This is a genomic window from Streptomyces sp. NBC_01506 (genome assembly GCF_045040295.1).
GTDB lineage: Bacteria > Actinomycetota > Actinomycetes > Streptomycetales > Streptomycetaceae > Streptomyces.
The window spans coordinates 5,618,731-5,674,833 of record NZ_CP109422.1 but is presented as its reverse complement, the minus strand read 5'-3'; the positions used below and the strand labels follow the sequence as shown (position 1 = coordinate 5,674,833).

52 protein-coding genes, 1 tRNA gene and 1 pseudogene (2 of these 54 cut by a window edge) are annotated in these 56,103 nt (G+C 70.5%); 17 read left to right on the top strand and 37 right to left on the bottom strand.

Annotated features, from left to right (window positions below):
• Nucleotides 1-1,332 carry the 3' portion of an MFS transporter gene (locus tag OG329_RS25230; protein ID WP_405798293.1) on the top strand. It extends 177 nt beyond the left edge of the window, so the window shows 1,332 of its 1,509 coding nt (coding positions 178-1,509); its start codon lies beyond the left edge, outside the window; the stop codon is at nucleotides 1,330-1,332.
• Between the two features lie 33 nt (nucleotides 1,333-1,365).
• Here the strand turns inward: OG329_RS25230 and OG329_RS25225 are convergent, their stop codons facing one another.
• The gene (locus OG329_RS25225; protein ID WP_405798291.1) at nucleotides 1,366-2,571 is read right to left on the bottom strand and encodes a winged helix DNA-binding domain-containing protein; all 1,206 of its coding nucleotides are present in this window, start codon (nucleotides 2,569-2,571) and stop codon (nucleotides 1,366-1,368) included.
• 42 nt (nucleotides 2,572-2,613) lie between these two features.
• Complete coding sequence (locus tag OG329_RS25220; protein ID WP_405798289.1) at nucleotides 2,614-4,110, bottom strand: short-chain fatty acid transporter; 1,497 nt, start codon at nucleotides 4,108-4,110, stop codon at nucleotides 2,614-2,616.
• A 129-nt stretch (nucleotides 4,111-4,239) separates the two neighbouring features.
• Here OG329_RS25220 and OG329_RS25215 point away from each other — a divergent pair, with 129 nt between their 5' ends.
• Nucleotides 4,240-4,851: a DUF998 domain-containing protein gene (locus tag OG329_RS25215; protein WP_405798288.1), complete on the top strand. Its 612-nt coding sequence runs from the start codon at nucleotides 4,240-4,242 to the stop codon at nucleotides 4,849-4,851.
• A 186-nt stretch (nucleotides 4,852-5,037) separates the two neighbouring features.
• Here the strand turns inward: OG329_RS25215 and OG329_RS25210 are convergent, their stop codons facing one another.
• From OG329_RS25210 to galU, 10 genes are all read right to left on the bottom strand, one after another.
• The gene (locus tag OG329_RS25210) at nucleotides 5,038-6,177 is read right to left on the bottom strand and encodes a PQQ-dependent sugar dehydrogenase (RefSeq protein ID WP_405798286.1); all 1,140 of its coding nucleotides are present in this window, start codon (nucleotides 6,175-6,177) and stop codon (nucleotides 5,038-5,040) included.
• Nucleotides 6,178-6,375: 198 nt separating this feature from the next.
• Complete coding sequence (locus tag OG329_RS25205) at nucleotides 6,376-7,785, bottom strand: oxygenase MpaB family protein (RefSeq protein ID WP_405801999.1); 1,410 nt, start codon at nucleotides 7,783-7,785, stop codon at nucleotides 6,376-6,378.
• Between the two features lie 50 nt (nucleotides 7,786-7,835).
• Entirely contained in the window at nucleotides 7,836-8,555 is a 720-nt protein-coding gene (gene uppS, locus OG329_RS25200) for a polyprenyl diphosphate synthase (RefSeq protein ID WP_405798285.1), read from the bottom strand.
• Nucleotides 8,556-8,983: 428 nt separating this feature from the next.
• A tRNA-Ala gene (locus OG329_RS25195) sits at nucleotides 8,984-9,057 on the bottom strand.
• 60 nt (nucleotides 9,058-9,117) lie between these two features.
• On the bottom strand, nucleotides 9,118-10,251 hold the full coding sequence (glpR, locus tag OG329_RS25190) for a gephyrin-like molybdotransferase receptor GlpR (RefSeq protein WP_405798283.1): 1,134 nt from the start codon (nucleotides 10,249-10,251) through the stop codon (nucleotides 9,118-9,120).
• 142 nt (nucleotides 10,252-10,393) lie between these two features.
• On the bottom strand, nucleotides 10,394-11,020 hold the full coding sequence (locus tag OG329_RS25185) for a GNAT family N-acetyltransferase (protein WP_405798281.1): 627 nt from the start codon (nucleotides 11,018-11,020) through the stop codon (nucleotides 10,394-10,396).
• On the bottom strand, nucleotides 11,017-11,562 hold the full coding sequence (locus OG329_RS25180; protein ID WP_405798279.1) for a molybdenum cofactor biosynthesis protein B: 546 nt from the start codon (nucleotides 11,560-11,562) through the stop codon (nucleotides 11,017-11,019). The genes OG329_RS25185 and OG329_RS25180 overlap by 4 nt, the downstream gene beginning before the upstream one ends.
• Nucleotides 11,559-12,107: a cyclic pyranopterin monophosphate synthase MoaC gene (gene moaC / locus OG329_RS25175; RefSeq protein ID WP_405798278.1), complete on the bottom strand. Its 549-nt coding sequence runs from the start codon at nucleotides 12,105-12,107 to the stop codon at nucleotides 11,559-11,561. Before moaC ends, OG329_RS25180 begins: the two co-directional genes overlap by 4 nt.
• Nucleotides 12,108-12,178: 71 nt before the next feature.
• A complete protein-coding gene (gene glp / locus OG329_RS25170; RefSeq protein WP_405798276.1) occupies nucleotides 12,179-13,519 on the bottom strand; it encodes a gephyrin-like molybdotransferase Glp in 1,341 nt (446 codons plus the stop codon).
• A 4-nt stretch (nucleotides 13,520-13,523) separates the two neighbouring features.
• Entirely contained in the window at nucleotides 13,524-14,426 is a 903-nt protein-coding gene (galU, locus tag OG329_RS25165) for a UTP--glucose-1-phosphate uridylyltransferase GalU (RefSeq protein ID WP_405798274.1), read from the bottom strand.
• Between the two features lie 105 nt (nucleotides 14,427-14,531).
• Between galU and OG329_RS25160 the strand changes: the two genes are divergently transcribed.
• Nucleotides 14,532-15,158: a 5-formyltetrahydrofolate cyclo-ligase gene (locus OG329_RS25160; protein WP_405798273.1), complete on the top strand. Its 627-nt coding sequence runs from the start codon at nucleotides 14,532-14,534 to the stop codon at nucleotides 15,156-15,158.
• Nucleotides 15,159-15,195: 37 nt separating this feature from the next.
• Here the strand turns inward: OG329_RS25160 and OG329_RS25155 are convergent, their stop codons facing one another.
• Complete coding sequence (locus tag OG329_RS25155) at nucleotides 15,196-17,994, bottom strand: penicillin acylase family protein (RefSeq protein ID WP_405798271.1); 2,799 nt, start codon at nucleotides 17,992-17,994, stop codon at nucleotides 15,196-15,198.
• A gap of 258 nt (nucleotides 17,995-18,252) precedes the next feature.
• Here OG329_RS25155 and OG329_RS25150 point away from each other — a divergent pair, with 258 nt between their 5' ends.
• The 6 genes from OG329_RS25150 (at nucleotide 18,253) to OG329_RS25125 (ending at nucleotide 24,506) form a co-directional block, all read left to right on the top strand.
• Entirely contained in the window at nucleotides 18,253-19,887 is a 1,635-nt protein-coding gene (locus tag OG329_RS25150) for a potassium/proton antiporter (RefSeq protein ID WP_405801997.1), read from the top strand.
• Nucleotides 19,888-20,272: 385 nt separating this feature from the next.
• Nucleotides 20,273-21,625 carry an MFS transporter gene (locus OG329_RS25145; protein WP_405798269.1) on the top strand — a complete coding sequence of 451 codons (1,353 nt, stop codon included), beginning with the start codon at nucleotides 20,273-20,275 and terminating at the stop codon, nucleotides 21,623-21,625.
• Between the two features lie 66 nt (nucleotides 21,626-21,691).
• The gene (locus tag OG329_RS25140) at nucleotides 21,692-22,126 is read left to right on the top strand and encodes an FmdB family zinc ribbon protein (RefSeq protein WP_405798267.1); all 435 of its coding nucleotides are present in this window, start codon (nucleotides 21,692-21,694) and stop codon (nucleotides 22,124-22,126) included.
• 112 nt (nucleotides 22,127-22,238) lie between these two features.
• Nucleotides 22,239-23,099, top strand: a complete 861-nt coding sequence (locus OG329_RS25135; RefSeq protein WP_405798266.1) for an S-methyl-5'-thioadenosine phosphorylase — start codon at nucleotides 22,239-22,241, stop codon at nucleotides 23,097-23,099.
• A gap of 219 nt (nucleotides 23,100-23,318) precedes the next feature.
• Nucleotides 23,319-23,864 carry a hypothetical protein gene (locus OG329_RS25130; protein ID WP_405798264.1) on the top strand — a complete coding sequence of 182 codons (546 nt, stop codon included), beginning with the start codon at nucleotides 23,319-23,321 and terminating at the stop codon, nucleotides 23,862-23,864.
• A gap of 165 nt (nucleotides 23,865-24,029) precedes the next feature.
• Complete coding sequence (locus OG329_RS25125; RefSeq protein WP_405798263.1) at nucleotides 24,030-24,506, top strand: MscL family protein; 477 nt, start codon at nucleotides 24,030-24,032, stop codon at nucleotides 24,504-24,506.
• A gap of 115 nt (nucleotides 24,507-24,621) precedes the next feature.
• Here OG329_RS25125 and OG329_RS25120 read toward each other — a convergent pair whose 3' ends face one another.
• A complete protein-coding gene (locus tag OG329_RS25120) occupies nucleotides 24,622-24,864 on the bottom strand; it encodes a hypothetical protein (RefSeq protein ID WP_405798262.1) in 243 nt (80 codons plus the stop codon).
• A 138-nt stretch (nucleotides 24,865-25,002) separates the two neighbouring features.
• Here OG329_RS25120 and OG329_RS25115 point away from each other — a divergent pair, with 138 nt between their 5' ends.
• Nucleotides 25,003-26,034 (top strand): P1 family peptidase, encoded by a 1,032-nt coding sequence (locus OG329_RS25115; RefSeq protein WP_405798261.1) that lies wholly within the window; start codon nucleotides 25,003-25,005, stop codon nucleotides 26,032-26,034.
• 146 nt (nucleotides 26,035-26,180) lie between these two features.
• Entirely contained in the window at nucleotides 26,181-27,026 is an 846-nt protein-coding gene (locus OG329_RS25110) for a DUF6227 family protein (protein WP_405798260.1), read from the top strand.
• A 24-nt stretch (nucleotides 27,027-27,050) separates the two neighbouring features.
• On the opposite strand, the gene OG329_RS25105 is transcribed toward OG329_RS25110, so the two are convergent.
• From OG329_RS25105 to OG329_RS25090, 4 genes are all read right to left on the bottom strand, one after another.
• Entirely contained in the window at nucleotides 27,051-29,036 is a 1,986-nt protein-coding gene (locus OG329_RS25105; protein ID WP_405798258.1) for a fructose-specific PTS transporter subunit EIIC, read from the bottom strand.
• A gap of 34 nt (nucleotides 29,037-29,070) precedes the next feature.
• Nucleotides 29,071-30,024 carry a 1-phosphofructokinase gene (pfkB, locus tag OG329_RS25100; RefSeq protein ID WP_405798257.1) on the bottom strand — a complete coding sequence of 318 codons (954 nt, stop codon included), beginning with the start codon at nucleotides 30,022-30,024 and terminating at the stop codon, nucleotides 29,071-29,073.
• Nucleotides 30,025-30,246: 222 nt separating this feature from the next.
• The gene (locus tag OG329_RS25095; RefSeq protein ID WP_405798255.1) at nucleotides 30,247-31,008 is read right to left on the bottom strand and encodes a DeoR/GlpR family DNA-binding transcription regulator; all 762 of its coding nucleotides are present in this window, start codon (nucleotides 31,006-31,008) and stop codon (nucleotides 30,247-30,249) included.
• A 596-nt stretch (nucleotides 31,009-31,604) separates the two neighbouring features.
• Complete coding sequence (locus OG329_RS25090; RefSeq protein WP_405798254.1) at nucleotides 31,605-33,143, bottom strand: MFS transporter; 1,539 nt, start codon at nucleotides 33,141-33,143, stop codon at nucleotides 31,605-31,607.
• A 62-nt stretch (nucleotides 33,144-33,205) separates the two neighbouring features.
• Between OG329_RS25090 and OG329_RS25085 the strand changes: the two genes are divergently transcribed.
• The gene (locus OG329_RS25085) at nucleotides 33,206-34,195 is read left to right on the top strand and encodes a helix-turn-helix transcriptional regulator (protein ID WP_405798253.1); all 990 of its coding nucleotides are present in this window, start codon (nucleotides 33,206-33,208) and stop codon (nucleotides 34,193-34,195) included.
• Between the two features lie 74 nt (nucleotides 34,196-34,269).
• Here OG329_RS25085 and OG329_RS25080 read toward each other — a convergent pair whose 3' ends face one another.
• A complete protein-coding gene (locus OG329_RS25080) occupies nucleotides 34,270-35,265 on the bottom strand; it encodes an RNA polymerase sigma factor RpoD/SigA (protein WP_405798252.1) in 996 nt (331 codons plus the stop codon).
• A 148-nt stretch (nucleotides 35,266-35,413) separates the two neighbouring features.
• Between OG329_RS25080 and OG329_RS25075 the strand changes: the two genes are divergently transcribed.
• Nucleotides 35,414-35,959, top strand: a complete 546-nt coding sequence (locus tag OG329_RS25075) for a GNAT family N-acetyltransferase (protein WP_405798250.1) — start codon at nucleotides 35,414-35,416, stop codon at nucleotides 35,957-35,959.
• On the opposite strand, the gene OG329_RS25070 is transcribed toward OG329_RS25075, so the two are convergent.
• The 5 genes from OG329_RS25070 to OG329_RS25050 all read right to left on the bottom strand — a co-directional run bounded on the left by OG329_RS25070 (nucleotide 35,956) and on the right by OG329_RS25050 (nucleotide 41,616).
• Nucleotides 35,956-37,476, bottom strand: coding sequence for a glycoside hydrolase family 3 protein (locus OG329_RS25070; RefSeq protein WP_405798248.1), 1,521 nt, complete (start codon nucleotides 37,474-37,476; stop codon nucleotides 35,956-35,958). The two genes, OG329_RS25075 and OG329_RS25070, sit on opposite strands and share 4 nt — an antisense overlap.
• Complete coding sequence (locus tag OG329_RS25065) at nucleotides 37,473-38,300, bottom strand: carbohydrate ABC transporter permease (protein WP_405798246.1); 828 nt, start codon at nucleotides 38,298-38,300, stop codon at nucleotides 37,473-37,475. The genes OG329_RS25070 and OG329_RS25065 overlap by 4 nt, the downstream gene beginning before the upstream one ends.
• The gene (locus tag OG329_RS25060; protein WP_405801995.1) at nucleotides 38,297-39,250 is read right to left on the bottom strand and encodes a carbohydrate ABC transporter permease; all 954 of its coding nucleotides are present in this window, start codon (nucleotides 39,248-39,250) and stop codon (nucleotides 38,297-38,299) included. The genes OG329_RS25065 and OG329_RS25060 overlap by 4 nt, the downstream gene beginning before the upstream one ends.
• Before the next feature lie 52 nt (nucleotides 39,251-39,302).
• On the bottom strand, nucleotides 39,303-40,604 hold the full coding sequence (locus tag OG329_RS25055; protein ID WP_405798245.1) for a sugar ABC transporter substrate-binding protein: 1,302 nt from the start codon (nucleotides 40,602-40,604) through the stop codon (nucleotides 39,303-39,305).
• A 229-nt stretch (nucleotides 40,605-40,833) separates the two neighbouring features.
• Nucleotides 40,834-41,616 (bottom strand): dioxygenase, encoded by a 783-nt coding sequence (locus tag OG329_RS25050; RefSeq protein ID WP_405801994.1) that lies wholly within the window; start codon nucleotides 41,614-41,616, stop codon nucleotides 40,834-40,836.
• Between the two features lie 137 nt (nucleotides 41,617-41,753).
• Here OG329_RS25050 and OG329_RS25045 point away from each other — a divergent pair, with 137 nt between their 5' ends.
• Nucleotides 41,754-42,251, top strand: a complete 498-nt coding sequence (locus OG329_RS25045) for a MarR family winged helix-turn-helix transcriptional regulator (protein ID WP_405798243.1) — start codon at nucleotides 41,754-41,756, stop codon at nucleotides 42,249-42,251.
• 126 nt (nucleotides 42,252-42,377) lie between these two features.
• Here OG329_RS25045 and OG329_RS25040 read toward each other — a convergent pair whose 3' ends face one another.
• On the bottom strand, nucleotides 42,378-43,925 hold the full coding sequence (locus OG329_RS25040; RefSeq protein WP_405798242.1) for an MFS transporter: 1,548 nt from the start codon (nucleotides 43,923-43,925) through the stop codon (nucleotides 42,378-42,380).
• Between the two features lie 216 nt (nucleotides 43,926-44,141).
• A complete protein-coding gene (locus tag OG329_RS25035; RefSeq protein ID WP_405798240.1) occupies nucleotides 44,142-44,795 on the bottom strand; it encodes a TetR/AcrR family transcriptional regulator in 654 nt (217 codons plus the stop codon).
• A 399-nt stretch (nucleotides 44,796-45,194) separates the two neighbouring features.
• Here OG329_RS25035 and OG329_RS25030 point away from each other — a divergent pair, with 399 nt between their 5' ends.
• The gene (locus OG329_RS25030; RefSeq protein WP_405798239.1) at nucleotides 45,195-46,496 is read left to right on the top strand and encodes a M6 family metalloprotease domain-containing protein; all 1,302 of its coding nucleotides are present in this window, start codon (nucleotides 45,195-45,197) and stop codon (nucleotides 46,494-46,496) included.
• On the opposite strand, the gene OG329_RS25025 is transcribed toward OG329_RS25030, so the two are convergent.
• The gene (locus OG329_RS25025; RefSeq protein WP_405798238.1) at nucleotides 46,483-47,439 is read right to left on the bottom strand and encodes an AMP-binding protein; all 957 of its coding nucleotides are present in this window, start codon (nucleotides 47,437-47,439) and stop codon (nucleotides 46,483-46,485) included. The genes OG329_RS25030 and OG329_RS25025 overlap by 14 nt on opposite strands.
• A 43-nt stretch (nucleotides 47,440-47,482) precedes the next feature.
• Here OG329_RS25025 and OG329_RS25020 point away from each other — a divergent pair, with 43 nt between their 5' ends.
• A complete protein-coding gene (locus OG329_RS25020) occupies nucleotides 47,483-48,121 on the top strand; it encodes a phosphoribosylanthranilate isomerase (protein ID WP_405798236.1) in 639 nt (212 codons plus the stop codon).
• A gap of 23 nt (nucleotides 48,122-48,144) precedes the next feature.
• Here OG329_RS25020 and ppk2 read toward each other — a convergent pair whose 3' ends face one another.
• Both ppk2 and pcaB read right to left on the bottom strand, forming a co-directional pair.
• On the bottom strand, nucleotides 48,145-49,113 hold the full coding sequence (ppk2, locus tag OG329_RS25015) for a polyphosphate kinase 2 (RefSeq protein ID WP_405798234.1): 969 nt from the start codon (nucleotides 49,111-49,113) through the stop codon (nucleotides 48,145-48,147).
• Nucleotides 49,114-49,420: 307 nt separating this feature from the next.
• Nucleotides 49,421-50,914 carry a 3-carboxy-cis,cis-muconate cycloisomerase gene (gene pcaB, locus OG329_RS25010; protein ID WP_405798233.1) on the bottom strand — a complete coding sequence of 498 codons (1,494 nt, stop codon included), beginning with the start codon at nucleotides 50,912-50,914 and terminating at the stop codon, nucleotides 49,421-49,423.
• A gap of 286 nt (nucleotides 50,915-51,200) precedes the next feature.
• Between pcaB and OG329_RS25005 the strand changes: the two genes are divergently transcribed.
• Nucleotides 51,201-51,413, top strand: coding sequence for a DUF4287 domain-containing protein (locus OG329_RS25005; protein WP_405798231.1), 213 nt, complete (start codon nucleotides 51,201-51,203; stop codon nucleotides 51,411-51,413).
• A gap of 55 nt (nucleotides 51,414-51,468) precedes the next feature.
• Here OG329_RS25005 and OG329_RS25000 read toward each other — a convergent pair whose 3' ends face one another.
• From OG329_RS25000 to OG329_RS24965, 8 genes and pseudogenes are all read right to left on the bottom strand, one after another.
• Complete coding sequence (locus OG329_RS25000) at nucleotides 51,469-51,909, bottom strand: NUDIX domain-containing protein (protein WP_405798230.1); 441 nt, start codon at nucleotides 51,907-51,909, stop codon at nucleotides 51,469-51,471.
• Between the two features lie 163 nt (nucleotides 51,910-52,072).
• A pseudogene (gene tmk / locus OG329_RS24995) lies at nucleotides 52,073-52,561 on the bottom strand (dTMP kinase); the annotation flags it as partial.
• Nucleotides 52,558-54,102, bottom strand: coding sequence for a B12-binding domain-containing radical SAM protein (locus OG329_RS24990; protein ID WP_405798229.1), 1,545 nt, complete (start codon nucleotides 54,100-54,102; stop codon nucleotides 52,558-52,560). The gene OG329_RS24990 and the pseudogene tmk, both read right to left, overlap by 4 nt.
• A gap of 12 nt (nucleotides 54,103-54,114) precedes the next feature.
• The gene (locus OG329_RS24985) at nucleotides 54,115-54,918 is read right to left on the bottom strand and encodes a hypothetical protein (protein WP_405798228.1); all 804 of its coding nucleotides are present in this window, start codon (nucleotides 54,916-54,918) and stop codon (nucleotides 54,115-54,117) included.
• 10 nt (nucleotides 54,919-54,928) lie between these two features.
• Nucleotides 54,929-55,381: a hypothetical protein gene (locus OG329_RS24980; RefSeq protein ID WP_405798226.1), complete on the bottom strand. Its 453-nt coding sequence runs from the start codon at nucleotides 55,379-55,381 to the stop codon at nucleotides 54,929-54,931.
• A gap of 26 nt (nucleotides 55,382-55,407) precedes the next feature.
• On the bottom strand, nucleotides 55,408-55,554 hold the full coding sequence (locus tag OG329_RS24975; protein ID WP_405798225.1) for a hypothetical protein: 147 nt from the start codon (nucleotides 55,552-55,554) through the stop codon (nucleotides 55,408-55,410).
• The gene (locus OG329_RS24970) at nucleotides 55,551-55,739 is read right to left on the bottom strand and encodes a hypothetical protein (RefSeq protein WP_405798224.1); all 189 of its coding nucleotides are present in this window, start codon (nucleotides 55,737-55,739) and stop codon (nucleotides 55,551-55,553) included. Before OG329_RS24970 ends, OG329_RS24975 begins: the two co-directional genes overlap by 4 nt.
• On the bottom strand, nucleotides 55,739-56,103 hold the 3' portion of the coding sequence (locus OG329_RS24965; RefSeq protein ID WP_405798223.1) for an ATP-binding protein. Its footprint extends 25 nt past the window's final position; 365 of the gene's 390 nt are visible here — the last part of the coding sequence; the start codon falls outside the window, past its right edge — the gene reads right to left on this strand; it ends in the stop codon at nucleotides 55,739-55,741. Before OG329_RS24965 ends, OG329_RS24970 begins: the two co-directional genes overlap by 1 nt.

Sequence of the window (56,103 nt, the reverse complement as noted above, 5' to 3'; positions counted from 1 at the left end):
GACGCGAGCTCCACCCAACTGGAGTGGATCTCCGCCGCGTACCTGCTGGCCTTCGCCGCCGCGCTGATCACCTTCGCGCGGGCCGGTGATCTGTGGGGCCGCAAACGGGTCTTCCTGCTCGGGATCGTCGCCTTCGGCCTCACCGGGCTGTGGAGCGGCTTCGCGAACGGTCCGTACGAGCTGATCGCCGCCCGCGCCGCGCAAGGGCTGGCCGCCGCCGCGCTCGCGCCACAGGTGATGAGCATCCTGTTCACGCTCTTTCAGGGCCGCGAACGCGCCACGGTCTTCGGCACGTTCGGCATCGTCGCCGGACTCGCCCAGGCCGGCGGTCTGCTCGTCGGCGGTGTCCTGATCGACGCGGACGTCGCCGGGCTCGGCTGGCGCGCGGTCTTCCTGGTCACCGTGCCGGCCGCCGCCGTACTCGTGGCCCTCGGGGCCTGGCTGGTGCCGGAGAGCCGGGTGCCCGGCAGTGCCCGGCCGCGCTGGCTGTCGACGGGGGTGCTCACCGCCGGACTGGTCGCGATGGTGTTCCCACTGATGGAGGGCCGTACATTCGGCTGGCCCGCGTGGATCTGGCTCTGCCTGGCCGGGGGCGTCCTTGCCGTGCTGGGGCTGGCGGTCGCCGAGCACCGGCGGCCGGCCTGGCGGGCGGGGGCCCTGCTGCCGATGGACCTGTTCCGCAACCGGCTGATCAGCACCGCGCTGACCGTCCAACTGGTGGCCTTCGCGGCCTTCACCGGATTCCTGCTGGTGTTCGTGCTGTGGCTCCAGAGCGGGCACCGGTACTCGGCGCTGGACGCCGGGGTGCTGACCATCGGGTTCTCCGCGGGCGGCATCGCCATGGCCCCCTTCGTGGGGCGGCTCATCGTGCGGTTCGGCCGGGCCCCGATGGTGGCCGGGTGCGTACTGGCCGCCGGGGGCATGCTGGGCGTGCTGTACGCGGCGCCGGCCGGGTCGGCCGCGCCGGGGGACGTGGACAGTTGGGCGCTGGTGCCCGGTCTGGCCGCGATCGGGATGGGCATGAACCTCGTCATGCCGACGCTGAGCACGCTGTTCTTCGCGACGGTGCCGCCCGAGCACGCGGGGTCGGCGTCGGGCATCTACAGCACGAGCCAGCAGTTCGGCGCGGCGTTGGGGGTGGCCGGGCTCGGCACGATCTTCTTCACGGCGGTGGACGGGGGCGGGGACTCAGGAGGGGGCGGGGGCGCGAACGGGGACGCGTATGCCACGGCGTTGACCGCGAGCGTTCTGACGGCGACGGTGGCGCTGATCCTCAGCGCCGTACTGAGCCTGGCGCTGGGCCGGAGCCGGCCGAGCCCGTCCGCCGACTGAGGGCGGACCTGGCGAGCCCGCTCAACCAGCCTCCTACAGAGGCTGGTTGACGGCCAGCTCCGCCTCCAGCCACGTACGCCCCCGCGTGCGCGGGCTGAGTCTGACCGCGCCCAGCGGTACGGCCAGGCGCTCCGCCTCGCGCCGTACCGCCGCCTCGGCGTCCGCGCCGACATCCTCCAAGAAGCGGCACACGATCTCGCCGCTGCCGTCCTGCGCCCAGCCGCCGACGATCCGGCCGTCCCACCACAGCGAGGGCCCGATGTTCCCGACGCCGTCGAAGAGGCGCGGCCCGTGGTCGCCGAGGAACCAGCCGCGTTCCTGCCAGCCCATCGGGGTGGAGTCGAGCCCCGGCAGTAGCGCGGCCCACGGCTCGGGCGGCGGGGTCGGGGCCAGGTCGTCGGGCAGGAGCAGGCCCGTCGTACCGCCGCCGAGATCGACCTCGACCGGCTTCAGTTCCGTCAGCACCCGCTTGACCTGCGTCTTCGTCCACCCCGCCCACCAGCGCAGATCGTCCGCCGTGGCCGGGCCGAACGTCCGCAGCCAGCGCCGGGCCAGTTCCTCCTCCGCGCGGTGGGTGTCCCAGGGCGCGAGGCCGCCGGGGAACCAGTCGGTCAGCGGCGCCCAGCGGTACTGGTGCGAGGTCCACGAGCCGCGCGGCCGGCCGCGTACGACCCGGCCCTCGGCGGCGAGCAGAAGCAGCAGCCTGCTCGCGACCTTCTGTCTGCCTTCGTAGGACTTGCCGGCCGAGAGCACCACCTCCGTACGGAGGCGGGCGTCGTCACCGGCGAGTTCGGCGGCGGTGGACTCACCGCGCGCGGCGAGCGCGCGCACGGCGATGTCCTCCGTCTCGGCCAGCCACTCCCGTACCCCCGCCTCGTCGTCCGCGACCCCCGACGCGGCCAGGAACCCGAGCAGCTTGCGGCGTTCGCGCGCGGCCACCGCGTGGGAGCAGGCGGCCTGCATGACCGGGGCCACGTCGAGGGAGGTGACGAAGACCGTACGGCGCATGCCCAGCAGCCGGATCAGGGAGCGGTCCTCGTACAGAAGCCGTTCCACCTCCCGTACCGAACCGGCGTTCATGCGCGCCCAGATGGCGACGTACACGGAGGACGGGTCGGTGCTGTGCAGCGCGACCAGGTCGCGTGCCACCTCGACCGGGTCGTCCGAGCGGGCGGCCACCGCCAGCCGGTGCCGTACGCCGATCCGTGCCCGCCGCTCCGCCACGTCGATACGCCGCACGTCCGCCCACTCCTTCGCGCCCCGAGCCGTCGTCCTTCTTCCCTACGGGAAGGGAAGCGTACGGGCGAAAAGGGTCACCAGGATCAGCACCGCGGGGAAACAGGCGAGGAACATGGCGAAGGTGTAGCCCATGATGTCGCGCGCCTTCAGACCGAGGATCGTCAGCGTGGGCAGCATCCAGAACGGCTGGAGCAGATTGGCGCTCGCCTCGCCGAGGTCGTACACGACGACCATCCAGCCCTGGTTCACCTGGAGCTGGTTGGCCGCCTCCAGGACGTACGGCGCCTCGATCACCCACTTGCTGCCGCCGCTGGGCACGAAGACGCCCAGCACCATGCTGTAGATCCCGATGAAGGCCGGATAGAAGAATTCGTTCGACACCGAGACCAGCCATCCCGCGATGGTCTTGCTCAGCCCGGTGAAGGCGATCATGCCGAAGATGCCGCCGTAGAGGGGGAATTGGAGCAGGACACCCGAGGCGGCGGGGGTGCCCTCCTTGACCGCCTGGGCGAGCCGGACGGGGCGCCAGTGCAGGATGAGGGCCAGCAGGATCAGGATGAGGTTGACGGTGTTGAGGTCGAGCGCGTTGAGCGGGTCGCCCTCGGCGAGGGCGAAGTGCCGTACGAGATACCAGGCGCCGAGCGCGAACAGCAGGATCGCGAAGACGGGGCTGTACTCGATCCACTCCCCCGGCCGGCCGCGCCGGGTCCGCTCCCGCTTCTCGGCGACGCTCGGGCCCAGCTCGATACCGAGCTGGGCCGCGGTCTTCGCCCGCTCGGGGGACGGCGCGAGGAACCACGCCATGACCACGGCGATGACGAAGATGATCGCCGTGGCCACCATGCCCTGCCACAGGAAGATGGTGTCGGTGAGCGGGATGAGCCCACTGCCGCGCCCGTCCGCGATGACCTCCTGGACCGCCGGCGGGCTCGACGTCTCACTGGCCACCTGGAGCGCGGCCGACCCCGAAAGACCCTGGGCCCAGACGGTCCCGAGCCCCAGGAAGGCCATCGCGCCGAGGGCGCGGTAGTCCACGCCCTGGATCCGGCGGGCGATCTCCTTGGCGAGGATCGCGGTGAAGATGAGGCTGAACGCCCAGTTGAGGTAGGCCGTCACCATGGCGACGGCGGCGGTGAACGCGATGGCGCCGCGCGGGGTACGGGGCACCCGGGCGATCCTGGCTATCAGCCGGCTCATCGGCGGGGAGACGGCGACCGCGTACCCGGCGATAATGATCATCGCCATCTGGAGCGTGAAGGTGATGAGCGACCAGAACCCCTGCCCCCACGCGTCCACCAGCCCGAACCCGGCGGTGTCGGCGGGGTCGTCGGGCCGCCCGTACAGCCCCTCCCCGGTCGCGAGGCCGAGCGCGAAGACCGCGAACGTACCGACGAGGACGAACCCGAGGGCGTCGGGCAGCCACTTCTCGGTGAACGCGGTGAAGCGCAGCGCCATGCGCGCGAGCCAGTTGTCCTTGTGCTGTGGTTCCCGCTGTGGTTCCGGTTGTGGTTCCCGTTGCGGCGAGGGCGCCGTGGCCATGGGGTTCTCCTGTGAGGGTGGCGGCCTGAGCCGCGGATCGTGTACAGGAGGCACGGACGCGGGGGCGGACTGGTTCAGGTGGTGGTGTGTCAGCGGAGAGACAGAGCGACTGCTGTTTACGGTGGGGCGATGCGACGTGCCCCCTGGTGGGTTCTCCTCTCCGCGGGGGGAGCCCCTCTTCTTCTGATCGGTGCCTCCGCGATTTCGCAGGTGCTGCAAGGACCGGCGTACAACCCCGTGGTGGACACGCTCAGCATCCTGGCGTCCTACGGCGCCCGCGCCTACTGGCTGATGACGGGAATACTGCTCGTGCTGGGGACCTGTTACGTGGTCACGGCGCACGGGCTTCGGGAGGCCGCGCTCCCCGGGCGAATCGCCCTGGCCGGTGGCGGGTTGTCCGCGATGGGGCTGACCCTGGTGCCCGCGCCCGCCAGTGGTGGGGCGCTGGGGCACGGGGTGGTGGCGGCGACCGGCTTCGTACTGCTCGCGGTGTGGCCCGCGCTGGCAGCACGACGTGGTAAACGGGCGGTGGCGCCGTGGGGGCTGCGGTTCAGGGTGTCGGTCGTCGCGAGCGCGCTGATGTGCGCGTGCGCGCTGTGGTTCGTGTTCGAGCTGCGGAGCGGGAAGGCGCCGGGGGTCGCGGAGCGGGTGGTGACCGTCGTTCAGGCGCTGTGGCCGCTGGCGGTGGCGGTCTCCTGCCGTGTGTGGTCCGGCGAGGGGCCGGTGGCGACGGAGCAGTGAGATGCCGTCGACGTACGGTCATGCTTACGTCACCGACCCCGCCAGGCTCTACGAGGCCGACCTGCGTTATTTGATCCACGCGCTGGGCCTGACACCGTCCCGGTGACGCCGAAATCCCGCCCGATCGAAGTGATCGGACGGGATCGCGTGAAACGCCTTTGCGGGCCTACGAGTTGAGCGCGGCGCTTACGCCGGATCGATGCGGGAGATGGTGCCGCCGATGGTGAGCACGTACAGCTCGCCCTCGCAGTCCTCCACGAACGAGATGACCTCGCCGCCGTTGACCCCGAGGTCGCTCTGGCCGGTCACCTCGCCGTTCTCGATCTTCAGACCGCGCACGGTGCCGTCGCAGTAGTCGCTGTACAGATACTGCCCCCGCAGCTCAGGGATGGCGTCGCCGCGGTAGACGAATCCGCCGGTCACCGAGCAGCCGAGCCCGTTGCGGTCGTACTCGAAGACCGGCGGCACATGGTTCGCCGGCTCCGTGCCGCCCCGGAAGGGATGGGTGCCCTCCATCGAGGCCCAGCCGTAGTTCTCGCCGCCCTCGCTGTCCGCCGGGGCCCAGTCGATCTCCTCCCAGTCGCTCTGGCCGACATCGCCGATCAGCACATCGCCGGTGCCCGAGTCGAAGGAGAACCGCCACGGGTTGCGCAGCCCGTACGACCAGATCTCGTCCCGCGCGTTCGGGTCGTCCACGAACGGGTTGTCCGCCGGGATCGCGTACGGCTCGCCGCCGCTGGGGTCGATCCGCAGCAGCTTGCCGAGCAGGGTGTCGAGCTTCTGCCCGTTGCCGTGCGGGTCACCGCCCGCGCCGCCGTCGCCGAACGCGATGTAGAGGTATCCGTCGGGGCCGAACTTGATGTCGCCGCCGTTGTGGTTCTCGTACGGCTGCGTCTGGGTGAGGACGGTACGCCGGGAGTCCGCCCGGATCTTGCCGCGCCGCATGGTGAACTCGTCGATGGTGCTGGTGCCTTCGAGGTCCGTGTACGAGATGTAGAAGTGCTTGAAGTCGTTGTCGAACGCCACGCCCAGCAGGCCGCGTTCACCGTCGGTGGTGGTCTCGCTGGTGATGTCGAGCACGGGCGCGCCGAGCCCGTTGTCACCCAAGACCCGTACGGTGCCCGCGCGTTCGGCTATCCAGACGGTCCCACCGGGCCCGGGGGCACCGGCGGTCGGATTCTTGGCCGTGGCCACTTCCGTGAGCGCGACTTCCGCCGCCGCCTTGGACGGGGCGGCGGGCTCGTCCGCGTACGCCGTGGCGAAGGCGAGAGAAGTGACAAGGCAGATGGTGCCGATGATCGCCGAGCTTCTGGTGCGAAATTTCACCGTGACTCCTAGAGGCGGCGAATGGGGGGTCACCCGGCTGCTTGGGGCAGAGTTGAGCGGCCGTCGCCCGCGCCAGCACGCAACCTGGGTGGGGGATGTGAGTGTCACTGGCTACGGGTGAGGATACTGGGACGGGGGCAGTTGGCCTAGACCAATACCTCGTCCATCTGTGCCGGCACCAAAAAGCCCCTATCGGATCTATGCCTCGGCGAGCAGTGGATCGAAGGCGCTCGAGCGCTGACGGCCCGTCATGAAGGAGAGGAAGTCGGTCAGGAACGCGCTGCGCGAGTACGTTCCCTCGGCGGTGTCCATGTCCCGCCGGAAGCCGGTGCGGAACAGGGCACGGTACTCGTCCGCGTCGATGGTCTGGTTGCCATCTTTGTCGGTGGCGTCGAAGAGCACTTCGGCGACTCGGATGAGGGCGGGACCGGCGAGAGAGGGGACGGCGGCGGCATATTCCTGGGCGCTGACGCGGCCGTCGCCGTCGGCGTCGAGGGCCGCCTGGAGTTCCTTCCACCAGTGGGCGTACGCGTCGTAGAGGCGGGTCTCCTGTGGTTCGTCCAGGTCGAGGCGGCTGGAGAGTTCCCTGGCCATGGCGGCGAGGTCGGGCCAGTCCAGATAGCCGTCGCCGGTCTGGTCCAGCACCGCGTGGAAGAACTCCTCGGCGCCGCGCTGCGGCGCGGGCGTCCGGGCGGGTTCGGGTTGCAGGGGAAAGGGGGTGATCAGCCTGACGAAGGCGCCGGCCCGTTTCATCGCCTCCCGCACCGCGGTGATGCTCCGAGCGCGGGGGTCGTCGCTGTCCGGTGAGAGGAAGAGCAAGCCCGCGACACCTTCGGCCTGGATCCATCCGTCGGGCAGGAAGCGTGCCAGGCCGGCGGTCAGGTAGGCGCTCTGCATCAGCGTCTGCGCGCCGGGAATCTCGGGCAGGCATGCCTTCCGGCGGAACGATTCGGGAAGGGAGGCCACGGTGACGGCGCCGATGACGGGTCCGGCCAAGGTGCGGCCGGCCGCCCACACCGTAGGCAGTCCGTCCAGTACTGGCGGCGCGGGGAGGTGGTCGAAGAGTCTGTACAGGATGATGCGCAGGGCCTCGGTGTTCTCCAGTTCCTCCTCGACCATGCGGTCGAAGTACGGCCAGAATTCGTTCAGGGTCGGCGGTAGGTGTCCGGCCTGGTCGCCCATGGTCGCGAGGAAGGTCTGGAACTCGGTGTACAGCTTTTCCACGGTGGCCTGTTCGAGGGGCTGTCCCCCCAGGCGGCACATGGTCACGGCGCTTTCGAACAAGGTCGCCACCACCCAGGCCCGTACCCCGGGGTCCATCGCGTCATAAGGTCGGCTGCGGGCGTCGGTGCCGCTCAGCCGCGCGTGCAGCCGGTTCAGGCGGGCCGCCTCCCGCTGCCGGGTGTGGTCGTCGGCGCTGAACATGCGCTGCATGCTCTGGAAGGTGTTGCGCAGCCGCCGCCAGGGGTGCGCCACGAAGGTCGAGTTGTCCAGGAGGGCGGCACCGATCTGCGGGTGCGCGGCCTCCAGCACCGTCGCCCTGATCATGGCCAGGGCCCAGCGCGGGTCGTTGAACAACATGTGGAACTGCGACCCGGGACCGAACATCGGGTCCAGGGGCGGGTCCGCGGGCACATCGAGGCTGGGGACGGTGTCGGTCACGCTGGGGATACTCCGTCTGCTAGGGGTGTCAGACCGCCGAAGCGGCGGCTGCGCTGCCGGTAGGTGTGCAGGCATTCCACGAAGTGCGCGGCGGTGAAGTCCGGCCAGAGCACCGGGGGAAACATGAATTCGGCGTAGGCGACCTGCCAGAGCATGAAGTTGGAGATGCGCTGTTCCCCCGAGGTCCGGATGACCAAGTCCACGTCGGGGGTGTCGGGGTGGGGCAGGTGCGCGGCGAAGGTCTCCTCGCTCACCGCTTCGGCCGACACCTGGTCACGGATCAGGGAGCGGGCCGCTTCGACGATGTCCGAGCGCCCGCCGTGATCGAACGCCACCGTCAGCGTCATGCCGCGATTCCTGCTCGTCAGCGTCGTCAGATCGGCGAAGTCCCGGGCCAGTACGGCAGGAATCCGGGAGTCGGTGACGCCGAGGAACCGGCAGCGGATCCCCCGGGCCTGTAGCAGTGGCGCATGTTTGCACACCACGCGGCGCACCAACCGCATGAGGTAGTCGACCTCGCTCCCCGGGCGCTGCCAGTTCTCGGTGGAGAACGCGTACAGGCTCAGCCACTGAACCCCGGCAGCCCGTGCCGCCTCGATGACATCGATCACCGTCGCCTCGGCGGCCCGGTGACCCGACGTCCTCGGCAACGACCGGCGCTCGGCCCATCGGCCGTTGCCGTCCATCACACAGGCGACATGCTGCGGAGCCGGCACGCGGAGGCCCGCGCTTCCTGGGCTGCGGGCAGGCGGGCCGACGGGCTCAAAGGCAGTGGGGCCTGTGGCTCGCTCGACCGTCACGCGGACTCCTCAACTGCCTCCACGAACACCACTGGGCCGAAGATCAGCGGGTGCGCCCCGGGGATGCGGGCGGTACGGGTGTGAGGCCACCGTGATCGACAAGGAACAGCGTGACGGGCCCAGCCCGCCGGCACAGCACGATCACGCGGCATTCACCCCAACGTGGGCCACGTCGCACAAACGAACGAAGACCGGCCCCTGATGTGCTGATGGGGACGCTCCACCCGCCCCCACACACCCCCGGAGCTCCCAACGAGCCCAGGAACGACGAAATCCCGCCCGGTCGAATCGACCGGGCGGGATTTCGTGAACCGCTTACGAGCTAACCCGTGAACGGCTTGCCGTGGACCTGTGGGGATTTGAACCCCAGACCCCCTCGATGCGAACGAGGTGCGCTACCAGACTGCGCCACAGGCCCTTGCGACGAATGAAACTTTAGCACCCCGGTCGGGCTGCTTGGAAATCAGTTCCGTGCTGGTCACTCGTTGGCCGCGCGGGGGCGGTCGTCGTCGTACTGGTCGAACAGCGGGGTCCGGCCGCGGTCGCGGGGGCGGCGCTGGGGTGGGGGGGTGTGGCGTCGGTCGGCGGGGTCGGGGGGCGGCGGGGCGGCCGGGGTCGGCTCGGCCGTGGAGGAGCGGGCCGCGCTCCAGGTCTCCGGGTCGCTGACGTTCACGCCGCTCGTCGCGCGCGGGGCGACGGGCGCCGTCACGTACGTCGGCAGCGGGACCGGGACCGGCTCCCAACTGTCGCCGCGGGCCGGGCCGCGCTCGCGCTGCTGGTCGACCCACTCGGCGTGGTCCGTCTGCTCGACCAGCGCGCGGCGGCCGGCCTCCTGCGGGGAGACCGAGGGGGCCGGTTCCGGGGCGGGGTGGGGTTCCGGCTCCTCGTCCGGCTCGGCCGGGGCCGATGCCTTGTGGTGCCGGCGGGGGCGGTTCTCGCGCAGTCGCTGCGCGGCGATCTCGGCCCTGCGGCGGTCCATGGTGAAGACGAAGCGGCGCCGCTCCTGGGCGCGCAGATGCACGATGTACGCGCTGAGGAGTACGGCGGGGACGCCCGGCGCCCACAGGAAGGCGAGCCCCTGGACGCCGGCGACGATCGCGCCGACCGTGAAGGCGAGAAAGAGCACCACGGTGGTGCGCCGGCGGCGGGCGAGGACCTGGGAGCGCTGGGCGCGGCGGGCGCGTTCGGCCGCGGCGCCGGAGGGGCGTGCGCGCCGTTCGGGCGCCGGGCGGGCCTGCGCGGGTACGGGGGCGGGGGCGTGCGCCGGGCCCGACGCGGCGGGCGCGGCGGCCGGTGCGGGCGCCGGGATCTCCAGCCGGGCTTCGGTACGGGCCGCGGGCGCGGAGAAGGACCGGACGTCGACAGAGCTGGTCGGCTCCGCCGCGACGTCCGGTTCACCGTCGGGCCCGGTCTCCTCGGTGGTGCGGTCCTGCAACTCCTTGGCGTACCGGCGCTCCATCGCCGCGCGCCCGGACAGCAGCCGGATGGCGGTGCTGAAGCGTTCCGTCGGACGGGCTTCGTTGAGCTCGTCCTGCCTGCGGAGCCACATCGGTACCAAGTAGGCGGCCCAGGCCCCGACGATGACTGCGTAGATGAGGCCGCTGCTGCTCACGGTTCACACCGTAGAGGTGTTCGCGCGACGGGATCCGCCAATTGAGCCGGTGTGTCGCACGATCTGGCTGATATCACGGACTTTTTTTGTGATTGTTCAGATCACTTGATGGTCGGATGGCGACTATTTTCGAACACTTATTTCATTTATGTGGCGTCCCAGGTCGCGCCCGGTGCCAGCGGTGCAGGAGTCCTTCCGGCACTTCCTCGGCCGTGAGCGCGAAGACCAGATGGTCCCGCCAGGCCCCGTCGATGTGCAGATAGCGGGGGCGGGTCCCTTCCTCGCGGAATCCGAGTTTCTCCACGACCCGGCGGCTGGGCCCGTTCTCGGGGCGAATACACACTTCGATCCGGTGCATCCCCGCCATACGGAAACAGTGGTCGACGGCGAGGGCCACGGCCGTCGGCATGACGCCTCGCCCCGCGACGTCGCGGTCCACCCAGTAGCCGACATGGCCCGAGCACATCGAGCCCCAGGTGATGCCCGCGACGGTCAACTGACCGACCAGACGCCCCTGGTACTCGATGACGAACGGCAGCATCCGCCCCGCGTTCGCCTCGGCGCGCAGATGACGGACCATCTGCCGGTATGTCGGGCGCTGCGCGACCGGGGCGCCGGGGGGCGGCGGCGGGATCGTCGCCTCCCACGGCCGCAGCCACTCACGGTTGCGCCGGTTGACCTCGCGCCAGGCCCGCTGATCGCGCGGCTTTATCGGCCGCAGGACGACATCACCGTCCACCAGCGCCACGGGCCAGAACGGGTGGTTCATCCGTCGGTACGCGGGTGATCGCCGCCGTGGATCTGGTCGACGGCGTGGACGAGCAGTCGGCCCAGGACGGCGAGCCCGTCCCGTACACCGCCGGAGGAGCCCGGCAGATTCACGATCAGGGTCCGGCCCGCGACGCCCGCGAGGCCCCGCGAGAGCGCGGCGGTGGGGACCTTCCGGGCGCCCTCGGCGCGGATCGCCTCGGGGATGCCGGGGATCTCGTGGTCCAGGACGCGGCGGGTGGCCTCGGGGGTGCGGTCGGTGGGCGAGACGCCGGTGCCGCCGGTGGTCAGGATGACGGCGTACGAGGCGGCCACCCCCTCGCGCAGGGCCTGCTCGACCGGGTCGCCGTCGGGCACGACCAGCGGTCCTTCTACCGAGAAGCCCAGCTCCGCGAGGGCGTTCGCGATGATCGGGCCTCCGGTGTCCGCGTACACACCGGCCGCCGCGCGGTTGGACGCGGTGACGACGAGGGCGCGGTAGGGCTGTCTCGCGCGCGGCCCGGGGGCCGTGGTCGTGGTGCCGTTGTCGGCGGGATCGGTCATGGCGTGCCCCTCTCCGGGGTCCCGTTCGTGGACGCCACGCGTGAGTAGTGGCCCGACTTCCCGCCGGTCTTCTCCTCGACCCGTACGTCGGTGATCACCGCGCCCTTGTCGACGGCCTTCACCATGTCGACCACCGTCAGCGCCGCGACCGAGACCGCGGTCAGGGCCTCCATCTCCACGCCCGTGCGGTCCGTGGTCCTGACCGTCGCCAGGATCTCCACCGCGTCGTCCGTGACGGCGAGGTCGAGCGTGACCCCGGAGACCGCCAGCGGATGGCAGAGCGGGATCAGCTCCGGGGTCCGTTTCGCGCCCATGATGCCCGCGATCCGGGCGGTGGCCAGGGCGTCGCCCTTCGGCACGCCCTCGCCCCGCAGCAGTTCGACCACGCGCGGCGACACCAGCACCCGGCCGCTCGCGCTGGCGGTGCGCGCGGTGACCTCCTTGGCGGAGACGTCGACCATGCGGGCCGCGCCCGCCTCGTCGAGATGTGTCAGGCGGCCTTGTCGAGAAGGTCCGGGGGTCTCCCCCCGGGAAAACGCAGTCATCGCTGTGGCGCTCCCGGTCCGGGCCCGGCGGGGCCTGTTAGGCAGGACACGCTACCGCCACCGCGCGGCCCTCAGCCGAGCAGCACCACGTCGACCTCGCTGCCGGGCTCCACCGACGTGGCCTCCTCGGGGACCACGATGAGCGCGTCGGCGTGGGCGAGGGCGGCGACGAGATGGGATCCGGCGCCGCCGACGGGGGCGGCCGTGCCCGCCTCGGCGTCGTACGTACCGCGCAGGAACTGGCGCCGGCCCGACGGGGACGTCAGCGGTGCGTCCGCCTCGAGCGTCGCGCGGACCGTGGGGCGGTGGACGTCCTGGCGGCCCATGAGCGCGCGGATCGCGGGGCGTACGAACAGCTCGAAGGACACGTACGACGAGACGGGATTGCCGGGGAGGGCGAGCAGCGGGGTGTGGTCGGGGCCGATCGAGCCGAAGCCCTGGGGCTTGCCCGGCTGCATCGCCAGCTTGCGGAAGTCGATGCCGCTGCCCGGCTCGTCCTCGTCTCCTACGGAGGACAGCGCCTCCTTCACCACGTCGTACGCCCCCACGCTGACACCGCCGGTCGTCACGATCATGTCCGCGCGGATCAACTGGTCCTCGATGGTCGCCCGGAGGGTGTCCGCGTCGTCGGTGACCGCGCCGACCCGGTAGGCGATGGCGCCGGCGTCACGCGCGGCGGCGGTGAGCGCGAAGCTGTTGGAGTCGTAGATCTGGCCCTCGCCCAACGCCTCGCCCGGCTGGACCAGTTCGCTGCCGGTCGACAGGACGACCACGCGCGGGCGCGGGTGGACCCGGACCGTGGCGCGGCCGATGGCGGACAGCAGACCGATCTGCGGCGGTCCCAGGAGCGTGCCGGCCTCCAGGGCGAGGTCTCCGGCCTGTACGTCGCTGCCGCGCGCGCGGACGTGGGCACGGGCCTCGACCGGGCGGTAGACCCGGACCTCGCCGCTCGCGTCCTCGGGCGCGGAGCCGGCCGGGCGCATCGAGGTGGCCGCTCCGCCGCCCGTACCGCCGTCGGTCCATTCGACCGGGACGACGGCCTCGGCGCCCGGCGGCAGGGGTGCGCCGGTCATGATGCGGGCGGCCTGCCCGGGGCCGACGCGGGGCAGGGAGCCGCCGCCCGCCGCGACGTCGCCGATGACGGTCAGGACGGCCGGGAACTCCTCGTCGGCTCCGGACACGTCGGCCGTACGGACCGCGTAGCCGTCCATGGAGCTGTTGTCGAAGGGCGGCAGGGCCACCGGCACCGTGACGTCCTCGACGAGGACGCAGCCCTGGGCGTCGGGCAGTTGGAGCTCGATCGGGTCCAGCGGGCGGACCGTGGCGAGGATGTCCGCCAGATGCTCGTCCACCGTCCAGAACCGTCCGTGCCCCGAGACGGGTGCGGGTGCCGGTGTCGCCGTACTGCTCAAGTCGCTACATCTCCTCGGTGACGTAACTGCGGAGCCAGGCCCGGAAGTCCGGTCCCAGGTCTTCACGTTCGCACGCGAGTCTGACAATGGCACGCAGATAGTCGCCGCGGTCACCCGTGTCATAACGGCGTCCCTTGAAGACCACGCCGTGGACGGGGCCGCCGGCCTTCTCGTCGGCCGACAACTGCTGGAGCGCGTCGGTGAGCTGGATCTCACCACCGCGGCCCGGCTCGGTCCTGCGCAGTATCTCGAAGACGGCGGGGTCGAGGACGTAGCGGCCGATGATGGCGTAGTTGCTGGGCGCGTCCGCGCGGTCGGGCTTCTCGACCAGGTCGTGCACCTTGACCACGTCGCCGTAGGCGGTGGGTTCGACGGCGGCGCATCCGTAGAGGTGGATCTGGTCGGGGTCGACCTCCATCAGGGCGATGACGCTGCCGCCCTCGCGCTCCTGGATCTCGACCATGCGGGACAGCAGCGGGTCGCGCGGGTCGATCAGGTCGTCACCGAGGAGCACCGCGAAGGGCTGGTCGCCGACGTGCGGGGCGGCGCACAGGACGGCGTGGCCCAGGCCCTTGGGATCGCCCTGCCGGACGTAGTGCATCGTCGCCAGATCGCTGGACTCCTGCACCTTGGCGAGGCGTTCGGTGTCGCCCTTGCGGGTCAGCGCCTCCTCCAGCTCGTAGTTGCGGTCGAAGTGGTCTTCCAGGGGACGCTTGTTGCGACCGGTGACCATGAGAACGTCGGAGAGCCCGGCCATCACGGCTTCCTCGACCACGTACTGGATCGCTGGCTTGTCGACGACAGGCAGCATCTCCTTGGGAGTGGCCTTGGTGACAGGCAGGAAGCGTGTTCCGAGACCTGCGGCAGGGATGACGGCCTTGCTGATCCTGGGGGGCGACTGAGTCATGCGGAGCAGCCTATCCGCCACCGATGAGGGGAAGATGTGGCTCCGGTTAACTTTCCCTCTATACATACGCATACGACAGATTTGTGAAGTCCGTTGAATACTGACATGTCAGGAAAGACCGCCCTACGACGGGAACTCCTCGCCGCGCGGCGCCTCCTGTCCGAAGACGACGTCCAGAACGCCTCCGCGGTTCTCGCCCGGCGGGCGCTGGATCTTCCCGAACTCGCGGCGGCCGGGACTGTCGCCGCCTACGTCTCCGTGGGACGCGAGCCCGGCACGCGCGCGCTGCTCGACGCGCTGCGGGAGCGGGGGGTACGGGTTCTCCTGCCGGTGCTGTTGCCGGACAACGACCTGGACTGGGCGGCGTACGACGGGGCGCGGCGGCTGGTCCGCGCGGGGCGGGGGCTGCTGGAGCCGGACGGGGCGCGGCTGGGTGTGGACGCGGTGCGTCAGGCGCGGGTGGTGCTGCTTCCCGGGCTCGCGGTGGACGGGCGCGGGATGCGGCTGGGGCGGGGTGGCGGGTCGTACGACCGGGTCCTGGCCCGGCTGGAGGGAGCGGGGGCGGAGGTGGGCGCGGGGGCGGGCGTGGGGGCGGGGGCGGGCGTGGGGCCCGCTCGCGCGGTGCTTCTGTACGACCACGAGGTGGTCGAGCGGGTCCCGGAGGAGCCGCACGACCGCCCCGTGCACGTGGTGGTGACGCCGGGTGGGATCCGGCGCTTCGGGAGCGGGTGAGCGGGGGGAGCGGGGCGTTCCCGGGTGGCGCCGCGTCCTACGGCGCGAGCGTCAGGGTGTCCCCCGTACTCTCCTCCACGGCTCTGCTGCCGAACGACCAGTCGAGCAGTTCACCCTTGGCCCATTTGTCCGTCTGGTCGGTGTAGTTCGGGCTGTACGCGTGCCCCGAGGCACCCGTCAGATTGATCCAGCGGGACTTGTCCCAGTCGCCGACGTTGATCACCATCCGCATCGACGGCACCCACATGACGTCGTAGCCGCCCGCCGCGTTCCAGCCCGTGGCGTTGACCGTGGCCTCGCCGCCGCCCAGGTTCCACGGGCCGCGGTTGAGCAGGGTCTTCACTATGCCGGGACCCTCCGTACCGAGGGTCTGGTTCTCGAGGTTGAGCTGGTGCAGCCGGCCCCAGCTCCAGGTGGAGACGTCCTTGCCGAGCTTGGCGGTCAGCTCCCAGCGCGCGTCCGTGAGGGCGCGCAGCAGAAGCTCGTCACGGGTGTCGGTGGCCTTCTCCGTACGTGTCTTCGGCGACTGCCACCACTCGTTGTCCTCGTCCTTGAGGATCTTGCGGGTGATCTCGAACCAGCGGTCACCGCCGTCCGGCTGCGCCGACTCCGGGGAGCGCTGGCCGCACTCCTGCACCAGCTCGGCGAGGTCGTCGACCGGGCCCGTGCTGTCGGCGGGGCGCACGGTCAGACACTCGCCCTTGACGCGCATCTCCTTGGGAAGCTTGTTCCCGAAGGCGAGCTTGAGGACGTTGCGCCAGACGCCGTTGAAGTACGCGGCTGCCGCCGAGTCCGGTTCCTGGGTGTAGTCCCAGCCCTCGAGGAGCTTCTGGGCCTCGCGTACGTCGGGGTCCGAGACATCGATCTTCAACAGATACGGCATGAGCAGCGTGGCGATCTCGCTGCGGTTGTCGGTCTGCATGGTGCGCATGTCGTCGGTGGAGATCTTCCCGCCGTCCTTGATCTTCGACTTGATGAGGTCGTTGATCCGCTGGCTGCGGGCGCCGTAACCCCAGTCCTCGGTCAGCGGGTAGGGGTAGTCGTCCTTGTCGATGACGGCCTGGTTGGCGGTGACGATGTAACCGCGCTTCGGGTTCTCCTCATAAGGAAGCTCGTCGAAGGGGACGTAACCCTCCCAGCGGTACTTCGGGTCCCAGCCGGGGGCCGGCAGCGAGCCGTCGCCCTGGGCGCGGATCGGGATCCGGCCGGGCGCCTGGTAGCCGATGTTGCCCTTCGTGTCGGCGTAGATCAGGTTCTGCGAGGGGACCTCGAAGTTCTCGGCCGCCTTGCGGAACTGCGCGAAGTCCTTGGCCTTGTTGAGCTCGAAGACCGCGTCCATGGATTTGCCCGGCTCGAGGGCGGTCCACTGGAGGGAGACCGCGTATCCCTCGCCCCGGTCGGGGGCCGCGTTGTTGACGGGGGCCTTGTCACCGACTCTGCGCAGCTCGCTGTTGCGGTCGGAGACCACCGGGCCGTGTTCGGTGGAGCGGACCGTGATGGTCTGGCTCTTGGCACCGGCGATCTTGATGGTTTCCTGACGGGTCGTGAACTTCTTCTGCTCGTTCCCGTACTGGTAGGTGTCGCCGTTGACCTTCTCCAGATAGAGATCGGTCACATCGGCGCCGAGGTTGGTCATACCCCAGGCGATGTCCTTGTTGTGGCCTATGACGACGCCCGGCATACCGGCGAAGGTGTAGCCGGCGACGTCGTACTGGCAGTCCTCGGTGAGGCTGCGGCAGTGCAGGCCCATCTGGTACCAGACGGAGGGGAGCTGGGGCGCGAGGTGCGGGTCGTTGGCGAGCAGGGGCTTGCCGGTCGTCGTGTAATCGCCCGAGACGACCCACGAGTTGGAGCCGATGCCGCTGCCACTGGGGCCGAGGAGGGCGGGGATCTCGTCGAGGGTGCCGGAGAGGGCGTCGAGTTGGGACTCCAGGCCCTCGGTGGCGCCCGCCACGTCCGTGCCGGTGCCTGTGCCGGTGCCTGTGCCTGTGCCGGTTTCTGTCCCGAGCCCGGTGCCCGTGCCGAGCCCTGTGCCCGTGCCGTCGTCCGTCGCGTCGCCCGGCTCGGCCTTGGGGTCGTACTCCTCCGCGAGCGGGTCGACCGCGCCCTCGGAGACGATCGGCTGGTTCCGGCTGTACGGATACGACGGGTACAGGTCCTTGATCTGCTCCTCGTCCATCCTGCTGGTGAGCAGCGAACGGTCGATCTCGTCCTGCATGTTGGAACGCAGGTCCCACGCCATCGCCTTGAGCCAGGCCACCGAGTCGACGGGGGTCCACTTCGCAGGCTTGTAGTCGTTGGTGAAGTTCAGGGCGGCGTACTCGACGGAGATGTCCTTGCCGTCGCGGCCCTCGAGGTAGTCGTTGACGCCGTCCGCGTACGACTGGAGGTTCTTCTTGGTCTCGTCCGAGAGCTTGGTGTCGTACTCCTCCTGGGCCACCCGCCGCCAGCCGAGCGTGCGCAGGAATTCGTCCGTCGCGACCTGCCCCTTGCCGAACATCTCGGAGAGCCGGCCCGAGGTCATGTGGCGCCGGACGTCCATCTCGTAGAAGCGGTCCTGCGCCTGGACGTAGCCCTGGGCGCGGAACAGGTCCTCGTCGGTGTTCGCGTAGATCTGCGGGATGCCGTAACTGTCGCGCTTGACCTCGACCTGACCGTCGAGACCCGGCAGCTTGATCGTGCCGGTGGTCTGCGGGAGCGAGGCACGCACGGTACTGACGCCCCAGTAGGCGCCGTAGCCAACGCCTGCTACCAGAGCCAGCACCAGGACGATCACGACAAGGCGGGCGCGTCGCCCCTTCTTTTTGGTGACAGGGGGCGTTGAGTTGGCGGGCATCGCTGTCCTTCGAGGGGCAGGGTGGTCCTGGAATGCTGCAGCAACCATAGGCGCAGCACTTCACCCGCCCGGACGCGGTGTCACTAGTACGACCGGGAGAACGACCCGGCGGGGCCCCTCGGACGATCACACAGGAAATCACGGAATCGATCGCACGAACGATCGAACGCGTCAAGAAAACGTTAAAGATTAGGTAAGGTAACGAAGTGTCGACTGCCGGAGAAACGATCCGGTGTGCGCGAGGGGAAGGATCGGCCGCTGACTGTCCACCAGCTCAATGAACTCCTGCTCATCTGCTCGCTCGTGCTGCTGATCGCGGTCGCCGCGGTACGGATCTCGTCCCGGAGCGGCCTTCCCAGCCTGCTGCTCTACCTCGGGATCGGCGTCGTCATAGGTCAGGACGGCATCTTCAACGTCAAGTTCGACAACGCCGAGCTGACCCAGGTGATCGGCTACGCCGCCCTGGTCGTGATCCTCGCCGAGGGTGGTCTCGGCGCCAAGTGGAAAGAGGCCAAGCCCGCGCTGCCGGCGGCCGTCGCCCTGTCGACCCTCGGAGTCGGGGTGAGCGTGGGCGTCACCGCGACCGCCGCTCACTATCTCGTCGGCCTGGACTGGCGGCAGGCGCTGATCATCGGCGCCGTCGTCTCCTCCACGGACGCCGCCGCCGTCTTCTCCGTACTGAGGAAGATTCCGCTGCCGTCGAGGGTGACGGGCGTGCTGGAGGCGGAGTCGGGCTTCAACGACGCCCCCGTGGTGATCATGGTGGTGGCGCTGTCGACGGCCGGACCGGTGGAGCACTGGTACGTGCTGGTGGGCGAGATCGTCCTGGAACTGGCCATCGGCGCCGCCATCGGCATCGCGGTGGGCTGGCTGGGCGCCTTCGGGCTGCGGAGCGTGGCGCTGCCGGCCTCCGGTCTGTACCCCATCGCCGTGATGGCCATCGCCGTCGTCGCGTACGCGGCCGGGGCCATGGCGCACGGCAGTGGATTCCTCGCCGTGTATCTGGCCTCCATGCTGCTGGGGAACTCCAAGCTGCCGCACGCGCCCGCGACCCGCGGCTTCGCGGAGGGGCTGGGCTGGCTCGCGCAGATCGGCATGTTCGTCCTGCTCGGGCTGCTGGTGACGCCGCACGAACTGGGCGACGACTTCTGGCCCGCGGTGATCGTCGGTCTGGTGCTGACCGCGGTGGCGCGGCCCCTGTCCGTGCTGGTCAGCCTCGCGCCGTTCCGCATCCCCTGGCAGGAGAAGGCGCTGATGTCGTGGGCGGGGCTGCGTGGCGCCGTGCCCATCGTCATGGCGACCATCCCGATGGTCTCGGGGATCGAGGGCAGCCACCGGATCTTCAACATCGTCTTCGTGCTGGTCGTCGTCTACACGCTCGTGCAGGGGCCGACGCTGCCCTGGGTGGCCAGGACCCTGCACCTCGGCGACCCCGCCGAGGCGTCAGACCTCGGTGTGGAGTCGGCGCCGCTGGAGCGGCTGCGCGGTCATCTGCTGTCCGTGGCGATCCCGCAGCGGTCGAAGATGCACGGTGTGGAGGTCGGCGAACTGCGGCTGCCTCCGGGGTCGGCGGTCACGCTGGTCGTACGGGAGGACAAGAGCTTCGTGCCGGGGCCGTCCACGGTGCTGCGGCGGGGGGACGAGCTGCTGGTGGTGGCGACGGATCCGGTACGGGACGCGGCCGAGCGGCGGCTGCGGGCTGTCGGGCAGGGCGGAAAGCTGGCCGACTGGCTGGGTGCGAACGGGACAGGCGGGACGAACGGAGCGGGTGGGACGACGGGCGGGACGGGTGGCGCGGGCGCGAGTGGGGGCGCGGGCGGACCGGCCAGGAGGCCGAGGGCGCGGAGGAAGCCGGGGAGCGGGGTCGGCGGGCTCGGGCGGGGGTCGGGCTGACGGCCGGGGCGTGCTGCTGAGGCGTACGGCTGAGGCGGCTCGGGCGGCTGGCCTGGGAATCGAAGGCCGTGGCATCCGGAGGCGTCAATCACAGGTACGGGCCGGGATCCTCCGGGTGTTTCCCAGGTAGGATGAGGCCCGTGCCTGTCGCGTCAAGGAATGCTTGAGACGTATCGCTTCAGCCGTACCGTCCCGGCCGTACTGACATGACTGCACAGACTTGATCGACCAACTCTGCCTGACGCAGAGCTGGCGCGACCGTATGGCGGCCGTGGCGTCCCCCTCAGTGGACCCTGGGTATCTACCGCAGTTCCGCGCAAGAGGACAGCTCTCGGCAGCCCCCGTACATGCGGGGACGCCACCAGGCGGCAGAAAGGCAAGGACCGTGTCCGACACGGTCGACACCACCGCCGGTGGCTCCGAGGGAACGGGCCCGGCCGCACGTCCCGGTTACGGGCAACTGCTGCGTACGCCCGGTGTCTGGACGTTTCTGCTTCCCGGCTTCGCCGCGCGGCAGCCCTTCGCGATGCTGACGATCGGCATCGTCCTGCTCGTCCAGCACACTTCCGGTTCGTACGGCAGCGCGGGCATCGTCGCCGCCGTCACCGGTGTCTCCATGGCGCTTTTCGCGCCGCAGAACGGCAAGCTCGCGGACCGGTTCGGGCAGCGCGCGGTGCTGGTGCCCGGCGTGCTGCTGCACGCGGCGTCCGTCACCGCCCTGACCGTGCTCGCGCTGGCGGGCGCGCCCCTGTGGGCGCTGTTCGTCGCCGCCGTACCGACGGGCGCTTCGATCCCGCAGGTGGGGCCGATGGTCCGGGCCCGCTGGGCGGCCGTGCTCGGGGGCTCCGACGAGCGCGCGCGGCTGCTGCCGACGGCCGCCGCCTTCGAGTCGGTCACGGACGAGTTCACCTTCGTCATCGGGCCGGTCCTCGCGACCGCGCTGTGCACCGGCGTACACCCGGCGGCGGGGCTGATCGCCGAGGGGGTGCTGACCCTGGCGGGCGGGCTGCTGTTCGCCGCGCAGCGGGGCACCCAGCCGAAGCCGACGCGGCAGCGTGCGGCCGGTTCGAGTGGTTCTGCCACTTCGGTCGCTTCGGTCGCTTCGAAGGGGGCGCGCGTCTCGGCGCTGTCCGTTCCCGGCGTACGCGTCCTGGCCGTGGTCTTCCTCGGTATCGGCTCGGTCTTCGGCGGTATGCAGGTCTCGCTCACGGCCTTCGCCGAGGAGATCGGCAACCCCGGCGCGAACGGCCTTCTGTACGGAGTCTTCGCCGCCGGCAACATGCTCGCCGGTGTCGCGTACGGTGCCGTCGCCTGGAAGATCGGGCCCCGCCGCCGGCTGGTCGCCGGTTACGCGGGCCTGACGCTGGCCGCCTCCGGGCTGTGGGCCGTGCACTCGGTGCCCGTGCTCGCCGGGCTCGGCCTGCTGGTCGGCCTGTTCATCGCGCCGGCGCTGATCAGCGGCTACACCCTGATCGAGTCGCTGGTCCCCGCCGGGGCGCGTACCGAGGCGTTCACCTGGCTGACGGGCGCGGTCGCGCTGGGCCAGGCCGGAGCGGTGTCGGCGGCCGGACAACTGGCGGACGCGCACGGCGCGAGCGCCGGATTCGTGGTGCCGCTGGTGGGCACCGCACTGGCTCTGGCCACGCTCGTCACCCTGCGCTCGCGGCTCACGCCGAAGGCGTCAGGCCACGTCGACGGGCGTGGAATGGATCACCGCGTGCCGGTGGCAGTGGACTGATCCAGCGGAATACGTCACTATGGAGCGTCGTTAGCACTCATTGAGTGAGAGTGCCAGGAGGAACAAGTGCCGACCTATCAGTACCAGTGCACCCAATGTGGCGAGGGCCTCGAGGCGGTGCAGAAATTCACCGACGATTCCCTCACCGTGTGCCCCGCGTGCGAAGGCCGCCTGAAGAAGGTGTTCTCCGCGGTCGGCATCGTCTTCAAGGGCTCCGGCTTCTACCGGAACGACAGCCGCGGCTCGTCGTCCAGCAGCACGCCGGCCAAGGCGGGCGCGTCGAACGGCTCGGGTGAGTCGGGCGGTTCGAGCGACAAGTCGTCGGGCTCGTCGTCGTCATCGTCGGACTCGAAGTCCGCGTCCACGTCGTCGAACGGGTCGTCGTCCTCCGGTTCGGGCTCGGGTTCTTCCGGCTCCGGTTCCTCGGGTTCCTCCGGCTCGAAGTCGGGCGCTTCGAGCGGCAGCTCCAGTTCCAGCTCCAGCGGGTCGTCCGCCGCCTGATCATCCAAAACCTCCTCCGGGACCCCGCCGTTCGGTACGGCGGGGTCCTCGGCGTTCCCGCACGCCCACGCGCGCACGTCCTCCCTTCCGTGGCCCGGCTAGGGTGATCGTCATGGCGACCAAGGCGAACGCAGAGGGCTCGGAGACCGCGGAGATCGGCGTGATCGGCGGCTCGGGCCTGTACTCATTCCTGGACGACGTGACCGAGGTCACCGTCGACACCCCCTACGGGCCGCCCAGCGACTCGCTGTTCCTCGGTGATGTCGAGGGCAGGCGCGTCGCGTTCCTGCCCCGCCACGGGCGGGCGCACGATCTGGCGCCGCACCGCATCAACTACCGCGCCAATCTGTGGGCGTTGCGGTCCGTCGGCGTACGGCAGGTGCTCGGCCCGTGCGCGGTGGGCGGGCTGCGTGAGGAGTTCGGCCCGGGGACGCTGCTCGTACCGGACCAGATGGTGGACCGTACGAAAGCGCGTGCCCAGACGTACTACGACGGGGTGCCGCTGCCCGGCGGTGGCGCTTCCAAGGTCGTCCATATCTCGCTCGCCGATCCTTACTGCCCCGAGGGGCGCAAGGCGGCGCTCGCCGCGGCGCGCGGGCGCGAGTGGGAGCCGGTGGACGGCGGGACGCTGGTGGTCATCGAGGGGCCGCGCTTCTCGACGCGCGCCGAATCGCGGTGGCACGCGGCGATGGGCTGGTCGGTGGTCGGTATGACGGGGCACCCCGAGGCCGTGCTCGCCCGTGAACTGGGCCTCTGCTACACGTCGTTGACGCTCGTGACCGATCTGGACGCCGGGGCCGAGACGGGCGAGGGCGTCTCGCACGAGGAAGTGCTGAAGGTCTTCGCCTCCAATGTCGACCGGTTGCGCACGGTGCTGTTCGACACCGTGGGCGGGTTGCAGTCGGCCGAGACGCGGGACTGCCTGTGCTCGCACGCGCTGGACGGCATCGATACGGGGCTTGAGGTGCCGTAAACGCCTGGGGCGGGTCTCGTTCGGGTGAGCGAGATATCCACATCGAGGTAGTTATCCACAGGCTTCGGCGGGATTTCGGCGGGACGTGGATCGTGAGGGGTGGTCAGCAGAGATTCCTCACGCCAGGTGGTGGTTGCCATGTCCCGTTCCCGTTCCCTCTCGCGTTCCCTCCCCCGCTCGCCCTCGACCCGCGCCTCGGATCATCCGTCCCTCCCGCCCGTGCCCGCGCCATGTGGGGTGCCGGCGTTCGATCCGGTGCGGGTGCGCGGCGGTGGGCATCGGCTGCGCCGGGCCCTGCTCCGGCGGCGGCGTGCGATGGCGGCGGGGCTGGCGGTGACGGCCGCGGCGCTGGCGGCGTCGGGCGCGGGCGGCCCCGGTGTCACGGCCGGAGCGGAGGAGCGCGCCGAGGCCGCGTCCCGTGCGGCGGCGCGTGGTGGTGGTGTGCCGGGCGCGGGCTCAGATGCTCAACCGGCGGTGCCGAAAGCGCGGTTGGTGACGGCTCCGGTGCGGATCGCGGATGTGGCGACGGTCCGGCTGCTGCGGCCGGGCGACCGGGTCGATGTGATCGCCGCGGCCCACTCCCCCACGCGCGAGGAGTCGGACGCCCGGGTGATCGCCACGGGCGCGCTGGTGGAATCCGTCCCACGGGCCCTGGAGAGCGCCGCCGACGGTGGGGCGCTGGTCCTGCTGACCGTCGCGCGTGATGTCGCGGCGGAGTTGGCGGGTGCGAGTACCAACTCCCGGCTGGCGGTGACGCTGTGCTGAGCCGACGGGTGCCGATTTTGGCTGCCCATCGTCGTACTGATGACCATATTGGTCACACGAAAGCATGGGCGGATTGGACAGCCGGGGCGCGAATTGCCCAAGGTGTCAGGGCGATTGGCTGTCCCCGTCGCTGTCCCCACGGCAGATACGAAGAAGGGCTCATTGGTGAGCAACGAGAAGGAGAGCCTGTTGGAGGGCTTCAAAGCCTTCCTCACGCGCGGCAACGTGATCGACCTCGCGGTCGCGGTGGTCATCGGCGCCGCGTTCACCAGCGTGGTGAACTCCCTGGTGAAGGGCGTCATCAACCCGGTCGTCGGCGCGTTCGGCACCAAGAATCTGGACAACTACACCTCGTGCCTGAAGTCTCCGTGCGAGACGAACGCGGCGGGCGATGTCGTGTCGGGTATCCCGATCATGTGGGGCTCGGTGCTGAGTTCGACACTCAGCTTTCTGATCACCGCCGCCGTCGTGTACTTCCTGATGGTCCTGCCGATGGCGAAGTATCTGGCCAGGCGTGCCAGGCAGCAGGCCGCGAAGGAGCAGGTGGAGGAAGTGCTGGAGGTGAGCGAGCTGGAGGTCCTGAAGGAGATCAGGGACGCGCTGGTGGCTCAGCGGCGGGGGCCGGAGCAGAGCGCCCCATAGGTCGCGTCCGCGAGGTCCCGCCCATCCCCGGACCCGTCTGCGGCCCCGACCGCGACGGCCGGTCCGGCGGATCGTGGCGGGACGGCCCCGGCCCGCGCGGTCGGGCCGCCGACGCTCAGATGTGGTGGGGCGGCTTCTCGTCGAGGAAACGGGCCAGGTCGGCGGCGCTGTTGCCGCTCGTGGCCGGCCGCTCTCCCCAGCCCGCGTCCGTGTCGTCGGAGGACTGGCGGTCCAGCGGGTCGTCGAAGACCAGCGGCGGCTTGGGCGGTCCCGGCTTCGGGGGTGCCGGCTTGGGCGGGGCCGGTCGGGGCGGGTCCGTGACGGTGTCACGCGGTCCGGGAGTGCGGGCGGTGCTCATACGTCCACAGTACGGGGGCCGGGCCCGCTCCGGCGGATCGTCGCGGACCCTCGCACGTCCGCCGGACCGGCACCGGGCGCGGCGGGCGGGGCGGTCACCGCCGTGGATGGGTGGGACCTCGTGGTACGCATGGGGCCCATGGCAACCAATGACGCATTGACGGATGTGGCGGGGATCCGGGTCGGCCACGCACGGGTGGCCGGGGACGGGGCGCTCACCGGCACCACGGTCGTCCTCGCGCCCGAGGGCGGGGCGGTCGCCGCCGTGGACGTACGGGGCGGTGGTCCCGGCACCCGTGAGACCGACGCGCTGGATCCGCGCAATCTGGTCCAGCGGGTGGAGGCCGTCGTGCTGACCGGCGGCAGCGCGTACGGGCTCGACTCCGCCGCCGGCGTGATGGCGTGGCTGGAGGAGCGGGGGCGCGGTGTGCGGGTCGGGCCGGATCCGTCCCAGGTGGTCCCGGTCGTCCCGGCCGCGTGCGTCTTCGACCTGGGGCGCGGCGGCGACTGGCGGGCCCGCCCGGACGCCTCCACGGGCCGCGCGGCGGTGGAGGCGGCGGCCCGTACGGAATCGGGGGCACCGGTCGCCGAGGGTGCGGTCGGCGCCGGGACCGGGGCCGTGGTGGGGCAACTGAAGGGCGGGGTCGGCACGGCGAGCGTGCTGCTGCCGTCCGGGATCACCGTCGCGGCGCTGGTCGTCGCGAACGCGGCGGGCTCCGCGGTCGATCCGCTGACGGGCGTGCTGTACGGGCGGTACTTCCAGGGCCGTCCCGGCTATCCGTCGGCCGGTGTGCACGAGGCGGCCCTCGCGCGCCTCGCCGAGGTGCGCGAGCGGGACGGGCTGCCTCCGCTGAACACCACGCTCGCCGTCGTGGCGACCGATGCCGACCTCTCCAAGGCGCAGGCGCAGAAGCTCGCGGGGACGGCGCACGACGGCATCGCGCGCGCCGTCCGTCCTGTACATCTGCTCAACGACGGCGACACGGTCTTCACCCTCGCCACGGGCGAACGCCCGCTCGAAGCCGGGAGTCCGCTGGCGCTCAACGAGTTGCTGGCGGCCGGGGCCGACGCTGTGACCAGGGCGATCGTGCGGGCGATGGTGGTGGTCGAGGGGATCGACGGGCCCGGCGGCACGTTCCTGGCGTACCGCGATCTGTACGGCACGGACTGACCGGCGGCGCAAGGGAGTTGAGGGGGGCTCGAAGGAACTTCTTGCGCGCCCCCAATCGTTTTACCAAACTTGGGACGCAATGTCAGTCCCAGGGGCTACGTTATGCAATCACCAAGTGACATGTGGCGACGGCCTGGAGACCCACCTTGAACGATCCGTATGAGACAAGCGAGACGCATCTTGAGCGTCTCCTGGGTCGGGCACTCAACTCCTTCGATCTGCCCGACACCGTGATCGAGCGGCTCGACTCCGCTCTGGCGCATGCCAGTTCATTGCGTTCCTCGCACCACAGTGCGGGACTGCACCGCGAGACCTACCGGCATACCTACCTGCTTGCCGACAGCACCGCCCTCACCCTCTGGGAGCTGGTCCACAACACCGGGCGCGACGGCGCCGAACAGCACGAGCTGTACACCGACGAGTACGAGGTGCGCCTCGCCGCCTCCCGACTGCGCCACCCCGGCCGCGCGGGCGGCAGCGGCCGGGCCGCCGTTCCCTCCTCCGACCCCCTCGACTCCGCCACCGATTCCGACTCGTTCTTCGAGTCCCGTTTCGAGCCGGGGCTCGGCGGGAGTCTCGATCCGAGCTTCGAGTCCGACCTCGCGGCCGATCTCGACCTGCTCAGTGGCCTGCTGACGGCGCCACAGACACCACTGCCGCGGGTGTATCTCCCGGACAACTCCGCCGACCACGCACGCCGGGTGCTGCGCCGCGCGGAGAACGTGGACCGGCCGGGCGAGGAGATCGCGAGACCGCTGCGGGCCGCCTTCGCCCACCAGATCACCCAGGTCTTCGGCCGGCACGGCCATGTCGAGGGCAAGGACGCGGGGTTCACGCTCTACGAGCACGCGTTCCTGCTCCTCGACGGCACGGAGACAAGCCTGTGGGAGGTCGAGCACACCGCGACGCCCGACGGCCGTCACATGTGTGAGGTGTACGCCGCGCAGAGCACCGCGCGCGAAGCCATGGAGCTTCGCGCGCGGGTCAGATGACCGGGTGGGGGCGGGTGCGGGTGCTCAGACGGATACCGGCACCTTGGGCGCGGTCCCGGACTCCTCGGCCGGGACGCCGTCCCGGGCGAGGTCCTTCCCGCCGCGTCCGCCCATGCCCTTCAACAGGATGACCAGAGCGGCACTGACCGCCGTACCGGCCAGGATCGCGATCAGATAGAGCACCGGATTGCCGATCAGCGGGAGCACGAAGATCCCGCCGTGCGGGGCCCGCAGGGTGCACTCGAAAAGCATCGACAGCGCGCCCGTGACCGCGCCGCCCGCCATGGCCGACGGGATGACCCGCAGCGGGTCGGCCGCGGCGAACGGAATCGCGCCCTCGGTGATGAACGAGGCGCCGAGCACCCACGCGGCCTTGCCGTTCTCCCGCTCGGTACGGGTGAACAGGGCGCCGCGCACCACGGTGGCCAGGGCCATCGCGAGCGGCGGGACCATACCGGCCGCCATCACGGCGGCCATGACCTTCAGGCTGCCGTCGTTGGGGTTGGCGAGGCCGCCGACCGCGAAGGCGTAGGCGACCTTGTTGAGCGGCCCGCCCAGGTCGAAGCACATCATCAGGCCGAGTACGACACCGAGGATGATCGCGTTGGCGCCGGACAGCCCCGACAGCCAGTCCGTCAGGGCCTTCTGGAGCTCGGCGATCGGCTTGCCGACCACCAGGAACATCAGGAAACCGACGACCGCGGAGGAGATGAGTGGGATGACGACGACAGGCATGATGCCGCGCAGCGCGGCGGGTACCTTGACCCGCTGGATCGCCATGACCGTACCGCCGGCGATCAGACCGGCGGCCAGACCGCCGAGGAATCCCGCGTTGATGGTGAGCGCGATGGAGCCGCCGACGAAGCCGGGTACCAGACCGGGGCGGTCGGCCATCCCGTACGCGATATAGCCCGCGAGGACCGGCACCAGGAAGCTGAACGCGAGGCCGCCGACCTGGAACAGCAGCGCCGCCCAGCTCATGGAGTCCGTCCAGGCGAAGTGCTCGGCGACGGAGGGTGCCTTGTCGACGGTGTAGCCGCCGATGGCGAAGCCGAGGGCGATGAGCAGTCCGCCCGCCGCGACGAACGGGACCATGTAACTGACCCCGGACATGAGCCACTTGCGCAGTTTGGTGCCGTAGCCCTCGTCGGGGCCGCCGGTCGCGTCGACGGGTGAGCCGGGGGCGGCGGCCGTGGTCTCGCCGCGGGCGGCCTTGGCGCGGACCTCGGCGATCAGTTCGGCGGGGCGGTTGATGCCCGCCTTGACGCCGACGTCGACGGTGGGTTTGCCGGCGAAGCGTTCCTTCTCCCGTACCGGTACGTCGTGCGCGAAGATCACGCCGTCGGCGGCGGCGATGACGGCGGGGTCGATGCGGGTGAACCCGGCGGAGCCCTGCGGTTCGACGACGATCTCGACGCCTTCGCTCTGGCCGGCCTGTTCCAGGGCCTCGGCGGCCATGTAGGTGTGCGCGATGCCGGTGGGGCAGGAGGTGACGGCGACGACGCGGAAGACGGCGGGCGGTTCCGGTTGCGCCGCCGGTTCCGCCGCCGGGGCCGGTGTCTCGGGAGGTGTGTCGCCGCTGATCAGGCTCGCGGTCGCCGCAGGGTCCGTCGCCGCGCGCAGCGCCGCCGTGAAGTCCGGGTCCATCAGCCGACGGGCCAGGGCGGACAGGATCGTCAGATGCGCGTCGTCGGCGCCGGCCGGGGCCGCGATCAGGAAGATCAGGTCCGCCGGGCCGTCGGGCGCCCCGAAGTCGACGCCCTCGGCCGAGCGGCCGAACGCCAGCGTCGGCTCGGTGACATGCGCGCTGCGGCAGTGCGGGATGCCTATCCCGCCGTCGAGCCCGGTCGGCATCTGCGCCTCGCGGGCGGCCACATCGGCGAGGAAGCCGTCCAGGTCGGTGACGCGGCCCAGGGCCACCATGCGTTCGGCCAGCGAGCGGGCCGCGGCTTCCTTCGTCTCTGCGGCCAGGTCGAGGTCGACCAGGTCCGCGGTGATCATGTCGCTCATCGCGGGCTCCTTCGGGGGGACGTGAGGGGAGAGGTCATGAGGCGGGCTCCGAGAGGGGACGGTCCAGGGGGATGTCCGCGGACACGGTGACCGCGCGCGGGTCGAGATCCGTGGGCGACGGCATGACGCTGCCCGGCAGTTGGACGGCCGCCGCGCCATGGGCGACGGCCGAGGCCAGCGCGTGAGGACCGGTGCCGCCCGCCGCGAGGAATCCGGCGAGCGAGGCGTCACCGGCGCCGACGTTGCTGCGTACGGCGGCGACGGGGGCGCTCGCGAAGTAGGCGCCCGCGTCGGACACCAGGAGCTGGCCGTCCGCGCCGAGGCTGGCGAGGACGGATCTGGCACCGTACGTACGCAGCTCCTCCGCCGCCTTCAGCGCGTCCCCGACGGTGGCCAGCGGGCGGCCGACCGCGGTGGCGAGCTCGTCGGCGTTGGGCTTCACGACGTCCGGGCGCTCCTTGAGCGCGGCCAGCAGCGAGGCGCCGGAGGTGTCGAGCGCGATCCGGGCGCCGGCGGCGTGGGCGCGGGCGACGAGTTCGGCGTACCACCGCGGCCCGAGCCCGCGCGGCAGGCTGCCGCAGCAGGCGATCCAGTCGGCCTTCCCTCCCACGGCGTGGTCGCGCAGGGCGGACAGCAGGGACTCCGACTCGGCGGGGGTCAGTTCGGGGCCGGGTGCGTTGATCTTCGTCAGCGTGCCGTCCGGTTCGGCGAGGGCGATGTTCGAGCGGGTCGCGCCGGCGATCGGCACGGGGGCGACGTCGATGCCCTGGCCCTCGAGGAGCTGGGCGACGAGCGCGCCGGGGGCGCCGCCGAGGGGCAGCACGGCGACGGTACGGTGCCCGGCCGCCGCGACGGCCCGCGAGACGTTGACGCCCTTGCCGCCGGGGTCCATGCGCTCGACAGTGGCACGCAGGACCTCGCCGCGGTGGAGGGCGGGGATCTCGTACGTACGGTCCAGGCTCGGGTTGGGCGTGACGGTGAGGATCATGCGGGGGCCCTCCGGGGGGTGGGGGTGGGCCAGTCGACCGGGTCCGTCCGGTGGGCCGGTTCGTCCTCAATCGCCGGACGGGCTTGATTGGTTCCGGCCGGTGGTCGGGTTGTCCTCAATCGCCGGACGGGCTTAAAGGAGCCGTCCGAGGACGATCCTCCACCGTGCGGTGCACCGCACCAGACGCCCCGGCCTGATCCCCGAAGATCCGCCGGACAGGGCCTAGACACTCAGCACCTCGGTGCCCGTCGTCTCGATCGTGGCTCGGGCGGTGGGGGGCAGCGCGGTGTCGGTGATCAGCAGGTCGACGTCCGCGAGGGCGCCGAAGCGGGCGAAGTGCTCCTGTGCGTGCTTGGCCGAGTCCGCCAGCAGCACGACGCGGCGGGCCGCCGCGATCAGTGCGCGTTTGACGGCCGCCTCGGCGAGGTCGGGGGTGGTGAGGCCGCCGTCCGGGGAGAAGCCGTTGGTGCCGAGGAACACGACGTCGGCGCGGATCTCGCCGTACGCGCGCAGCGCCCACGCGTCGACGGCGGCGCGCGTACGGTGCCGGACCCGGCCGCCGACGAGGTGCAGGTCGATGCCGGGGTGGTCGGCGAGGCGCGCGGCGACGGGCAACGCGTGGGTGACGACGGTGAGTTCGCTGTCCAGCGGGAGCGCGGCGGCGAGCCTCGCGACGGTCGAGCCCGCGTCGAGGATCACGCTGCCGGTCCGGGGCAGTTCGGCGAGCGCGGCGTGCGCGATACGGTCCTTCTCGTCCGCGGCGGTGGACTCGCGCTCGGCGAGGTCGGGCTCGAAGTCGAGGCGGCCGGCGGGGATGGCGCCGCCGTGCACCCTGCGTACGAGACCGGCGCGGTCGAGGGCCTTGAGGTCGCGCCGTACGGTCTCGGCGGTGACCTGGAACTCCTCGGCGAGCGACAGCACGTCGACGCGGCCTCCCTCACGGGCGAGGCGCAGGATCTCTTGCTGCCGCTCCGGTGCGTACATGTGGGTTTACGTCCGTTCAATGCCCGAGTCTGTGTTTTCGGGGCCACGTTACGGCGGGGATCCGCGGAAGTAAACACATGTGGGCGCGAGCGGTTGTGGGCGGGGGTTTCGTTTGCCGGGTTGCGTTGCCCCTGCGGGTCGGTTTCGTCCTCAAGCGCCGGACGGGCTTGGTGGTTGCGGTCTCGTTGCCACGGTCGGGGTGCGGGCCCTCCGGGTGGGCATGTCCGGACGGCATGATTTACGCCGCGTGCAACGCTCATTGGTCTCGACGAGACCGGGTTGTCCACGCGACACAAATCAGCCTGAGTGTCCGAACACACCCACCCTCCGACCCCGCCCCCCTCACGCCGCCACCACCCGCAGTTCAGACAACCCCACCCCCTGCGGGTTGAAGGGGGACGCGCAGGGGTCGTGTCCGGACACTAAAGCGTGATTTGTGGCGCGACGAGGACCAGCAACCCTCCAAGAACGTCACGCGCCGTAAATCATGCCGTCCGGGCATGACCCCGGAGCGGCCCCCGGCCACCACCGCAACCACCAAGCCCGTCCGGCGCTTGAGGACACCCGACCACCGGGCGGAACCGGTCAACGAAACCTCAGCCCGCCACCCGCCTCCTCGGCAGCACGAACATCAGCAGGAAAATGCCCACCAGCACCGCCGCCACCCACCACAGCGCGTTCTGGAACCCGTCCCCGAACGCCGTCGCCACCTCCGCCGGCGTCGTCGCCGGGCGGTCGTCGACCACCCCGAAGAAGACCACCGACACCAGCCCGAGCCCCAGCGCGTTGCCCATCTGCTGCACCGTGTTGATCAGGCCGGACGCAGAGCCCGAGTGCTCGCGCGGTACGTCCGCCAGCACCGCGTCCGTCAGCGGCGCCACGATCAGCCCCATCCCCAGGCCCATCACGATCAGCGGCGGCAGCATCTGCCAGGTGGTGATGTCCGCCCCGTACCGCTCCGCCACCCAGAGGTAGAGCAGAATGCCCGCAGCCATCCCCAACGCGCCGGTCTGGAGCACCTTGCGGCCGAAACGCGGCACCAGCGTCTGTACGGAGAGCGCGGCGGCCGTGGACACCGCGAGCGAGAACGGCAGGCCCGTCAGACCCGCGTGCAGCGGGCTCCAGCCGAGGCCGATCTGCATGTACAGCGTCCAGACCAGGAAGAAGATGCCCAGGCTGACGCCGAAGGTGAGCTGTACGGCGATGCCCGCGGCGAAGCTCTTGACCCTGAACAGGGACAGCTCCACCAGCGGTGACCCGTCCTTGCGGGTCTTCACCCTCTCGTACGCCACGAACGCCGCGAACACCGGCACGCTCGCCACCATGCACAGGTGCCCCCACAGCGGCCAGTCCAGCTCGCGGCCACGGGTGAGCGGGTAGATCAGCATCAGCAGCGCCCCGGTCACCAGGACGACGCCGACCACGTCGAGCCGCAGGGCCTTCGGCGCCTTGGACTCGGCGATGAACTTGCGGCCGAGGATCAGACCGGCGATGCCGACAGGCAGGTTGATCAGGAAGATCGGGCGCCATTCGAGCCCGAAGAGGTTCCACTGGGTGAGCAGCGCGCCGAGCAGCGGTCCCGATACGGCGCCGAGGCCGACGATCGCGCCGAACATCCCGAAGACCTTGCCGCGTTCGTGCGCCGGGAAGGTGACGTGGATGATCGCGAGCACCTGGGGCACCATCAGCGCGGCCATCGCGCCCTGGAGGAGCCGGGAGGCGACCAGCATCTCGGGGTTCACCGCGAAGCCGCAGAGCGCGGAGGCGATGGTGAAGCCGGTGATTCCCAGGAGGAAGATCCGCTTGCGGCCGTAGATGTCGCCGAGCCGGCCGCCCGTGATCAGTCCGGCGGCGAGGGCCAGCGCGTAACCGGCGGTGATCCACTGGATGGAGCCGAACGACGCCGACAGGTCCCGCTCGATGCTGGGGATGGCGATGTTGACGATGGTGACGTCGACCAGGTCCATGAAGGCGGCGGTCATGACCACCGCCAGCGCCAGCCAGCGTCGGCGGTCGCCGGGTCCCGGGGTCGTGGCGGGGTCGAAGGCCGTACCGGGTGCGCCCGGTCCGGCGGGTGCGTTTGGTGCGTCTGTTACGTCTGGTACGGCGACCGGTGTGGTCGCTGGAGAAGTCATAGGAGAAACCTATGCACAATATAGGACAGTTCATGTCCTAGACGGCTGGCACTCTGGAACGCATGACGGACACCCCGGCACGACTCCTGAATCTGCTGTCACTTCTCCAGACGCCGCGCGAGTGGCCGGGCAGCGAGCTGGCCGAGCGTCTTGACGTCAGCCCGCGCACGATTCGGCGGGACATCGACCGGCTGCGCGATCTCGGCTATCCGGTCGAGGCCAGCAAGGGCGCGGTCGGTGGGTACCGGCTGGTGGCGGGCGCGGCCATGCCCCCGCTGCTGCTGGACGACGAGGAGGCCGTGGCCATCGCGGTGGGGCTGCGGGCCGGTGCGGGGCATGCCATCGAGGGCGTCGAGGAGGCGTCCGTACGGGCGTTGACGAAGCTGGAGCAGGTGCTGCCCTCGCGGCTGCGGCACCGGGTCTCCACCCTCCAGGCCGCGACGGTGCCGCTCCTCGTGCGGGGCGACGCCGCCAGCGTGGCGCCCAGGACGCTGACGGCGATCGCCTCCACGATCACCGGTACGGAGCGGTTGCGGTTCAACTACCGCGCGGCGGACGGCGCGCGGACCAAGCGGCAGGTCGAGCCGTACCGTCTGGTGTCGACGGCCCGGCGCTGGTATCTCGTCGCGTACGACCTGGGGCGGGAGGACTGGCGTACGTTCCGGGTCGACCGGGTCGGCGATCCGTTCGCGACCGGGGCCCGCTTCACGCCGCGTGAGCTGCCGACCGGTGACGCGGCGGAGTTCCTGACCCGCTCGATGCGCGGCGCCCAGCAGCAGTGGGAGCTGGATGTGAGCTTCGCGGCGCCCGCCGGATTCGTGGCGGCGCGGCTGCCGGCCTCACTGGGTGTGCCGGAGCCGACCGGCCCCGAGAGCTGCCGGCTGCGGGCCACCGTGGACGACGCGATGGAGTGGCTGGCGCTGCGACTGGCGCTGGTGGACTGCGAGTTCACGGTCCATCAGCCCGCGCGGCTCGTCGAGCACATCGGTGAGCTGGGGGGACGGCTGACCCGTGCGGCGGGCGGGGACGGAGCGAGAGGGCACAGCGCGTGAGTACGTAAGGAGTCCCGGCACCGGGGGGGGGGGGGTGGATACCGGGACTCCGCTCAGGGGCGCACCCCGCGGCCTCACGCCGCGGCGTCGAAGCCCACGTCGTGCGCCATCTTCTTCAGCTCCAGAAGGGCGTGCTTCTCGATCTGCCTTATCCGCTCACGGGTCAGACCGTGCTGCTTGCCCACCTCGGTGAGCGTGCGCTCCCGGCCGTCGTCGATGCCGTAACGCATCTTGATGATGGAGGCCGTGCGGTGGTCGAGCCTGCCGATCAGTTCTTCCAGCTCCTCGCTGCGCAGCAGCGTGAGGACGGACTGCTCCGGCGAGATCGCCGAGGTGTCCTCCAGCAGATCGCCGAACTGGGTGTCCCCGTCGTCGTCCACCGACATGTTCAGGCTGACCGGGTCACGGGCCCAGTCCAGGACGTCGGTGACACGCGCGGCGTTGGAGCCCAGCTCGGCGGCCACCTCGGAGGGCTCCGGGTCGCGCCCGTGCTCACGGTTGAACTCGCGCTGCACCCTGCGGATGCGGCCGAGCTCCTCCACGAGGTGGACGGGCAGCCTGATCGTGCGTGACTGGTCCGCGATGGACCGGGTGATGGCCTGGCGGATCCACCAGGTCGCGTAGGTGGAGAACTTGAATCCCTTGGCGTAGTCGAACTTCTCGACCGCGCGCACCAGGCCGGCGTTGCCTTCCTGGATGAGGTCGAGCAGGGGCAGTCCACTGCGCGGGTAGCGCCGGGCCACGGCGACGACGAGACGCAGATTCGAGCGTATGAAGACGTCCTTCGCGCGCTCACCGGCGGCGACGAGGGCTTCGAGCTCCTCGTGCTGGGCACCGGCGCCCTCGCTCTCCACCGCTCCGTCGAGGATCTGCTGTGCGTACACACCCGCCTCGATGGTCTGTGACAGCTCGACTTCCTTGGCGGCGTCGAGCAGGGGCGTACGCGCGATCTCGTCGAGGTACATGCCGACCAGGTCGCGATCGGCGATCTCGCCGCCTCCGGCGCGAACACTGCTTGCCGCTTTCGAACCGCCGGTGGCGGTGCGACGGGCGACGGCACGGGTTGCCATGCGAGCTCCCTTACTGAGTCGGTCGCGACACCCTCCCGGGTGCCCTGCATCCGTTGGAAACAACGACTGGAATCCGGACAGAATTCCCACGGCGTGCACTCATTTTTGTGATCATGCAGTACCCTGTCCCGCCAAAGGGGAGGGACACATGGTGCCAAGCTGGTCGGAAGCGCAGGTCAGGACGGGAACCGAGGACGATCTGACGGCGCTCACCGACATCTACAACCACTTCGTCCGCGAGACACCGATCACCTTCGACACGGCCACCTTCACTCCCGAGCAGCGCCGCCCTTGGCTGCGCTCCTACTCCGAAGACGGCCCACACCGTCTCAAGGTTGCTCAGGATGTCCGTTCCGGGCGAGTCCTCGGTTACGCGACCAGTGGCCCCTTCCGGCACAAGCCGGCGTACTCCACTTCCGTGGAGGTCACGGTGTACTGCGCGCCCGAGGCGGCGGGGCGGGGAATCGGCACTCTTCTTTACGAGGCGCTGTTCAAGGCCCTGGAGGGCGAGGACGTGCACCGCGCGTACGCGGGCATCGCGCAGGGGGTGTCTCCCGCCGAAGGCAGGGGGACCAACGCGGCGTCGCAGCGGCTGCACGAGCGTTTCGGGTTCCGGCACATCGGTACGTTCGGCGAGGTCGGCCGCAAGTTCGGCAGGTACTGGGACGTCGCCTGGTACGAGAAGAAGCTCTAGCTCCTGTCCTGGCCCCCGTGCGGTGTGCCGCCCAGCAGGCGTTCCACGGCCGCGCGGGCGTTGACGCGGCCGGAGCCGTACGTCACCACGGTGTTGGCCGCCAGCGCGTCCACGGCGTGCGGCCAGCCCGTGAGGACGACGACCGCGTCGGGGCGGCGGGCGACCAGTTCGCGCAGCAGCGCCGTCTCCTCCGCGTTCCGGTGCGGCTCCCTGGCCAGGACGACCAGGGGCTGGTCCCCGGCGCCCCGCAGCGCGGTGTCCGCGCGGTCGGCGGTCGGGCCCTCGGCGGGGACGCCGGTGGCGGTCAGGCCGGGCATGGCCTCGGCGAGCAGCCGGTTCAGGTGGGGCGCGCGGCTGCCGGAGGCGTGGTTGACGCGCTGTCGCAGGTCGATCACGTACGGCGGCGAGGTGAGGGCCACGTTGCCGCGTACCCGCAGTGCGGCGCGGGCCACGGCGAGCGGCAGCGCGTCCTCTTTAGGAGGCGGCGGCGTGGCGCGCGCCCGGCCGATCCACTGCGCCAGCTCGTGGGCCCGCCGCCCGGCCTCCACGAGCCGGTCCATCGGCAGCCTGCCCGTGGCCACGGCGTCGAGGAGGGCGTCACGCGCCGTCGTATAGGCGGCCTCGGCGGCCTCCGCGCTCTCCGGGTTGCCCAGGCAGAGCAGGTCGGCGCCGCCGAGCACGGCCTGGACGCAGGCGGGGCCGAAGCCGGGGTCGGCCAGGACGGCGCCCATGTCGAGCGCGTCGGTGACGACGGCGCCGGTGAAGCCCAGCTCCTCCCTGGCGAGCCGGGTGGCCTCGGGGTTCAGCGAGGCGGGGGCATCGCCGAAGGGGAGGGCCTTGATGTGCCCGGTCATCAGACAGCGGCTGCCGGCCTCGATCGCGGCGGCGAACGGCAGCAGGTCGCGCCGCCGCAGCAGGTCGAGGTCGGCCTTCAACTGAGGCACGCGCAGATGCGAGTCGACCGCCGTGTCGCCGTGGCCGGGGAAGTGCTTGGCGCAGGCCGCGACGCCGGCGGACTGGAGGCCGGTGACGTACGCGGCGGAGTGCCTGGCCACCTGGGCGGCGTCGGCTCCGAAGGACCGTATGCCGATCACCGGGTTGTCCGGGTCGGCGTTGACGTCAACGTCGGGCGCGAAGTTCAGGTCGATGCCCGCCGCGCGCAGATCGTGGCCGATGGCGCGGGCGACGCGTTCGGTGACGTCCGTGTCGTCGACCTCGCCGAGGGCGCCGTTGCCGGGGTATGAGGAGCCGGTGGCCGCCTCCAGGCGGGTGACGTCGCCGCCCTCCTCGTCGCTCGCGACGATCAGGTCGGCGCGGCGGGCGTGCAGGGCGGCCGAGAGCGCGGCGGCCGTCTTGGGGTCGGGCACGTTGTGCGCGAAGTACACGACGCCCGCCAGCCCCTCGTCCACGGCGCCGAGCAGCCACGCGGGCGGCTCGGTGCCGTGGAAGCCGGGCAGCAGCACGGAGTTGACCAGCCGCGGCGCCTGCGCCCCGGCGACGGAATCCCGCGGAGTCATCCCTTCACCGCCCCGGCCGCCAGCCCGGAGGCCAGGCGCCGCTGCACGATGATGAAGAAGATCAGCACCGGCAGGGTGATGAGGGTGGAGCCGGCCATGACCGGGCCCCAGGACGTGGAGTTCTCGCCGAAGAACTGGAACAGCCCCACGGCCGCCGTGTACTTGGAGCCGTCCTTCATGAAGGTGTACGCGAAGACGAACTCGTTCCACGCGGTGATGAAGGCGAACACGCTGGTGGCGACGAGACCGGGCGCGACCAGCGGCAGCAGCACGGACCAGAACATCCGCGGCCACGAGCAGCCGTCCAGATACGCCGCCTCCTCGACCTCCTTGGGCACCGTCGCGACGAAGCCGCGCAGCGTCCAGATCGCGAACGGCAGCGACAGCGCGATGTAGACGATGGTCAGCCCGATGAGGCTGTTGAGGAGTTCGTAGTCCCGCATCTGTAGGAAGAGGGGGATGACAAGCGCCTCGAGCGGGACCATCTGCACGATCAGCACCATGATCAGCACCGAGGTACGGAAGCGGAACCGGAAGCGCGCGACGGCCACGGCGGCGAACAGCGCCAGCAGCCCGGACACCAGGATCGTGCCGAGCCCGACGATCATCGAGTTCATCAGGAACTCGCCGAAGTTGCCGCGTTCGAAGATATAGCTGAAGTGCTCCCAACTGATCCCGCTCGGCAGGACGTCGGCGCCACGGGTGATCGCGTTGGGGTCGAGCGCGGTGCTGACCATCCAGTACACCGGGAACAGTGTGAAGACCAGCAGCGCGAACACCGCGACAGCGAGCCCGATCCGCCCGGCGGTCGTCGTGCGGGTCACAGCTCGTCACTCTCCTTGAAGAGGGTTCGGATGTAGACGATCGTGATCAGCAGCAGGAGCAGCGTCAGGAGTACGGCGGTGGCCGCGCCCGCGCCGTAGTCGTTCAGGGCGAACGCCTGCTGGTAGGACCACACGCCCAGGTTGAGGACCTCTTCGTTGCTGCCCGCGCCGCCCGGCATCAGATAGATCTGGGTGAAGACCTTGAAGTCCCAGATGGTCGACAGGATCGTGACGACGAGGAAGATCGGCTTGATGGTGGGCACGGTGATCTTCCAGAACCGCTGCCAGGCGTTCGCGCCGTCGATCATCCCCGCCTCGTACAGCTCCTTGGGGATGGTCAGCAGCCCCGCGAGCACGGTGATGGCCACGAACGGGAAGCCGTGGTGCACCACGTTGAGGGTGGCGATGGCGTAGAAGGACAGCCGCTCGGTGAACCAGTTCGTGGTCTCCGGGTCGATCAGGCCCAGCGAGCCGGCGAGCTGGCTCATCATGCCGTCGCCCGCCGAGAACAGCCACACCCACACATAGGTGCCGGTGACGGCGGGCATCGCCCAGGCCGCCATGATCGCGGTGGAGCAGATGACCCGCCAGGTGGTGCCGAGCCGCTGGAGCAGCAGGGCGGCCAGCGTGCCGAGCGCGACGGTCAGCGCCACGCAGGCGACCGCGAAGAACACGGTGTTGGGCAGGACCGTGCGCCACAGGTCGCCGTCGGTGAGCAGGGCCTTGTAGTGGTCGAAGCCGGTGTACGTGCCGACTCCGCCGCCGAACTTCACCTCGTAGTCCTGGACGGACAGGATGCCGACCTTGACCAGGGGCCACAGGAGCAGCCCCGCCAGCACCACGAGGGAGGGCAGGAGCAGCAGCCAGGGGCGGGTGGTGCGGCCGAGCTGCTTGCGGCGCAGCGTCGGGCTCGGGCGCTGCCCGCGTGGCCGCGGCGACTTCACCTTCACGGTGGAAGTCGCCGCGGCCACGTCGTCGTGCCCCGAGTCTTCGAGAACTGACTCAGTTGGCGGCAAAGATCTTGTCCATCTCCTCGGCGGCCTGGTCCGCGGCCTCCTGGACGGTCTGCTTGTCCGTCAGGATCGACTGGATCATCTTCGTGACGACCTGGGTGGCCTGGATCTGCCCGTACGCGGGCGTCTTGGGCACGGTAGCGCCGGCGTCGGTCATCTGCTGGGCGAAGGGCGCGACGAGCGGGTCAGCCTTCGCCTGGACCTCCTTGAGGAGGGAGTTCTGTCCGGGGAAGTAGTTCGTCTGCTCGGCCCACTTGGTGGCGAACTCGCCGGTGGTGACCAGCTTGACGTACTCCCAGGCCAGGTCCTGGTTCTCACCCTTGAAGGTGGACAGGTACGAGCCTCCCAAGAAGGACTTGCTCATACCGCCGGTCTCACCCGGGATGGGCGCCGCGGCGAGCTTGCCCTCGAGGTCGGGGGCCGCCTGGACGAACGCCTTGGGCGTCCAGTTGCCGGAGAGGGTCATGGCGATCTTCCCCTTCTGGAAGTCGGTCGCCACCTCCTTCTCGGTCCAGGTGGTGACCTTCGCCGGGGACAGCTTGTCCTTCTTCGCGAGGTCGGTGTAGTACGTGATGCCCTTGACCGACTCCGGGGAGTTGATGCCGGACTTCCACTTGTCGCCGTCCTGGACGGCCAGTTCACCGCCGGCGCCCCAGATGAACGGGGTCGCGAACATCTCCGCGCCGCCCGCGACCGGGAAGGAGATCATGTCGGGCTCCTTCTCCTTCAGGACCAGCGCGGTGTCGCGCAGTTCCTTCCAGGTGGTCGGAGCCTTGAGGTTGTGCTTCTCGAAGATGTCCTTGCGGTAGAGGAGGCCGCGGACACCGGCGTACCAGGGCATGCCGTACTGCTTGCCCTCCAGCGTGCCCGCGTCGGCCAGGCCCTCGACGAGGTCGTCGCCCAGGCCGGAGTCCTTCACCTTGTCGGTCACGTCCACGAGGCCGCCGGTCTCGGCGAACTGCGGAATCCAGGTGGTGCCGACCTCGGCGACGTCGGGGACCTGGCTCGGTCCGCCCTCGATCGCGGTAGTGAACTTCTTCTGCGCGGTGGCCCACTGCTGGTACTCGACCTTGACCGTGGCGCCCGTCTTCTCCTTGAAGGCCGCGGCGACCTCGTTGAAGAAGGGCTTGGGGTCCGGGTTGGTCCCCTCCATGATCCATACGGTCAGGGTCTTGCCCTTGCCCGACGTTTCGCCGCCGTCCCCGCCGTCCCCGCCCGAGTCCCCACTGCCGCAGGCAGAGAGTCCGAGCGCCATGGTGACGACAAAGGCCCCGATGACTTGTTTCCGCATGGCCGCTCCCTAACAGGATGTCTAGACCACAGGAACGTACGGAGCCGTGATTGCCCGGTCAAGTGCCATCGGCCAGGGGATGTCGAACCGTTGTCTATCTGAACCCGTCTGCCATTGGCCCGACCACTGGCGGAGCATTGCGGGGCAGGTCGGCGGTCGGTCGGCCGTCCCGTTGGCCGTCGCTCGGCCGTCCGGTCGGCTGCCGGTCAGCGGTCGCTCGGCCGTCCGGTCAGCCGAACTGGACCGACCGTTTGGCCAGGCCCATCCAGAAGCCGTCGATCACGTTGCGTACGGTGTCCAGCTCGTCCTCGGCCGCGCCGAGCGTCACGAACAGCGGCGCGAAGTGTTCGGTACGGGGGTGGGCGAGCGGTCCCGCCGGGGATTTGCGCGCGAAGTCGAGCAGCGCGTCGACGTCCCGCGCGAGCAGCGCCTCCCGGCCCCAGGCGTCGAACTCGGCGGACCAGCCCGGCACTCCGGGGCCCACATGGCGCAGCGCGGCCAGGTTGTGCGTGAAGAAGCCGCTGCCGACGACCAGGACCCCTTCGTCCCGCAGCGGGGCCAGCTTGCGGCCGATCGCGAGGAGTTGGCGGGGGTCGAGCGTCGGCATGGATATCTGGAGTACGGGGATGTCGGCGGCGGGGAACATCTCGACCAGAGGGACGTACGCGCCGTGGTCGAGCCCGCGGTCGGGCACGCGCTGTACGGGGGTGCCGGGGCCGCGCAGCAGCTTCTCGACGGAGTCGGCGAGGGCGGGGGCGCCCGGGGCGGCGTACCGCACCTGGTAGTAGTGCTCGGGGAAGCCCCAGAAGTCGTACACCAGCGGCAGCGTCCCGGTGGCGCCGAGGGCGAGGGGCGCCTCCTCCCAGTGGGCGGAGACGATCAGGATCGCCGTGGGGCGTGGCAGGTCGGCGGACCAGGCGGCGAGCTGGCCGGGCCACAGGGGGTCGTCGGCGAGGGGCGGGGCGCCGTGGGAGAGGTAGAGGGCGGGCATGCGCTCCGCCGTGCCGGTCATGGCGTCTGTGCCGGTTATCGCGTCTGTGCTGGTCATGGCGTCTCCCTCAGCATCTGCTTGAACTTTAAAGCACACTCGCTGGGGCAGACCTTACGACTATCTAGTTCAACATTCAAGGATCACTTACAGTGGAGAGCATGGGGAGCGACGTACAACCACGCTGGCTCGACGCCGAGGAACAGGGCGTCTGGCAGGCGTACCTCCAGGCCACCACGTTGCTGGAGGACCATCTCGACCGCCGGTTGCAGCGCGACGCGGGGATGCCGCACCTCTACTACGCCCTGCTCGTCCATCTGGCCCGCGCCCCGCAGCGCCGGCTGCGGATGACGCAGCTCGCCCGGAACGCCAAGATCACCCGGTCCCGGCTCTCGCACGCGGTAGCGCGGCTGGAGAAGGACGGCTGGGTACGCCGCGAGGACTGCCCCTCCGACAAGCGCGGCCAGAACGCGATCCTGACGGACGAGGGCGACGAGGTGCTGCGGCGGTCGGCGCCCGACCATGTCGCCGCCGTACGGCAGGCGATGTTCGACCGGCTCAGCCCGGAGCAGGTGACCCAGCTCGGGGAGATCATGCGGGTGCTGGCGCGGGGGCTGCAACCGGACTGTTCGGACGCGGATCTGCCCTGGCGCCGCTGAGGAACAGCGACGCCAGGGCAGCGGTTGGGCGGCCCCTCTTAAGCGGACCTCTTAAGCGGACCTCTTGAACGGACCTCTTAAGCGGACCTCTTGAACGGACCTCTTGAACAGACCTCTTGAAGAGGGTCAGTGCATGACGACCGGGATCTTCGCGTCCTCCGCCGACGCGTCGGCGCCCTCCCCCTTGGCCACCTGGGTGCTCCCCGGACGGCCGGTGTTGATGAACGTGAAGGCGATCCCGGCGGAGATGACCAGGATGCCGACCGCCCACCAGATGGCGCTCGCGTATCCGTGCACCATCGCCTGGAGCTCAAGCAGCTTCGGGTTACTGGCACCCGCCGCGTTGGCCGCGACGTACGCGGTGGTGGCGGAGGCGGCCACGGTGTTCAGCAGCGCCGTACCGATCGCGCCGCCGACCTGCTGCGAGGTGTTGATCATCGCCGAGGCGACACCCGCGTCACGCGGCTCGATGCCGTGCGTCGCGAGGGACATGGCCGGCATGAACGCCGTACCCATGCCGAGACCGAGCAGCAGCAGCGCCGGCAGGATCAGTGCGGGGTACGAGGAGTTGATCTCCAACCGGGTCAGCAGCAGCATGCCGAGCGCGCCGACCAGGAAGCCGGGGCCCATCAGCAGGCGCGGCGGCACGCGGGTCATCAGCCGGGCGCCGATCTGGGTGGAGCCCGTGATCATGCCCACGATCATCGGCAGGAAGGCGAAGCCGGTGTTGACCGGTGTGAAGCCCTTCACGACCTGGAGGTAGTAGGTCAGGAAGAGGAACAGACCGAACATGCCGATGATGGCCAGGCCCAGCGAGAGGTAGACACCGGCGCGGTTGCGCTCCATCAGCACGCGCAGCGGCAGCAGCGGGGACTTCACCCGTGCCTCGACCGCGACGAACGCGGCCAGCAGGACGGCCGACGCGACGAACATGGCGATGGTGGTCGGGTCGGACCAGCCCTCGGACTCGGCGCGCGTGAAGCCGTACACCAGCGCCACCAGGCCGAGCGTGGACAGGAAGACACCGGGGATGTCGAGCGGGTTGCGGTTACGGCCGCCCGCGGGCTCCCGGATCACGAAGTAGGCGCCGGCGGCGGCCACGATCGCGAACGGGATGTTGACGAAGAAGGTCCAGCGCCAGTCCAGGTACTCGGTGAGGAATCCGCCGAGGATCAGACCCACGGCGCCACCGCCACCGGCGATCGCACCGAAGATGCCGAACGCCTTGGCGCGCTCCTTCGGGTCGCTGAACGTCACGGCGAGCAGGGACAGCGCGGCGGGCGCGAGCAGCGCGCCGAAGGCGCCCTGGAGGGCGCGCGAACCGAGCAGCATGGCCTCGCTGGTCGCGGCGCCGCCGATGGCGGACGCGGCGGCGAAGCCGAGCAGACCGACGGTGAAGGTGCGCTTACGTCCCCACAGGTCGGCGATGCGTCCGCCGAAGAGGAGCAGACCGCCGAAGGCGAGCGCGTACGCGGTGATGACCCACTGGCGGTTGCCGTCCGATATGCCCAGGTCCTGCTGGGCGGAGGGCAGCGCGATATTCACGATGGTCGCGTCGAGCACGACCATCAACTGGGCCAGGGCGATGAACACCAGGGCTTTCCAGCGATTGGGATCGGGGACCGAATCGGGGACCTGGGGGTCCGGGAGCCGGGTCTCGGCTGTTTTTGACATGGGTGAAGCCGCCTATGCGTACGAAGAGTTCATAACGGACGCGGGGACGCACTGGTCGGCCCTACGCGCTGGTTACGGGTTACGGATTACGAGCTGCGAGCTACGAGGGAATCCGGCCGACGTGGTCGTCGTCGCGATCGCCGGTGCATGTGGTCAGGTACGTGGTCGTGTACGTGGTCGACAGAAGTTCTTGGTCCGGGTGCGCGTCACATGTCGTCATCGACCGTGGCGCAGATCCTCCAGAGTCGCCGCCGTACCCGGCAGCTCGGAGCGCGCGGGCGCCTCCAGGCCGTCGAGGAACAGTTGCAGATGCCGGTGCGTGAAGCGGTCGATGTTCAGACAGCCGGTACCGGGCAGCGGACGGGTGAGCTGGGAGAGCGCGACCATCAGGTCACCGACAGCGACGTCGGTGCGCAGCCTGCCCGCCGCACGCGCCTTCTCCATGAGCGCTTCCACAGCCGCTTCGAGGCGTTCGCGTTGCGCGAGCAGATGGGGAAGCTCGGAGTCGAAACTGCCGGAGAGGAGCGGGCACAGGGCGCTGATCCGCTCGTCGGCCGCCGCGTGTACGAAGCGGCTGAGCGCCACGAACGCGTCGGCCTCCTCGGCCGCCAGGCGCTCCGCCTGGTCCGCGGTGCGCGCCATGACGGAGTGCACCACCTCCAGGATGAGCACCGACCGGTCGGGGAAGTGGCGGTAGAGGGTCGCGTTGCCGACGCCGGCGCGCCGCGCGATCTCGTCGAGCGGCACGTCGGGGCCCGACTCCACGAGGATTTCGCGTGCCGCCGCCACGATGCGCTCCCTGTTGCGCAGCGCGTCCGCTCGCGGACGCGGGATGCGACGCGCTTCGGATTCGGCGGCGGTGGTGGTCACGACGGGGCCTCTCCTTGGTTCACGCTGAGTTCATGCTTGGTTCGCGTAAGTGGGGATGTTGTCCCCGCTTTCCTTGACACGGGTGCAAACGGGGATGGCATCCCCGGTTATTTCGCCGGGAGGTGTGAGCTGGATCACGGGCTCCGCCGAACCTCTGCCGGGGCTCTGCCGAACCTCTGCCGGGGCTCCGCCCGGACTCCGATCCGACTCCGCTCGCGCTCCGATCCGGCTCCACTCCACCTCCGCCCTGGCTCCGCCCTGGCTCCGATCAGACTCCGCCCAGGCGCTGGAAAACCCCACGATCGGCGCACCCAGCGAGCGCCGACACGCCGACCGTCGCAGGGTGATCGGACGGAGAGCAGTCAGCACGGACGACTGCCGCTGACCCGAAGGCGGCCGATGAAGCACACCCGTCGGATACGCGAAACCGCAGGTCACGGCCGTCACGCCAGACCCCGTCGGCTCGGCGCCCTCGCCGCACTCGGCGCACTGACCCTCGCCGCACTCGCCACCGCCAGCGCGACCATCCCGCTGCCCACCCGCGCCTCCGCCGGCCCGGTCTCCACCGCGCACGACTCGACGCTCGCCCCGTGCCGTATCGCCACCGCCTCCGGCGTGCAGATGTCCGAGGGCGTGCCCACCCCCTCCGGCTACTCCCGCTCGACCGGCACGGTCCGCGCGCTCAATCTGATGGTCGACTTCTCGGACGCGCCGGGTCCCGGCAGCGCCGCCGACCGGCTCGGGGAGTTCTTCCCGCAGACGTCGCAGTGGTTCCGTACCAGCTCGTACGGGCGGCTGGACTACCGGCCCGAGGCACCGCTGAAGGACTGGCTGCGGATGCCGCTGCCGTTCGCCGACTACGGGATAGAGCGCGGCGCCCCTTACGAACCCGGCTACCGGCGGCTCGTCCAGGACATCGTGACGGCGGCCGACCCCGAGGTGGACTTCGGCGACTACGACCTCGTCAACATCCTCGTCACCCCCAACGCCGGCCCCTCGGCGCTCGACACCGTCCTGTCCGTGACGTTCTCCGGCAACGGCGAGGCCCCGAAGGCGGACGGCGTCCCGCTCGCCAACACGTCCTTCGTCTACAGCAGGCAGGACGACGGCTCGGGGTCGTACTCACGGACCGGCTACCGCGTCCTGCCGCACGAGAACGGCCATGTCTTCGGCCTCCCCGACCTCTACACGATGGACGGCGGCGGCGCGGTCGGGCACTGGGACATCATGTCCGAGGACTGGGGGGCCAACAACGACCTGCTGGGCTGGCACAAGTGGAAGCTGGGCTGGCTCGACAACGCCCAGATCAGTTGCGCGTCGGCCCCCGGCGAGAGCGTGCACGACCTGACACCGCTGGCCACCGAGGGCGGTCACAAGCTGGCGTTCGTACCGGTCTCCGAGGAGTCCGGTTACGCGGTCGAGGTCCGCACCCGCGCGGGCAACGACGAGGCCGTCTGCAAGCCGGGCGTGCTGATCTACCGGGTCGAGTCCGACGTCGACACGGGGCGCGGTCCGGTGACCGTCTCCGACAGCGCGGAGCGCAGCGGCGGCTGTACGCGGCGGCCCAACGTGCACGCGGAGCTGTCCGACGCGCCGTACGGGCCCGGCGAGACGTTCCGGGACCGGGACAGCGGCATCGGCGTCACGGTGCTCGGCAAGAGCGGGGACGGCGGCTACCGGGTCCGTATCAGCCGGTCCTGAACCAGCCGTCGGGTGTGAACGCCTTGGCGGTCGCCGCCTCGTCACGCCAGTAGGCGTACGGGAGCGACTGACCGCGCAGCCACAGCTCGCCGGTCTCGGGCGACACGCGTGACTCGAGGGTGGGCGTGGCTCGGGGAGCCGCCGCAGGCTCCCCCGTTCCGTCCACCACCAGCGCGCCACCCGCCGCCATCGCGCCGTACACCGCGTCCAGAGCGGCGGTACCTGAGAAGGGGCGGGGCAGCGGCAGGACGGGGGCCGGGCCGAGGCCCGGCAGCTCGCCACGTTCGAGCGCGTCCGCCGCCGCGCGGAACCGGGCGTCCATCGCGGCACCCGCCTGCGCGAGCTGGGTGGCGACGGCTCCCCGGAGGGGATTCGCCGGTGACGCGTAGCCGATGGTGGCGTCGTCCTCCGCGCGGATCTCGATGTCGGGCGGGGCGGCGTACGGATCGGGGGCTGGCAGGTCCTGGGAGCCGAGGACCACCACCCGCTCCCCCGGCCACCCCTGGGCCTGCGCCTGCGCCGACCGCTCACCGTCCACGAGCAGCACGCGGGGCGCGCAGTGGTCCAGTACGCGGCGCAGCTCGTCCGCGCCCCAGGCGGCGTCGAGCGGTACGGCGACCAGCCCGGCGAGCTGGGTGGCCCAGAACGCGGTCTGCCACTCGGGCCGGTCGCCCAGCACGAGGGCCGCGCGGTCGCCGGGCCGCAGGCCGTGGGTGTCCACGAAGTGGTTGGCCAGCGCGGTCGCGGCGGCGAAGAAGTCACCGTACGTAAGGAGGACGGCCCCGTCGCCGCCTACCAAGAAGGGCCGCTCCCCGTACGCCCACGTCGTCTCCACGAACTCCCGCAGGGTGCGCGGCCCGTCCGCGTACATCAGCGAGCCGTTCTCGGCGCGTACGACCTCGAAAGGCGCTCCGGGGGCGGTCAGGGCGGCGGTGTGCGGCACGTGCGTCTCACTTTCCTCGTACCTCGTACCTCGTACCCTCGCAGTGAGTCCACCGAGCGAGGAGTTCCAGTTGCCCAACTTGTACGTCAAGGTCTGCGGTCTGCGGAAGCCCGCCGAGATCGAGGCCGCCGTGGCCGGTGGGGCGGACGCCGTCGGGTTCGTCCTGACGACGAGCCCCCGGCGACTGTCCCCCGCCGAGGCCCGCCCGCTGGCCGCGCTCGTGCCGGCCGGTGTCGCCAAGGTCGGGGTCTTCCGCGGTGAGTCGCTGGACGAGGTGCGCCGGGCGGCGGCCGACGCGGGCGTGGACACCGTCCAACTGCACGGCGGCGAACCGCCGGAGATGTTCGCCGCGCTGCGCGCGGACGGCTTCCGCCTCATCCGCGCCACCTCGCCGCGGTCGGGCGATCCGCTGTCGGCGGGCGCGTACGGCGAGGACGTGCTGATCATCGACTCACCGCGGCCGGGCTCCGGCGAACGCTGGTGCGCGGACTCGCTGCCGCAGCCGCCCACGGGCGCGTGGGTGCTGTCGGGCGGCCTCTCGCCGGACAACGTCGCGGACGCGGTGACGGCGCTGCGGCCGTGGGGCGTCGACGTGTCGAGCGGGGTGGAGAGCAGCCGGGGGGTGAAGGACGTGGCCCTGATCGAGAAGTTCCTGAGGGCCGCGGTGATCGGTACGCCGTGATCCGCCCCCTCCCCACGCGGTGATCAGTCCCCCGGCCGCGCCGGGTGGTCGCCGGGGCCGTGGGTGCGGGGGGCGAGCGGCGTCGGGGACAGGTCCGTGCTCTCCTCGCCCGGTTCGAGCAGGGTGTCGGCCGGGCCCACGATGAGCGGGTCGGGTTCGCCGACCGCCGTCTCGTCCTTCAGGTCGTAATCCACCCGCCACAGCAGGCTGCGCATGGCCTCCAGCCGGCCCCGCTTCTTGTCGTTGTTCTTGACCACACTCCAGGGCGCGTGCGCGGTGTCGGTGGCCCGGAACATGTCGACCTTGGCGTCGGTGTACGCGTCCCACAGGTCGAGCGACGCGAGGTCGGTGGGCGAGAGCTTCCACTGCCGTACGGGGTCGATCTGCCGGATCGCGAAGCGCGTGCGCTGCTCGTCGTGCGAGACCGAGAACCAGAACTTGACGAGCAGGATGCCGTCGTCGGTGAGCATCCGCTCGAACTGGGGCGCCTGGTGGAGGAAGTGCTCGGACTCCTGCGGGGTGCAGAAGCCCATGACGCGCTCGACGCCGGCCCGGTTGTACCAGGAGCGGTCGAAGAAGACGATCTCCCCGGCGGACGGCAGATGCGCGACGTACCGCTGGAAGTACCACTGCCCCGCTTCTCGCTCGGTGGGCTTCTCCAGGGCCACCACGCGGGCGCCACGCGGGTTGAGCCGCTCGGTGAACCGCTGGATGGTGCCGCCCTTGCCCGCGGCGTCCCGGCCCTCGCAGACCACCACCACCCGCTGGCCGGTGTCCTTCACCCAGCGCTGGAGCTTGAGCAGTTCGATCTGGAGCGTGCGCTTCGTCCGCTCGTACTCGCGGCGGCGCATCTTCTTGTCGTACGGGTAGTTCTGCCGCCATGTCCGGATGGGGTGGCCGGACTTGTCGAGCAGGACGGGCTGCTGGGGGTCCCGGTCGTCGACCGTCAGCCCGTCGAGAAGGACACTCTCGGCGTCCTCACCCGGCGGCATGCCCGCGCCCTCCCCGGTAGGGGGTGGTGGCGCTGTTGGGATCGGTGCCGACGGCTTCGTCCTCTTCGAGCGGGGGGAGGTCGACGGTGTAGTGCGCCTCCAGGAAGAGGTCACTGTGCTGAGGACGCGAAACGGACTCATCTGCGGCGGGAAGAGGCGCGGTTCGGACGATACGACGCTGAGAGCTCTGCATCCAAGACCATCCAGGGAAAGGGAGTCGTACGGGCCGCGCGGCCCATTGCCGGGCGACAGCCTCATCCTTACATAGGGCTCGATCTTGACAAGCAAGCCGAAATGCCGACCGGGGTCAGCCCGCCCGCCCGTCGAGGCGGAAGCGGCCGAGTACGCGGTCCACCAACTGGCCCGCCGCGCCGGTGTAGTGGGCCGGATCCGACAGCTCCCGGAGGTCTTCGGCCGAGCGCCGGCCGGCGGGGGGTTCGGCGGGGGCGGGGGCGTCGGCGGGGTCGGGGGCTTCCGTCCGGGCTCCGGCGAGGACTTCGGCGAGGGCTTCGGCCAGGACCTCCGCGAGGTGCCGGCCGGAGGTGGCGGCCTGCGCCGACGCCCGGCCGAGCAGCGCCTTGGCCTCGGCCCGGCCCAGCTCGACGGAGAGCAGGGCGGCGAGCCGTTCGGAGACGACCAGACCGCCGGTGAGTTCCAGATTGGCCCGCATCCGGTCCTCGTGGACGATCAGCCCCTCGGTCAGCTCGGCGGCGGTGTGCGCCGCGCCGCCCGCCAGGCGCAGACAGTCGCGCAGCGGCGCCCATTCGGCGTGCCAGGCGCCGGCGGGCCGCTCGTCGTCGTGGACCGACACCTGCATGAGGGTGCCGACGAGGGAGGGCACCTGGTAGGCGGCGGCGCGGATCAGCGCGGAGAGCGCGGGGTTGCGTTTGTGGGGCATGGCGGAGGACGTGCCGCGGCCCTCGGCGGCCGGTTCGGCCAGCTCGCCCGTCTCGGTGCGGGACAGCAGTTGGACGTCGGCCGCGATGGAGCCGAGCGCGCCGGTCAGCAGGGCGAGCGCCGCCCCGAGGTCGGCGAGAGGGGTACGGACGGTGTGCCAGGGCACGAGCGGTTCGGTGAGGTCCAGTTCGGTGGCGAGCGCGGCGGGCAGCTCCTGGATGTAGCGCGCCCCGCCGTCGTCGGCGGCGGCCGGTGCGTGCAGGAGCGCGTACTGGAGGTATCCGGCCATCGTGCCCGCCGCGCCGCCGAGTTGGACCGGCAGCCCGTGCGCGCGCACCCGGCGCAGCCGGTCCCGTGCGTCGAGTACGCCCTGGAGCCAGCCGGCCGCCTTGAGGCCGAAGGTGGTCGGGACGGCGTGCTGGCCGAGCGTGCGGGCGGCCATGGGGGTGTCGCGGTGCCGGGCGGCGAGACGGGCCAGCGCGTCGGCGGTACGGTCCAGGTCGGCCAGGACGAGGTCCAGGGTGCGGGCGGCGACCAGCATGAGCCCGGTGTCGAGGATGTCCTGGCTGGTGGAGCCCTGGTGGACGCTGTGGGCGGCCTCGGGGTCCTCGGCCGCGACGAGCGCGGTCAGCCGCCGTACGAGGGGGACGACCGGGTTGGCGGCACCACGCGCCTGGACCGCCAGCTCGTACAGGTCGAAGTGCTCGGCCCGCGCGGCCTCCCCGATGGCACGGGCGGCGGCCTCGGAGACGGTACCGAGCCGCGCCTGGACCCGCGCCAGGGCCGCCTCGGTGTCGAGCATGGCGGTCAGACACGCGGCATCGGTGGTCGCGGCCTCGGCGGGGGTGCCGGACCGGACCGGGGAGAAGAGTCCGGTGTCGGCGGCGGGCTGACTGGTCGTCATATCTGATTCCTCGTCAACTCAGTTAGGGAGTAGGCGGCTTCGGTCGGTCCGGCGGACCGGCGGACCGGGCGAAGACGGCCGCGTCGGAGTCTCCCAGGGTCGCCGAGCCGACACCAGGGCGGACCGAGCGACGGTCGGGGCCGGGACGAGGGACCGTACATAAGATCGCAAGTGGCGCAGGTCACCTTCGGCCGGCCGATGACTTTTCCTGCCGCCTCCGGTCATACATGCAAAGCACATCAACACTCGGAGATCGTTCCGCGCCGAGGGATAGGACACCGCCGACATGACCGCACCCGAGAACGGCCCCGCGAGCTACTTCCCCTCGATCGAGAAGAAGTACGGCCGCCCGATCGCCGAGTGGAAGGAGATGATCCGCGCCTCACCCCTGACCAAGCACGCGGAACTCGTCTCCCAGCTCAAATCCGAACACGCCCTGGGCCACGGCCACGCGAACGCCCTGGTGGCCCACACCCTCGCCGAGGACAAGGCAAAGTAGACGACCCGGTCCGGTCCCAGGTCCGGGCCCGGCGGCTTGGCGGGTCTTGGGGGCGTTACCAGCCGTGTTCCGCCAGGGCCGCGGACTCTTCCAGATACCCGAGCAGCCCTTCCCTGGGGTACTCGATGATGTCTTCCGGCAGTTCATGGACGCTGAACCACTGGAGTAGCAAGCATTTCGCGGGTTCGCGGTTGACGGGGTCCCCTGTCCACTCGGTGGCTTCGAAGAAGAACCCGATCCGTTCCACGGCCTCGCTCTGTTTGTGGTGCACGACGTGCACCAGGCGCAGGTGGGCCGGATCAACCTGCACGCCGGTTTCCTCCAGCAGCTCGCGGGCGGCCCCGGCACTGAGGGATTCGCCCTGGTCGAGCTTGCCGGACGGCATGTGCCAGCGGCCGTAGCCGTAGGGGCCTCCGCGCTGGGAGAAGAGGAGTTTGTCTCCGTCGCGCAGGAGGACGTGTGTGTCGATGACGGGTTGGGCGGGGTGCGGATTCATGGTTCCTGGGGGGGGTGTTTGGTGGTGTTGGGGCGGCTGACGTTACCGACGGATGGGGGATCGCGTCGGCGATTGAGGCCGCGACCTGCGTTGGAGTGGCATCGTCGGTGTTCACGATCAGCACCTTCACGTTTGCCGTCATGAGGGTCCGGGCGGTCTCGTCGTACAGGTCGACTTCGCGGCGGGGTGCGGTCGGGTCGAGGTGGAAGCGGTTGCGGGGGCCGCGTGCGGCTATCCGTTCGGCGATGAGGCTGGGGGACGCGGTGAGGATGACGGCCAGGTCCGGCATCAGGACATGGGCGTTCAGGTCCAGCAGGAACTTCAGTGGTACGCCGTCGAGTTGCTGCATGACGAGCGTTGATGCGAGGTACCGGTCGCAGACCACGGTGTCGCCGGCGCTGAGCCGGGGCTCGATCTCGCACTCGATGTGCTCGTACCGATCGGCTGCGACCAGGCAGGCCAGGGCGCGTCCGTGGATGTGACTGAAGTGCTCGCGGATGAAGGCTCCAAGGGGGCTGGTGGTGGGTTCCACGGTCTGGTGGACGGCCCGGCCCCGCTTGGCCAGTTCCCTGGTCAGGACGTGGACGGTGGTGGTCTTCCCGACACCGCTGGGGCCGTCGAGAGCGACGAACAGGCCGCGTGCCGACCTCACGCCGCGGTATCCTGGGTCGGCTGGTTGCGTTCGTGCTGCTCGCGGGTGAGCGTGGCCAGGGTGGTGCGTCCTTTGCTCAGGGGGACGTCGCCGAACTGGATGCCGACGGAGAAGTTGAATTCGTCGCGTCGGCGCATCGACTCATCAGCCCCGTCAGCGGTGAGGTCGACGTCTGCGTAGGCGAGGAGTTTGTCGGGCTCGTGGCCGGCGTCGGTGAGTGTCTTCCACACGGGCGTACCGGGGTAGGGGCGGAACTCGAACACGCTGGCTCGTACGTCGCCGGGGTTGGCGTCGGCGATGCTCCAGAGGTTGCGGATGTGGCGCACGGTCGCCCGGATGTCGTCGTCGGTCTCGCCGGGGAAGCCGAGGATGAAGTACCCCTTCACGCCGATGCCGTGTTCGACAAGGCGGCGGGTGACGCGTTCGGTCATCTCGGCGTCGATGCGCTTGTCCATCGCGCTCAGGATGCGGTCGCTTCCTGATTCGATTCCGAGGGCGACTTCTCGCAGGCCATTGTTGACGAGCAGTTCGAGTTCGGTGTCGTCGAGTCGGTCCAGGACATTGATGCGTCCAGTGGCGTCCCAGACGTACCGTTCGCCGATTTGATGCCGTGTGAAGGCAGCCATCTGCGTAGTGATGACGCGGGAGACGCCGAGGAACAGGTCGTCGACGAACCGGAACGCGGTGACGCCGTACTCGGCGTGCAACATGTCGAGTTCGCCGATGATGTCCTCGGGCTCGCGAACTCTGATCGTGACGTCGGGGTTGGCGCTGACAGCGGCCCCGCAGAAGGTGCAGTTGTACGGGCAGCCCCGGGAACCGACGATGTTGGCTTCCAGATGCCCGGTGCGGGCTGCCCGGGTCAGGAAGTCCGTACCACCGCTCGTCGCGAGGCGGCGGTCGGCCTCGGTGGGCGCGGCCCGGTAGGGATCCTGCGGCAGGAAGGCACGGTTGACGTAGGGCAGGGCGTTGATATCGGGGCCGAGCATGTGCGCAAGCGACTTACCGACCGGGATCCCTACGGCACGAGTCCCGAGCAGGCGGTCACGCCACAGGACCCCAGGCAGTTCACGCCGACGTTGTTCGTCCTCCAGGAGGGCGGCGACACGCAGTTCACCCTCACCGAGCACGAGCGCCCGCAGGTTGGCCATGCGCGGGTCGGCGAGCACACGGTCCGGCATGGCCTTGGCATGGTGGCCGCCGGCCATGAGGGCGATGTCCGGGGCGAGGCCGGCCGCGATACGGGCGGACATCTCGTACGTGGGGGCGAGCAGGTTCATGGCCGCCCACCGGGGTCGCGCGGTGTTGACGAGTTCCGCAGTCTCCGCGATGCCGAGACCGTGGGCTTCAGCGTCGAGGACGCCTACGTTGAAGCCGCCGACTTCCTTCGCGTACGTGGCGATGTATGCCATGCCCAGTACGGGAAGCGTGTAGTCGTTGGTCCGCGGCCGTTCGTCGTAGTCGCGCAGCGGCGCGTTCACGAACAGCGCGTCGAGCGTTCGGGTCGGATCGGCGCCGTGGATCAGCGTTAATCGCGGCATGGAACCTCCAGGTCAGCGGGCATGGGAGCCCCAGGTGAGTGTGGAGAGCGTCAGGGTGTGCAGGGCGGTGCGTTCGAGGCCGGCCATGGCGGTCCACATCGGGCCGAACGACTTGTCCTTCTTGCCGGGCCAAGCGTGGGCGGGCGCGATCTGCGCGGCCCAGGTGCGAACTGCGAGATCGTCGTGCGGGTAGATGCTGAAGTCGCCGGTGTAGTCGGCGGCAGCCGCGGCGGCCGTCCATGGGCCGATGCGCGGGACACTCGTGAGCGCGGCGACCAGTTCGCGCGGGTTCATACGCTGCCAGTGGGCTTGGTGGCGCTCGTAGTGGGTTGCAGCGGCACGCAGGGCGCTGCGGTGGAACTTCGCCCCGACATCAGCGAATTGTTTGTCGTCCAGAGCCAGAACGCGCGTGGCGGTGGGGGCGAGGGACAGCTCACCCGTGGGGCTTTCAAGGGTGGTGCCGTACGCACCGCACCACGCCCGGTACAGCTTGCGGGCCTGCCCGGCACGCACGACCTGCCGCAGGATCGCAGTCGTGACGGCGTCCCACAGCCAGGGATTGGCCAGACGCCGTGTCGGGCCGAGACCGTCAAGGCCCGCCTTGAGCTGGGCGGGGACGCTGTCCGGCAGACAAGAGGGGTTCGTGGTGACGAACAGTGGCTTCATGTTCTCAGCGCCCTGCACACACGTCACGTGCGGACCCTCCACATCCCATGACAGAGCCCAGACACCGGAGGCCGTACGGACAGCTCGTACGTGGGCACCGGCCTGCGTCTCGATCCAGGCGGGGTGATCAGTCGTCAGAACGCCGGGCATGAATTGCTCCTCATCGTGCGTGCGGTTGGTGCGGTTCGTGCGCTGTAGCCTCTCGCGTTTGTCCGGAGAGAGAGGAGAGGACGTGTTGGGCTTCCGGGAGGCTGATGGGGCTCAGTGTGAGTGCGGCGTCGCTGTCGCAGCGGACACAGTCGTGATGGAAGTACAGATCAAGGAAACCGCCGTCGGTGACTGCTTTGAAGGCGGCGCCGAGCCGGCGCATGACCTGCTGGGCCTCGGGCCATTCCGTGAGGTTCCGCCGGACTGTCTGCGCGGGTGCGCCGAGGAGGCGGGCGAGCCGGTCGGCGGTGGTGACGGTGACGTCGCCCAGGGCGACCTTGCCCTGTTCCACCGTGAGGCCGGGTACGTCGAGACCGTGCTCACGCAGCGCGGTGCGCAGGGCTTCGGCGGTCTGGTGGGGCGGTGTTGTGGAGTGGGGGTGCGCATCATCGGTCGTGGTGGTCATGCAATCTCCGGGAGGGTGCGTGGGGCTCAGGCCCGTACGGCGATGGCGGCGGTCAGCGCGAGCACGAGTCCTGTGACGCTGAGGTAGGTGTAGAGGACGTGGACCAGGACGGGGTGTTCGCGGCGAATGGCCTTGAGCGCGGCGAAGACGCGGGAGGCGGGCCTGCGGCTCAAGACAGGCCGTCCGGCTCCGCCGCCTGCCGGCGGTGCAGGGACGCCGGCAGAAGTCGCAGCGGTTCGGTGTCCGCCTGCGGGACGTGCTCGGCGACGCCACAGCCATGCGGAAGCTCGCCGCCACCGGTTCCCGAACGGCCGCGAGGAACGAGCACGAGCGTCGGCCGCCGGTCGCGGTGGGCCATCAGACACTCCCCGGCCCGACCGGAACCGTGCACCAGGTGCAGGTGCCTTTACGCCCCCAGTCGCGGGCGAAGTACGCGACGAGCCGCATCCCCCGCCCGCCCTCGTCCTCCGGCCCCGCCTCCCGCACCTCCGGCGCACCGGGCGAGTGGTCGTCGACCTCGATCAGTACATCGCCGTCGGCGTCACAAGTGACCTGGAACGACACCGAGTTGGCGTTGCCGTGGACGATCGCGTTGGTGACGATCTCGCTGACCAGCAGTTGCACGGTGCCGATCGTGTCGCGGTCCCTGACGCCTGCCTCAGACAGAACGACGGTCGTGATGCGACGCGCGTGCTCCACATGCCTGGGATCCGCATTGAACG

Bases quoted from the DNA above. Each gene is read 5' to 3' on its own strand.
- pcaB (WP_405798233.1), bottom strand. From the start codon at position 50,914: ATGACGACCAGTCAGCCCGCCGCCGACACCGGACTCTTCTCCCCGGTC.
- OG329_RS25220 (WP_405798289.1), bottom strand. From the start codon at position 4,110: ATGGCCACGGCGCCCTCGCCGCAACGGGAACCACAACCGGAACCACAG.
- OG329_RS25070 (WP_405798248.1), bottom strand. From the start codon at position 37,476: ATGACTCCGCGGGATTCCGTCGCCGGGGCGCAGGCGCCGCGGCTGGTC.
- galU (WP_405798274.1), bottom strand. From the start codon at position 14,426: ATGACTCAGTCGCCCCCCAGGATCAGCAAGGCCGTCATCCCTGCCGCA.
- OG329_RS25185 (WP_405798281.1), bottom strand. From the start codon at position 11,020: ATGAACCACCCGTTCTGGCCCGTGGCGCTGGTGGACGGTGATGTCGTC.
- OG329_RS25000 (WP_405798230.1), bottom strand. From the start codon at position 51,909: ATGAATCCGCACCCCGCCCAACCCGTCATCGACACACACGTCCTCCTG.
- OG329_RS25045 (WP_405798243.1), top strand. From the start codon at position 41,754: ATGGGGAGCGACGTACAACCACGCTGGCTCGACGCCGAGGAACAGGGC.
- pfkB (WP_405798257.1), bottom strand. From the start codon at position 30,024: ATGATCCTCACCGTCACGCCCAACCCGAGCCTGGACCGTACGTACGAG.
- OG329_RS25080 (WP_405798252.1), bottom strand. From the start codon at position 35,265: ATGGCAACCCGTGCCGTCGCCCGTCGCACCGCCACCGGCGGTTCGAAA.
- ppk2 (WP_405798234.1), bottom strand. From the start codon at position 49,113: ATGCCGCCGGGTGAGGACGCCGAGAGTGTCCTTCTCGACGGGCTGACG.
- OG329_RS25135 (WP_405798266.1), top strand. From the start codon at position 22,239: ATGGCGACCAAGGCGAACGCAGAGGGCTCGGAGACCGCGGAGATCGGC.
- OG329_RS25090 (WP_405798254.1), bottom strand. From the start codon at position 33,143: ATGACTTCTCCAGCGACCACACCGGTCGCCGTACCAGACGTAACAGAC.
- OG329_RS24970 (WP_405798224.1), bottom strand. From the start codon at position 55,739: ATGGCCCACCGCGACCGGCGGCCGACGCTCGTGCTCGTTCCTCGCGGC.
- OG329_RS25215 (WP_405798288.1), top strand. From the start codon at position 4,240: ATGCGACGTGCCCCCTGGTGGGTTCTCCTCTCCGCGGGGGGAGCCCCT.
- OG329_RS25055 (WP_405798245.1), bottom strand. From the start codon at position 40,604: ATGCGGAAACAAGTCATCGGGGCCTTTGTCGTCACCATGGCGCTCGGA.
- OG329_RS25030 (WP_405798239.1), top strand. From the start codon at position 45,195: ATGAAGCACACCCGTCGGATACGCGAAACCGCAGGTCACGGCCGTCAC.
- OG329_RS25085 (WP_405798253.1), top strand. From the start codon at position 33,206: ATGACGGACACCCCGGCACGACTCCTGAATCTGCTGTCACTTCTCCAG.
- OG329_RS25050 (WP_405801994.1), bottom strand. From the start codon at position 41,616: ATGACCGGCACGGCGGAGCGCATGCCCGCCCTCTACCTCTCCCACGGC.
- OG329_RS24985 (WP_405798228.1), bottom strand. From the start codon at position 54,918: ATGCCCGGCGTTCTGACGACTGATCACCCCGCCTGGATCGAGACGCAG.
- OG329_RS24980 (WP_405798226.1), bottom strand. From the start codon at position 55,381: ATGACCACCACGACCGATGATGCGCACCCCCACTCCACAACACCGCCC.
- OG329_RS25120 (WP_405798262.1), bottom strand. From the start codon at position 24,864: ATGAGCACCGCCCGCACTCCCGGACCGCGTGACACCGTCACGGACCCG.
- OG329_RS25155 (WP_405798271.1), bottom strand. From the start codon at position 17,994: ATGCCCGCCAACTCAACGCCCCCTGTCACCAAAAAGAAGGGGCGACGC.
- OG329_RS25105 (WP_405798258.1), bottom strand. From the start codon at position 29,036: ATGAGCGACATGATCACCGCGGACCTGGTCGACCTCGACCTGGCCGCA.
- OG329_RS25075 (WP_405798250.1), top strand. From the start codon at position 35,414: ATGGTGCCAAGCTGGTCGGAAGCGCAGGTCAGGACGGGAACCGAGGAC.
- OG329_RS25095 (WP_405798255.1), bottom strand. From the start codon at position 31,008: ATGTACGCACCGGAGCGGCAGCAAGAGATCCTGCGCCTCGCCCGTGAG.
- OG329_RS25005 (WP_405798231.1), top strand. From the start codon at position 51,201: ATGACCGCACCCGAGAACGGCCCCGCGAGCTACTTCCCCTCGATCGAG.
- OG329_RS25180 (WP_405798279.1), bottom strand. From the start codon at position 11,562: ATGACCGATCCCGCCGACAACGGCACCACGACCACGGCCCCCGGGCCG.
- OG329_RS25040 (WP_405798242.1), bottom strand. From the start codon at position 43,925: ATGTCAAAAACAGCCGAGACCCGGCTCCCGGACCCCCAGGTCCCCGAT.
- OG329_RS24990 (WP_405798229.1), bottom strand. From the start codon at position 54,102: ATGCCGCGATTAACGCTGATCCACGGCGCCGATCCGACCCGAACGCTC.
- OG329_RS25205 (WP_405801999.1), bottom strand. From the start codon at position 7,785: ATGTTCGGTCCCGGGTCGCAGTTCCACATGTTGTTCAACGACCCGCGC.
- moaC (WP_405798278.1), bottom strand. From the start codon at position 12,107: ATGACTGCGTTTTCCCGGGGGGAGACCCCCGGACCTTCTCGACAAGGC.
- OG329_RS25160 (WP_405798273.1), top strand. From the start codon at position 14,532: ATGTCAGGAAAGACCGCCCTACGACGGGAACTCCTCGCCGCGCGGCGC.
- OG329_RS25115 (WP_405798261.1), top strand. From the start codon at position 25,003: ATGGCAACCAATGACGCATTGACGGATGTGGCGGGGATCCGGGTCGGC.